We start from the raw sequence: 52,675 nt of genomic DNA on the forward strand, positions 1-52,675 counted from the left end.
AGATGTCACGGTGCAGGCGGCGCAGCCGCTGCAGCAGGCCCACCGCGGCATCCCGGTCCCCGACGTTCGCGGCGGTCACCGCGACGACCAGCAGCCGACCGAGGCAGTCGGTCACGATGTGCCGCTTGCGGCCGCCCACCTTCTTCCCGCCGTCCCAGCCGCGCGAGACGGACGGCACCGAGGCCGCGGCCTTCACCGACCGCGCGTCGATGATCCCGGCCGTCGGCTCCGCCTCACGGCCTTCGCGTTCACACACCCATCCGCGCAGCCGGTCGTGGAACTCGGTGATCAGCCCGTGCTCGCGCCACCGGCGGAAGAAGGCGTAGACCCGGCCCCAGGCTGGGAAGTCCGCGTGCATCGCCCGCCAGGAGATCCCGCCCGCGACCAGATGGCGGATCGCGTCCAGCATCTGCCGGTGGCAGTAGCCCTCGGGCTGCCCGCCCCGCCCCTGAAGCCGGGCCGGCACCGGCAGCAACGGCCGGATGGCCGCCCATTCCGCGTCCGACATGTCCGAGGGATACCAATGTTCCCGGTCCGGATGACCGGCCACGTTGCCGTACACGTGTGCGAGGCAATCACACGATGGAGCAGCCGAGTTGAACTGAACGGGCTCAGACGCGTACAACAACGACGTGATCGGTTGAGATACGGCTTCTTACTTGAGGGTGTGCGGGGGTGTGCTGGGCTTGGTTTCCGCCTCTGGTTCAGGCCTCCGTGGGCATGGCGGTAGTGCCGGTGATCTCGTTCCAGGTTCCGAAGCGGTGGCGCATCTCGGTGCGGTAGCCGGTGGCGGTCATCCGGTGGCGGCGGGCCAGAAGTGCGGTGAGATCTGGCTGAACGCGGACAGGAACCTCTGGGTTCTGCCGACTGTGCGGAAGCCCTTCATCGCGCGTTCGCGCTGCCTCGTCGGCTGACGGGAGTTCTCCGCACGGTTGTTCAGGCCCTTGTGGGAACGGTGATCGGCCGAGGACATCAACTCTCTGTGGGCGACGCCGTAGGAGCGGAGCTTGTCGGTGACCAGCACTGGGTGTCCTGCGCTGCTTCTTCATCAGCTTGGCCATGAACCGCTTCGCGGCCTTCGCGTCCCTCTTGGACTGCAGCAGGATGTCGAGGACAGTGCCGTCCTGGTCCACAGCCCGCCACAGGTAGTGCCGCACCCCGTTGATCTTCAGGAACACCTCGTCCGGGTGCCACTTGTCGCCGGCCTGGGGCCGGCGGCGGCGCAGGGCGGCCGCGTACTGGGGGGCCGAACCGGTCGCACCACCGGCGGATCGCCTCATGGGAGACGGTGATCCCGCGGGCCAGGAGCAGCTCCTCGACTTCGCGGAAGGAGAGCGGGAAGCGGTGGTACAGCCATACTGCGTGGGAGATGACCTCCGCCGGGAACCGGAACCCCTTGTACGACGGCCCTTCCCCGGCGCCCTCCACCACCAGCTCCTCCCGAACGATCAACAAACCCGGCTACCGTTCCAGCCCGGAGACCACTCACTCAACTTGACAGCGCCCACGAGGAAGATGGCGGCGATGGGGGCGAAACGGCGTGCTGTCACGCCGGTGCTCCGAGGTCGAGTGCTGATACGGACTCATGATTTCAGAGAGCGACGGCACTTGACATTCGGTCACATGTGCTCCCTGCAGGAGCCGGCACGGACCCGGGGCGTGGTCCTGCTTGCGGCCTGCCTCCACGACTGGGCATCAGCCGCAGGCCTGGACGGTGCGGCGGTGACCGCCGCCGTTGGCGCGAGCCGTCCGTGCCGTAGTCGGCCGTTTAGCCGGGCCGGTGACGCGGCGGCCGCCGGCCTTTTCGAGCGGGTGACCGGTACGACGGTGAGGAGGTCGTCCAGACCTGCGGCACTGCGTCGCCTGCTCGGAAGCGTGAACGGCGGCACTCGCGCGCAGTCGACGACGAGTAGCCCGCCGGGCCTGCGGTTCACAAGAGCCGCTTCCGTCCCCACACGATGATGAACGTGACGACGGCCGCCGTGGCTGTGAGCATGACGGCTGCTCCCAGCCACTGCATCGGCTGCATCTGGGAGGCCGGGAGGTAGTCGGCCGCGTAGCCGATGACGTGCTTTGACTCCAGGCAGGACGTGTGGGCTCGGGTGTTCTCGATCTGGTCCAGGCACGTCGTCCAGTCCAGGCGGGCTCCCGAGTCGGTGAGGAAGTACGTGCTCGGGTCCAGCTCCAGCGCACCGGCGGGCAGTTCCGGGTGCCGGGCGTCGGGGCCTACGCCCTTGTGGGTGGTGACCGACAGGACGTGGCCCAGGTTCAGGCGGAAGCGGTCCCAGATGTAGCCGATCGCCACCACTGTGCCGAGTGTGACCACCATCGACACCAGCGTGCGTCGCAGGAGCATGCCGATCGCGGCACCCACGGTGAAGGTGAGCAGGGCGTAGGCCGCCGGCATGATCCCCGTGACGTCGAAGCCGCCGCTCGCCCACCCCAGGTTGTCGGTACGGCTCCTGATCGGGTTCCACCACCAGGTGAGGACGGCGCCCAGCGCGGTGGTGGACAGGGCGATCAGCGCGGCGGGCATCGCGAGCTTCGTGGTGAGCCAGCGGAGGCGGCTGACGGACTGCGCGGCCACCAGCTTTACGGTGCCGGACTCCAGGTCGCCCGCGATCAGCGGGGCGCCGATCAGGACGCCCGCCAGGATGGGGGCGTAGCCCAGATAGCTTCCGACGCTGTACAGGCGGTTGGTGTATTTCTCGATGTCGGGCGGGAGGCTCTTCTGGGGGGACGCAGCGAGGTGGTCCGTCAGCTGGCCGCGCAGGTAGACCATGGCCAGCGTCGTCAGGAGCGTCAGGGCGAGCAGGGTACAGAACGCCGCACGGTGCTGGCGCCAGACCAGCCAGATCGGGCCACCGAATCGGGGGGCCTTGCGTGAGGGGCGTGCGTCGGGGGGCGTACGGGCCGGGTCGTGGATGAGCGTGGTCATGCGGTCACAGCCTTCTGCCGGTCGCGGGTGAGTATGTCGTGGATGTCGCCGACCTGGGCGCCGGGGGTGATCAGCGGGGAGGCGTCGGGTGAGCGCAGGTAGGCGAGCAGCAGCTCCTCCAAAGTGGGCGGCTCGGCCTGTCCGCCGTACTGGATCGGGGCGCCGAGCCGTACCAGGACGCCGGGCCGGCCCTCGACGCCGGGCGACTCGGAACCGATGACCCGGTGCGGGCTCCCGGCCGGGAACGAGGTGCCCGGCGGGACCGCGAACAGGGCGTGTGCCGCCCGTAGTTCGCTCACCTCGCCCGCGAGACGCAGGCCGCCGTCCGCGACGACGAGGAGGTAGTCGCAAATGTGTTCCAGCTCGGCGAGCATGTGCGAGGAGATCAGTACCGTCGTTCCGCGTTCGGCTGCCGCCGCCGTCAGCGTGGCCATGAGCTCGCGGCGGACCAGCGGGTCGAGGTCGGCCATCGGCTCGTCGAGGATGAGCAGGTCAGGGCACTTTCCGAAGGCCAGGGCGAAAGCGACGCGGGTGCGCTGACCGCCGGACAGCGTGCCGATCCTCGCCGACAGCGGCACCTGGCCCGCGCGGACGATGTCCTCGGCGACCCCCTGGTTCCAGTGGGGGTTCAGCTCGTGGCCGAGCCGCAGCGTCTCGGCCACGGTGAAGCGCCGGAACAGGGGCTTCTCCTGGGTGAGGAACGCGGTGCGCAGGACCGCCTCCGTCGAACCCGGGGCCGCGCCGAAGATCCGCAGCGCGCCGGCCGTCGGGCGGATCATGGCGGTGGCCAGGCCCATCAGCGTGCTCTTGCCGGCGCCGTTGGGTCCTACGAGGCCGCAGACCCGCCCGGTCGGCAGCCGGAAGGAGACGTCGCGCAGGGCCCAGCCGCGCCGGTACCGCTTGCCGAGCCCGTGGGCCTCGATCGCGGGCTCGTGGGACTGCGATCCCGGTCCGTTTCCCAGGTGCATCGTCGCGTGGTCCATGGGTGGGTGGCTCCTGTACGTGGTGGGGGCCGTGGGGGACCTTCGAGGGTCCGCACTACGGTGGCGTTGACCGTGGTGGCGACGTACTTCCGGGTCAGGTTCAGGGAGGGTTACGCCGCTTCCGGTGGGCTCAACTCTGCTCGGCCGCGGCCCGCGGGGTATCGGGCGAAAGACAGATCATGCGCGGCAGGCTCCGACTTTCGGCCGGTGCGAGAGATCTCGGGTGTGCGAGATCGTGGCGGGATGGTGAGCAAGCTGAGAGAGGTGAAGGACGTGACAAATGTGGCGACTGGGGCGACCGCACCCGCGGTCACGCGGGGGAAAGGACGTACGCGGCTGCTGCCCGTCACGTCATGGGTGCTGCTGGGCGCGGCCCTGGCCGGCCTCGCCCTCCTCGACCTGCTGGCCGGCTTCTACTGGATCGAGTACCACGGCCCCGCCAAGCTGATCGGCGCCTTGCTGGCCGTCGGAGTGGCCGTTGCCTCGCCTCGGCTCGACGGGGACCGGGCGCTGCCGATGACGGCCTGCGCGCTCGCGATCGTGTCGCTCTGCCTCTCGGTGTGGCTGCACGTGGCCAGTTCGATGGCCATCGGTTTCGCCGAACCGGCGGCGCTGGCGTGGCTCCTGCTGGTCGTCGCCCGGCGTGGGACGCCCTCGTGGGTGGTGGTGGCCGTGCCCGTGCTGTGCATGGCCATCGTGCTGCGGCCGGTGGCAGTCTCGGTGCGGCAGTCCACCGTCATCATGGCGCTGCTCTTCGCGCTGGCCGCGGTCGCGGCGCTGGGCGTCGGCCTCGGGACGCGGCTGCTCCTGGTGGACCGGCGACGGCAGGCGGCAGCGCTGCGTCTCGAACAGCGGACGGAGTTCGCCAGGGACCTGCACGACTTCGTCGCTCACCACGTGACCGGCATCGTCGTACAGGCGCAGGGTGCCCAGGTGGTCGCGGACCGCCGCCCTGAACTCGTGCCGCCTGCGCTGCGGCGGATCGAGCAGGCCGGCTCGGAGGCGCTGGCCTCCATGCGGCACATGGTGGGGATGCTGCGTGACGCCGACGGGGAGGTGGCGGTGACGCCGCTGGCGGGGATCGACGAGATGCGGTCGCTGGTCGAGGAGTTCTCGGTGGTGGGTGGCGCGCGGGCCAGGCTAGACCTTGAGGGGGCCGTCGACGATCTGCCGGTGGTGGTGACCACCACGGCGCACCGGGTGGTGATGGAGGCCCTCACCAACGTACGCAAGCACGCCCAGGCCTGTACGGAGGTACGAGTACGGGTGAGCCGCTCGGAGGACCGGCTGACCGTACGGGTCAGCGACGACGGACGGCCGCGTCACGTCTCGCATGGCGGCTTCGGGCTGAATGGGCTGGCCGAGCGGGTCGGTCTGATCGGCGGAAGCATGCAGGCGGGGCCGGCGACAGGCGGCGGCTGGGGTGTGGAGGCGACGCTTCCGGTGTCGACGGCCGAGGTGTCGGCGGCAGGGACAGCCAAGGCAGGGGCGGCGGCTTCGTGACGATCCGGGTGCTGATCGCCGACGACCAGGCCATGGTGCGCGCCGGGTTCGCGATGATCCTCACGGCGGAGGACGACATCGACGTCGTCGGGGAGGCCACGGACGGGGTCCACGCCGTGGAACTCGCCGAGCTCCACCGCCCGGACGTCGTCCTGATGGACATCCGCATGCCGCGCATGGACGGCCTGGAGGCGCTGCGCAGACTGACGCGCCCCGGGACGGCGAACCCACCGAAGGTCGTGGTGGTCACGACGTTCGACGACGACGAGTACGTACAACGCGCCCTGACCCAAGGCGCCTCCGGCTTCCTCATCAAGGACTCGGGCCCCGCCCTGCTCGTCGAGGCCATCAGAGCGGCAGCCTCCGGCGAGGCCCTGGTGAGCCCGGCGATCACGGTCCGGCTGCTGCGGCAGCTCAATAGCGCCGTTCCCGCTCCGCGCGAGCCGCACACCGCGCTCTCCGAGCGGGAGAAGGACCTGGTGCGCCTGGTCGCCCGAGGCCTGACGAACGCCGAGATTGCCGACGAGCTGACCATCTCGGTGGGCACGGTGAAGACCCACCTCGGAAATGTGCAGACGAAGCTGCCCGCCCGCAACCGCGTGGAGATCGCGGCTTGGGCCTGGGAGTCGGGGATGGTGGAGGGGCGGGGTGAACCACGCCCGGTGGCCGCCGTTCATGGCCCGCGCCGGCGAGCTCGGCGTCGACCCGGCCCTGACGATCCTCCGGGCCGACGCGGTTAACAGCAGGCGCCGCGAACGCATGCCCGACCTCGCTCGCGCACCGCTCGACGGCGGCCGCATGGGCGAACGGGTCACGGCGCCGCGTTCGAGCCGGACACCGGCTACTGGGCGATCGCGGCGTTCAGCGCGGCCCGCAGCGCGGGGGAAGTCGCGTTGGACCGGGTCAGGGGCAAGCCTTCCATCACCGCGCTGCACCCCCCCTCGGCGTCGTTGGGTGCCGAACGTCATGATGTCCCGGCATCAGCCTTCGTGGGGCGCCTTCGGACGGGTGACCGGTACGACGGTGAGGAGATCGTCCAGCCCTTTGAAGTCGTCGGGGTCGGTGGTGAAGAGGGGGGCCTCGGCCACTGCGATGGCAGCGAACATCAGGTCGGCCACCCGGCGGCGCGGCTTACGACGCGCACTGATCACCGCGGCACAGATGCGACCGTAGATGCGGGCTGCCTCGGCGTCGAAGGGAATGGGGTCGAACTCGTTCTCAGCGCGTTGCAGAACGTCGAGCCTGCGCGCGCGTTCGGCGTGTTCGTCGTAACTGCTCTGTTCGTCGTTGCGACGGACCTTGTGCGGTCCGGCGGACAACTCGGCCAGAGTGATGGCGGTGATCGCCATTTCGTCCGGCAGTTCCTCGGGACTCACCCCACCGGCGCAGAATCATGATGTGGTGTCGATATCAAAGGATGGAACTGTGCCCTGTGCGGAGCGCAACTTCATGCCGACCGATCACTCGGCGTCCATGTAGCCGGCACAGGGCTCCTCACCGAGCCGACCGATGGCTCTACCTCGCCGGCTGGCTCGACCTGGCCACCCGCGAGATCGTCGGCTACTCGATGGCCGACCACCACCGCGCCGACCTCGTCGTCGACGCCTTGGACATGGCCGCCGACCTGGGCCGCCTGGAACCCGGCTACGTGATCCACTCAGACACCGGATCCGAGTGCACCTCCACCCAACTCCGCGAAAAATCCGCCAGTTGGAATGCCGCCAGAGCATGGGGCGGACTGGAATCTGCTACGACAACGCCGCCGCAGAGAGCTTCTGGACCGTTCTCAAGGAAGAGATCGGCACTCGCTTCTGGCCGGACCGGGCCACCGCCCGCGCCGAGATCTTCGCGTCCATCGAGACCTTCTACAACCGCCGCAGGCTCCGCAAGCACAAAGGATCACGTCCCGGATCACGAAGAAACTTCAGGGGGGAAGCCCCGCCTGGCTGGTGGTCTGCCGGCGGACGACGCGCAAGGTGCGGGTACAGCCGTTCTGGGCTGGTGACACCTGATCGGACTAGTGACACTGGCTGGCGCCGTCCGCCGCGGCTCCGCTGCCCGCTCCAGCGTCTGCCCCTTCAACCGCCCGTACCGGGCCGGCGTCCACCGGCGGCGCCCCGGCCGCTCCAGCCCCGGACCCGCTTGTCTTCGTGGACCTCCGGCAGTGCCGCCAAGGCCGGGCACGTCCCGAGAACCGCGCCCGGTCCGCCCAGCGTCCTTTCCGGGAACGGACCCGGAACGTAAAGAAGGCTCGTCCCCATGCCCACACAGCACGACCGCACGGTGCCACCGACGAGCGGTAGCCCGCAACACGGCTTGACCGCCACGACATTCGCCGTTCTGCGGCGGTACCGGGGCGCTCTGGCAGGTGCGACGGTACGCTTCGTCGGCCTGTCCGGACTGGCCGGGCTGCTGATGACGGCCGCGATATTCGCGCTCGCCTGGCCCGTCTTCACCCGTATGCGGAACCAACGCATCTGGTACCGCCACGTCGAGGACCCCTACCTGCACGACCACACCGACCTGACACTGGTCGCCCTCTGCACGCTCCCGCTCTTCCTGCTTCTCCTCGGCACCGGCAGCGCGGCCCTGCAGACTGTGTGCTCGCGGGCGGTTGCAGCGAGGTCGCGCGAGCCCTCGCAAGGGGACTGGTCACGTGCCGTGATCCCCGCACGGCTGCGACCGATGCTCGCCGTGTACACGCTGCGCGGCCTGGTCGTATGGCCCCTGCCGCTGCTCGTCGGTGCCGTGGCGAACAGCCTCACCGGCCTCCATCTCGACACAGACGAGCAGCTTCTGGAACGCGGATCGTGGCCCCACACACTCGTCGCGGCCTCCCCGGCGGTGGCCGCGTTCGCCGCCGTGCTGCTGCGCCTCGCGCTGGCCCTCGCCCCGGCCGCTGCAGCCGACGGCCTCGGCCCCCGCGCGGCCCTGCGCCGTTCCTGGTCGATGACGTGGACGCGCGCCGGAGGAGTCCACGTCCTCGCCTTCGCGCTCCCGCTGGCCGCGCTCACCGCCGGCGTGCTCCGGTTGGCGGTGCAGCTCGCGCTGCCGCTGCGCCCCCTCGTGCGAGCCATCCTCGAACAGGCCACGGGGAACTTCTTCGCCGCCTACTACGCGGGCATCCTCGCCCCCGTCATCGTCGGCATCCTGGTCACCGCGGCCGTGACCCTCCCCGTCACGTGCACGGCCTTCGCGGCCCTCCACGACCAGCTGCGGTCGCCCCGCGCCTCTCCCCGAGGTTCCGTGGACACGGCGGACTTCACCACCTGACGCCTCCCGCCGACCGAGGCCGACACGAGGGGACCGCGGCGGCACCCACCGACACGTCAAGAGCTCGGCCATCACGCGCCCATCTCGCCAGACACTCGAGAACCCGCAGGTTGCGGGCTCGCTCAACTGGCCAACGAAGACGCTCCTTCACACACGGTCAGAAGGTCGATCGTCCCGGTCAGCAATGGGCCGGCGAATGAGGCGGTGAGCGCGGGTGCGATGACCAGCAGCGGTCCCAGCTGGACGCCCCGGCCCGGCCCGGTCCGGGTCGGTGGCGTCGGTCATCGCGGTCCGCAGTGCCTGGTAGGCGGTCAGCAGGGCCCAGACTTCCTGCTCGATGCCGTCCGGGGTACGGGCCCGAAGGACGCGCCCGCCCAGGATCGTGGACTTCAGCTCGGCGTGGGCCGTCTCGATCTCCCAGCGTTCGTGGTGGAGCTGGCGCCACTAAGAGGTCCTAACAGAAGTCTCTGATGGTGTGACTGATGGCCTGGATGCTCGTTGGTTTCAGCGTGGGGAAGAGGAAGTCGCGTCCGTGGATCGTTTCGGACGAACTGTGGTCGCTGGTCGAGCCGTTGTTGCCTGAGCCTGAGCCGAAGTTGGTGGCCGGGCGACCGAGGGTGCCGGACCGTCAGGCGCTCTGCGGGATCTTGTTCGTGCTGCATACGGGGATCCAGTGGGAGTACCTGCCGCAGGAGCTGGGCTTCGGTTCGGGGATGACGTGCTGGCGGCGGCTTGCCGCTTGGAACGAGGCCGGCGTCTGGCACCGGCTCCACGTCGTGCTGCTGGCCAGGCTTCGGACGGCGAGGCAGCTCGACTGGTCACGGGCGGTGATCGACTCGTCCCACGTCAGGGCCGCTCGGCGGGGCCCAAAAGCGGCCCCAGCCCGGTCGACCGAGCGCGGCCGGGCAGCAAGCATCACGTACTCGTCGACGGACAGGGCATCCCGCTCGCGGTGTCTCTGACCGGCGGAAACCGCAACGACGTCACCCAGCTGATGCCCTTGCTCGCGAAGATCCCACCGGTCCCGGGACTCGTGGGACGACCACGCCGACGGCCTGAAACCCTGCTCGGCGACCGCGGTTACGACCACTACAAGTACCGCCGTCTGGTCCGGGCGACAGGCGTCAAACCGGTGATCGCCCGCCACGGAGTCCTGCACGGCTCCGGCCTCGGTGTTCACCGCTGGGTTGTCGAGCGCACGATCGCCTGGCTGCACGGCTTCCGACGCCTACGCATCCGCTGGGAACGACGCGACGACCTCCACGAAGCCTTCCTCGGCCTCGCCACCTGCCTCATCACCCACCGACACGTCCAACGCCTTTGTTAGGACCTCTAAGGAGCACCGTAGCCGAGGAACCTGTTCGAGGTTGTGGCTACGGAGCGTTACCTGGATGGGGTGTGTGCTCCCGTCCGGCTTGGTGCGGCCGGGCCGCACTGGTGTTCACGTGTGGCCCCGTGGAAATGTTCGCTGGGATGACGTGGCTGCCTGGGGACTCCGGGCGGGTGAGCGGTGCGGCGAACGCCTAACCACTTCAGATCGTGAGGGAGCGAGTGGGACGCAGCCGGATCAATGGGGGTCTGGTGTGCTGGCTCGGACCAGGGCTCGTGCCAGGTCGGTGCTTCCGGAGAGGGTGTCGAGCGGGAGGGGCTGCGTGGCGAGGGCGCCTTCGTGCAGCGTGAGGAGCTGGGTGGCGAGGAGGGCGGGGTTCGGGCAGCCCGCCGTGGTGGCGAGTTCCTCGAACAGGTTCATCAGCCAGAGCTTCTGGTTCGTGGCGATGCGGTACGCGGGGTGCGAAGGGTCCGCGAGTTCGGCCAGCGCGTTGATGAACGCGCATCCGCGGGTGTTGCTCTCGCTCCAGGTTCGCAGGGCGTCGAAGGGTGCGGTGACGGTCTCGACGGGGTCGTCGCAGGCGCCGACGGCGGCGAGGACAAGTGACCGCCAGCGCCGGTCACGTTCATCGAGGTAGGTCGCCACGAGGTGGTCTTTCGAACCGAACTGGTTGTACAGGGTCCGCTTGGTCACGCCGGAGTGCTCAGCGATCAGATCCACGCCGACCGCTGTGATGCCACGGTTGTAGAACAGCTCCTCGGCTGCCGCCACGATGCGGCGGCCGGCCGGTGACATGGGTTGCGCTTCCCGCATCACGTGCCTCTTCACTGATCGGTGTACGGTAGAAGGTGTTCACAGATCAGTATACCTAGAGGGAGTTCAAATGGAGGGTGCATCCCAGACCATGCGCGCGGTGCGGATCACAGAGCACGGGGGGCTGGAGGTTCTCGAGCTGGCAGAGGTGGCCGTGCCTGCGCCGCAGGCGGGAGAGGTGCTGGTCCAGGTCGCCGCGGTGGCGCTGAACAACACCGACCTGTGGACCCGAGAGGGTGCCTACGGTCGGCCTGGCGACCCGGAGGCGCTGTCGGGCTGGCGAGGGCCGATCGGCTTCCCGCGCATCCAGGGCGCCGACGTGGCAGGCCGCGTCGTGGCAGTCGGTGCCGACGTGGACAAGAACCTCGTCGGTTGCCGAGTGGTCGTCGACCCGGCGATCTACGACACCGAAGGGCCGGATGCGAACCCGGTGGGCCTGATGGGGAGCGAACGCGACGGCGGTTATGCCGAGTACGTGACCGCACTGGCAGAGCGGGTGCACGACGTGACCGAATCCCCCCTCACGGACGATCAGCTCGCGACGCTGCCGACCGCCTACGGCACGGCCGTGGGCATGATCGAGCGGGGTCGGCTGCGGGAGGGAGAGACCGTCCTGGTCTCGGGAGCGTCCGGCGGCGTCGGTCTCGCGCTGGTGCAGATCGCCCGTGCGCGCGGTGCGAGGGTGCTTGCCCTCAGCAGCGGATCCAAGATCGAAGCGGTGCGCGAGGCGGGCGCACACGAAGTCGTCGACCGGGCAGGGGACATCGCCGAGCAGATCCGCGCTGCTGCCCCGGACGGCATCGACGTCGCACTCGACGTCGTCGCCGGGGACCTGGTGGGCGAGGGACTGCCGCTGCTGCGCGAAGGCGGTCGGTGGGTCGTCGCCGGCGCACTCGGCGGCTACGACGTGACTTTCGACGTGCGCCGTCTCTACCTGCACAACGCGCAGGTGATCGGCTCCGCGATGCACACGCCCACGCACTTCGGCCTCCTCATGGACCTGGCTCGTAAGGCCGAGATCCAGCCCGTCGTCGCCGCGACGTTTCCCCTGGACCAGGCCGCTCAGGCGCAGGAGGAACTCGCCCGCAGGAGGCACGTGGGAAAGATCGTCATGCACCCATGAATTTCTGCGTAGGACGGGCTGGCTGGTGTGGTCGTTGTGCCAGATCGCGGCCGTCAGTGCGAGGATGCGTTGCATGACGCGGGCGACCACGCCGCCTGGTGTACGGCCTCGGTGCTGTTCGAGGTCAAGCCGGCCCTTGAAGGTCTCGTTGACCTGCCGCAACGGCTTGAACAGGCCCGCTCCGGCTCGCCCTTGGGGGCCGGATGCAGCAGCCGGATGTCCTGCTCGGCCAACTGGTGCTCGAAGGCGCGGCCGAAGTAGTTCTTGTCGCCGATCAGTGTCTGCCCGGCCCGAGCGGCGACCAGTTCCGGTTCGGCGGCGAGCAGATCCATCAGGGTCTCGCGTTCGTCGGCCTTGGCCCCGGTCAGGGCGAAGGCGATGGGCAGGCCCTGCAGAGTGCACACCAGGTGCAGGCGCAGGCCCCAGAAGAAGCGGCTGTGGCTGGCGCAGTACCCGTACTCGGTCCATCCGGCCAGGTCGGAGCGCTTGACGGTCTCGCGGGAACGTCCGCACTGCACCGGCGTGGAGTTCACGATCCACACGTCATCACTCCATACGGAGGTGTCGGTTGCCAGCACCCGGGTCACCCGCCGCAGCAGCTCGGTGGCCTTGCGCAGGCGCTTGTTGTAGCCGGGCTGCTTGGGCAGGTAGGGGAAGAGATGCCGCAGGTGGGCGCGGGCGTGGCGGAGCCACTTGGCCTCGGAGGTGAAGCCCGGCATGGCCTGCATCATCGCGAGCGTGACCAGCTCGGCATCGGTCAGTTGCGGGGCGATCCCGACCGCAGGACGCCAGGGCGCCAGGTGCGGTGAGACCTTCAGCAGGCCGTCGGTCTTCACGTAGAGCGCGGTGGCGAGGGAGTCCAACTCTGTCTTCACACACTGACGTTGGACTCCCTCCTTCCAACCCTGCGGGCGATTCCCTGGAACGGATCAGCATGTGGAGATCGATGGCTCCTGCGGACTCAGGCGCCCACGGTCCCGTCGACACCTTCACGCAGAAAGTCCGCGTGCCCGTTGTGGCGGCCGTACTCCAGAAGCACGTGCATCATCACCATCCGCAGCGGCACCTCCTCGCCCCATCGTGGCTGTTACCCGGCCTGGTCCAGGGACTCAGCCTCCCGCTCGATACGGCGCGAGTTCTCCACCTCGGCATCCCAGGCCACGAACGCCTCGTCCCTGGTCTATGCACTCGCGTCGTACGCCGCCTGAAAGTCGATCTTGTCGGACCAGACCATGGGAGCGTCGTTGTCCTCGAACACTCGACGGAACCAAGCACGCTCCACCTCCGCCATGTGCCGCACCAGACCGAGCAGCGAAAGCGTGGACGGCGGCATCGACTGCTGCCGCAGTTCCTCGTCGGTGAGCCCTTCGCACTTCAGGGCGAGGGTTGCGCGGTGGCAGTCGAGGAAAGCCGCACCTCCCGCACGCCGGGGAACCTCACTCGCCAACACCACCTTCCGCCGCAAATTCCCCGAAGTCTGCGCCCAGCTGGCCGCCTCCCCTCCAACACCCGGCAGCACGGACGGCGCCGACGCCTTATACCGGGCTGAAGACCGACAACGCGCGACTGCGGCGCGACAAACGCGAGCTCGCCGCGCAGCTGGAGGTCGCCATCGCCGCCATCCAACGCCTGAGCATCGACAACGAGCACCTGCGCGCCGCCCTCCACGAGGCCCGCGCTGTCACCGCGCTGCCCCGCCGCCGCTGACCACCCGATCCGGCTGGACGGCGACTGCGGTCAGCGCGGGCCACCACGCGCCCACGGACGCTGCACTTCGTTACAACGCTCCCCGGCCGGTGGGCGGCGGGGTGCGTGGCCGCAGTCTCTCTCCCTGGGGCCCGAACATGATCAGGTACTCGACCGGCCCGCCGGGGCCGGCGTTCGTGACTCCGTGGGGGTTGCGGGTGTCGAACTCGGCGACGTCGCCGGCGGTCAGGATGAGGTCCTGCTTTCCGAGTGCGAGCCACAGCCGCCCGTACAGGACGCACAGCCATTCGTAGCCGTCGTGGGAGATCTGCCGTGGCCGCGTGGGCGGTTCCTCGACGGCGGGCAGGACGTGTTTGTGGGCATGCAGGCCGCCAACGTACGGGGTCAGCGGCAGTACTCCCTTGTCGTTGCCGAAACGCTGCAGCGCGATGGTGCGCGGCTCGACGGGGGCGGGCGCGGGGGCAGTGCCAGCCAGCTCGTCCAGGGAGATGCCGTACTCCGTGGCCAGCTGCAGCACCACCTCCAGCGTGGGCTTGCGTCGGCCGGTCTCGATCCGTGACAGCGTGCTCGGCGAGATGCCGGTCGCGCAGCTGACGCCGGTGAGCGTGGCGCCGTGCCGCTCGCGCGCGGCCCGCAACCGTGGGCCCATCGCCGCCAGCGTCTCGGCTGTGCCGTCGTCCGTCACTCTTGCTCCCTTCTCACCGGCCGTGCCGCCCAGCTCTGTCCTGCAAGTTTGCCCTAATGGCAACGCTAATCGCGTCGGGGGGCCGTTGCACCGCATGATCGATGTGTACCCGCGCCACCCGCGAACCGAGGAGAAACCCATGCAGCCCGAGCCGTCCGCCGAACTCCGCCACCGCACCATCGAGGCCCCCGCCGGCCGGCTGCACCTGGTCGAGCAGGGCACCGGCCCGCTGGTCCTGCTCGTGCACGGCTTCCCCGAGTCCTGGTACTCCTGGCGCCACCAGCTCCCGGCCCTTGCCGCGGCCGGATACCGGGCCGTGGCCATCGACGTGCGCGGCTACGGCCGCTCCTCCAAGCCCGCCGCGACCGACGCCTACCGGATGCTCGACCTGGTGGAGGACAACCTCGCCGTCGTCCGCGCCCTCGGCGAGGAGAGCGCGGTGGTCGTCGGCCACGACTGGGGCTCCAACATCGCGGCCATCTCCGCCCTGCTCCACCCCGAGGTCTTTAACGCCGTCGCCCTGCTGAGCGTCCCCTACGCGCCGCCCGGCGGCCCCCGCCCCACCGACATCTTCGGCCAGATCGGCGGCCCCGAGCAGGAGTTCTATGTTTCCTACTTCCAGGAGCCCGGTCGCGCCGAGGCGGAGATCGAGCCCGATGTCCGGGGCTGGCTCGCGGGCTTCTACGCCGCCCTGTCCGCCGACACCATGCCCGCCCAGGGCGAGCCCGACCCGCACTTCGTGACCCGGAGCGGTGGCGGCCGGCTGCGCGACCGCTTCCCCGCAGGCAAGCTTCCCGCCTGGCTGACCGAGGACGACCTCGACGTCTACGCCGGAGAGTTCGAGCGCACAGGTCTGACCGGCGCCCTCAACCGCTACCGCAACGTGGACCGCGACTGGGAAGACCTCGCCCCCCACCGCGGCGCACCGATCAAGCAGCCGTCCCTGTTCATCGGCGGCGCCCTGGACGCCTCCACCACCTGGATGTCCGACGCTATCGACGCCTTCCCTACCACCCTCCCCGGCCTGACCGCCTCCCACCTCCTGGAGGGCTGCGGCCACTGGATCCAGCAGGAGCGCCCCGAGGAGGTCAACCGCCTGTTGACCGATTGGCTCGCCACCCTCCAGGGCTGAACCGCCGGACACACAGGCGTCACCCGTGCGAGCAGGCTCGGTAACCTCGCCGCCCTGTTCGCACGGGTGACGGCCGGCCCGCCAGGACGTCCCTCAGACCTCGTCCGGCGCGAGCGCACCGGCGTCGAGGCCGTGCGTGCGCGGAGCGGCCGGACGAAGTGCCCCCATCTCCCGGCCGTGTCACGCGCTGACGGTGATCTCAGTGGTGGCTTCAATCACGAATCGTGACGTCAGTTGTTCACGAGTTTGGGTTCTGGCTCACTTTCCGTGGAGGGCTGACTGAGTGTGATGTCAGTGGTGTGGTGGGATGGCCGGACTCTGCTGCCGTGACCTGCTGGGAGTCTGCCTTGATGCCCGTGTATTCGTCTCTGACCCACGCCCTGGCTGGGGCCTTGGTCGATGTCCTGTGGTTCATCGGGGGCAGTGAAGACGAGCAGATGGATCCGGACGATGCCGTCAAGGTCCTGGAGGGTGTCTCCCACCTGGTCAGCAAGCTGTCGAGCGACCAGCGGAGCGAATTGATCGACCTGCTCGGGACGATGGCCGAAGCGGAGTCCGACCCTGCGCGGCGTGGGTTCCTGGAAGGGTTCCCGGAGGGCTTCGGGCTCCTTGATGATGTGGTCTGACCTGTGTCTCAGGAGTAGAGCAGGACGCGTTTGCGGAGCAGGTCGAAGTTGGCACGGCCGAGCATCTGTCTCTTGGTGTGTCCTGAACGTAAAGGGGGAGTCGATGTAGGTCGATTTCTTGATGCGGTGCTTCACGGATGATGAAGGTTATGGCCCTTCGGAGTCGCCCTGCGGAGGGAGGCTCCAAGCCACCTCATGCTGCGTTGGCTGAAGACCGTCGTGGTGAGCGATGAGGAAAAGGCGCCCGTGAGGCGTCAGGTGGGGATCAGGAAGACGAACGCAAGTGAATCGTTGCTGACGTGTCGAAACAGATACAGACGACATCGAAACCGGGGTGTCAAGCGGATCCCGGGAAGAGCCTGGCGGGTGTTCCGCTTATTGGCCAGGCGGTGTCCGGCATGTAGACGACGTGAGCCTGATCTGCGGCTTCCGTGTGGAACAGGAGAAGGCGTGCCCGGACAATCCCTGCCCGTGCGGGTGGGGGAGAGGGAGTGCCCCAAGCGGTGACCCCGTGAGGGATTGAGTACCGTCGCCGGGCACGCCGGCGGACCGGTTCGTAGTAGCGGCGATGCCCCTGTAATGGGGGCGGAGCGAGGGGGCCGGGTTGTCCGTGGCTGGTTTGTTCGATCAACCGGAAGTGCTCCGGGAGGAGTCGCGTGAACAAGCTGAAATCACCAGACAAGCCGTTCGAGATTTCGAAGCGGTCTGTCTGGGAGGCGTGGGAGAAGGTCCAGGCGAATAAAGGCGTACCCGGAGTGGACGGGCAGACGATCGCGGAGTTCGAGTCAGATCTGAAGAACAATCTGTTCAAGATCTGGAATCGGATGTCGTCTGGATCGTACTTCCCTCCACCGGTGCGTGCGGTGGAAATCGAGAAAGCGCACGGCGGCACCAGGATTCTAGGTGTGCCATCCGTCGCTGATCGGATCGCGCAGACGGTCGTAGCCCAGATGTTGGAAGCGAAGGTCGAACCGGTCTTCCATCCCGACTTCTGCGGCTACCGTCCCAAGCGCTCCGCGCTCGATGCGGTGACGGCCTGCCGACAGCGCTGCTGGAAGGCGGACTGGGTGATCGATCTGGACATCCGGAAGTTCTTCGACTGCGTGCCGTGGGACCTGGTCATCAAAGCCGTCGAGGCGAACACCGATGTGCCGTGGGTAGTTCTGTATGTCAAGCGGTGGTTGAAAGCCCCCTTGAGGCTGCCCGACGGCTCGTTGCAGATCCGGGATCGCGGAACCCCGCAGGGCTCCGTGATCTCGCCCGTACTTGCGAATCTCTTTCTGCATTGTGCGTTCGATGTTTGGTTGGCCCGGGAGTTCCCCGGCGTCACCTTCGAACGCTACGTGGATGATGCAGTGATTCACTGTGTCAGTGAGACCCAGGCACAGCATGTGCTCGCGGCTCTCCAGCGGCGGATGTGCGAGGTCGGACTGGAACTGCACCCGGACAAAACCAGGATCGTGTACTGCAAGGACAGTAACAGGCACGGCTCCTACGAGCGCACCGAGTTCACGTTCCTGGGGTTCACGTTCCGGGCCCGTCAGGTGCGACTGAAGACCGGGAAGATGTTCACTGGTTTCAATCCAGCGGTCAGCAACGACGCCCTGAACAAAATTAGTAGGCGGGTGCGGTCATGGAGACTGCATCTGCACACCGAGGTCTCCGAAGCGGACCTTGCCCGGCTGATCAATCCATTTGTGCGGGGTTGGATGCAGTATTACGGCGCCTTCTACCGGTCGGCGCTCTATCCCCTCCTGGGGCGTATCAATTCCTACCTGATGCGCTGGATCCGCAAGAAATACAAACGACTGCGGGGGCGAAAGAAGGCGCAGGAAGCGTGGAACGGGACCGTCACCCAGCGGTCCCGTTTCTTCGCCCACTGGGCCTGGGTACCCACGGTCCCCGTCGTCTGGTGACCAGGGCAGCAAGAGCCGTATAACGAGAGATCGTTACGTACGGTTCTGTGAGGGCCGGGGGCTGCGATGCCCCCGGCTACTCGACAGCATTTTGATCCGGTTGACGTGGCCTTCGACGACGCCTGAGCTCCAGGGCAGGGTGAGGCCGGCGATGACGGCATCGAGGTCGCGGTCGATGCCTGCGGCGAGGGTGTGGAGGCTGGGGCGGTCGTCTCGCCGGACGGCATCGAGCCACTGCGGCAGTCGTTCGCCCTGGCGCTCGGTGAGCATTTGACCGAAGGAGTGGACGTGGCTGGTGAGGGCGTCCATTTCAGGGCAGTGGACCCGAACGGCCTTGAGCCGAAGGTGCTCCGTCTCGGTGAGGGTTTTTGGTCGGCGGAGGATCCATCCGGCGACGACGCGAGGTGACGGTGGCCGGGCGGTGACGGGGCCCGGCGAGAGCCGTTTCTCCCGGAAATAGGCGTGTACCCGCTGGTAGCTGCCCTGATAGCCGAGCGGCACGATCTCCTCCCACACCCTCCAGGCGTTCGTGCAGCCCTGGTTCCAGCGGTCATCCAGGTAGGGCTTGAGGCGTCGAGTTTGGATGGCCGGCCCTGCCACTGCCCGTGGAACAGGTCCTCCGGGGTGGCCGCGTCGGCGAGGAGCTTGACGGTGCGGGAGGTCATGCAGAGTTGGCGGCCGATCGCCCTCCGGCTGAGCCCGGCTGCCAGTAATTCGTGGACGGTCGCGTGCTTGGCGCGGGTGCGGTCAGCGAAGCGGTGTCCCCTCGGCCAGGGCGAGGCGGAAGGGTCTTCGAACTTCTCCGACCCCGGGGCAGGCTGGGCTGGATCTGGCGCCAGGACCTGCAGGCATCCACGGTGGTCTGCGACGTACCGCTCTGCAGCCTCGCTCAGGTTGTGCCAAAGATGCCACCTGTCCGCCACCTGCACCGCCTGTGGTGCCGGCCGTGGCACCTTCGGCGAAGAACGGTGCCCGGTCGCGGCAGACCACCTCCACCCCCGGCCGATTCGCGAGCCAAGCGGCCAGGCTGGATGCTTCTCGGTCTGGCAGCAGGCCTATAGGACATCGGCTTTCGACGTCGGCCAGGACAGTCCCGTAGTGACGCCCATTGCGGGTCGCATACTCATCGACGCCTACCACCCGCGGGGCCGGAACTTCGGGGTCGGGCAACGCTTCGACCAGCCTCAGCACCGTGCTGCGGCTCACGGACACGCCGAACACGCACGCCAGGCGGGCGCCGGCCCGACCGGCGAGCGCGAGGCCGACCGCGGCCAGCGTCGATCGCAGACGCTCGGTCCGTCGGCCGTACCGACGGGTCAACCCTGGCAGTTCGGCGAAGGTCCGCCGCCCGCACGAGATGACCGGGCAGAGGAACCTGCGGACTCGCAAACAGAGAGCGCCCCGTCTGCCTCCGCTGGGCACATCAGCGGGAAATCGCAGGTAGGAGCTGTGAATCCGCCGTGACCAGTTCCCGCATCCGGGACACATGGCCCCAGCCACCGTACTTCGGGCCTCTATGCGTACCGCCTCGTCGTCCACGTCGACCGACAGCACCGCCACGTCGGCGATCGACGGGAACAACAACTCCTCCAGCCGGAGCAGGACTTCTTCCACGGCCTGAACTGTCAGCCACACCGCACCCGGTACGGGCCAATTCCGGGCAACTTCCCCAGAGCCCACTCACCCGACAACCGTCACTCACCGTGCATGCTCCACGGAATGTGTGCCAGAACCAAAACTCGTGAACATCACCCGACCGTGGATCTGGGTGCCTCCCAAACCCATGAACATCCGACGGCGCTACTCGTGAATAAAGCCACAGCACCCGCACCAGACGCCACACTCCGGCCGCCGCTCCGAGCAGCCCACCCACCAACGCGCCCTTCCCCGCTGGACCAGAGACACCAAAAGCCAGTGCGAGAGCCAGAGCGACGGCAAAGACCGCCGCAGCCAGCACGACGGCAGTCACCAGAGCAAAAACGATCTCCACCGTCATTGCGTCCTTTTCCCACCGCGACTCACGCCCCATATCCATGCTGCACCAGGCTCAGTGGCCGCAGCCGGACATGGGGGTGTCGACGTACTTCCAGGTCCGGGGTCCGACTCCGTCGGGCTTGAGACCGCTACAGCTCTGGACGGCATGTACGGCGACGTCGGTGAGCGCGGGGCACGGGACGATCGGGGATACCGGGTGTGCTCACCGGGTCAACGCGAGCAGTTCATCGATCACCGGTTCCTCACCACCGCTACCGAGGTGGGCGATGGCCGCGAACGGCGCGATCACCTGGCTCCAGGCGTGGAGCCGGTCGCCATCGAGCCCGCACGCCGCCGCCACGCGCGCGCAGCGGGTCTCGACGCCCTCCAGCCCGGCGCCGGCCACGACGTAGTCCACGGCGTCAAAGCATGGATCACCCACACATGCCTTCGGATCGATGGCCATGAGGCCGCGCTCCGCGCCGCCGTCGAGCACATTGCCCAGGTGCAGGTCTCCGTGGAGCAGCACGGTCGTTGCTTCCGTGTCCAGCAGCCGCTCGCACCGCTGGATGGCCCTGCCCCACGCGGTGACGTCCATCCGTGCACTGATCGCAGGCTCGGGCAGCCGCCTGCCGACCCGGGCGAAGGCCTCCTCGCACCGCCCACGCAGCACACGCGTGGGCAGCGGAGGCAGAGCGACTCCGTGCAGGGCGGCGAGCAGATCCGACCACTGTCCCGGAAGCGAAGCAGCAGGCATGTCCTCCGCCGGCGTTCCGGGCACGATCTCCTCCAACACCATCGCGCCCGCCTCCTCGTCGGCGGCCAGCACGGCGGGCACCCGGCCCGAGGCAGCGAACCACCCCAGCATTCCGACCTGCTCGGCCAGAAGGGCCCGCTCCGGACTGATCTTCAGCACCGCAGGCGTGCCGTCGGGCCAACGGCACCGCAACGCGACCGACGAAGCACCGTCCGGGAGGGGCTCACCGAGCGAAAGTCCCCACTGGGACGTCAGCCGCGCGATGAGACCCGGCGTGTCAGCGCACCACTCGGCAACCTGGGGACCGAATCGACGTACCAACCGAGTAGTGACGCTCTCCACGTCCACCAGCAGTCGTTTCACACGGGTCAGTCTGCCGCTCGCGCGATCTTTGTCCAACGCTTTCCCACCACTCGCTGCGACCGCAAGCCGACGAGCGAATCGGACCAGAGCAATCACCCAGCCCTTCGGCGAGAATCGCTCAGCCTTCACTGGGAAAGATCATCCGGCCACACCACCCCGCTGACCAGCATAAACACCCCAGCCTGATAGCGATCAGCGGCAAACCGACCACCACACCCCGCAAAAACGACAGTCACTCATCGGCATCCGCTGTCAGAACCCAGCACCCCGCACCACCAGCCAGGAAACACCACCAACCCACTGACAAAACGATAACGATGACGAACACCCACCGACAAAAAAGCACCGATCACCACGTTGTTGTCCCCGGCCGGTGCGAAGGTACCGGAGCAGGCGCGCCCTGGTTGTCCCCATCGGCAGCCGCCTGGACATAGGGCGCGAGCGCCGCTCGCTGCTCGGCATGGAGCGCGAGCGGCTGGCCCTCGTGCTGGATTCCCGATCTATGCTGGCCAGTACCTCTGTTGAGCGCCCGCGGTGCAGGAGACTCCGGTTGGCTCGACCCTATGAAGCGACGAGCATCATTCCGCCGACGGCAAACTGGCGGCCGAAGACGCCCGGGCCGTCGTTGTCGAAGGGAGCCTCGTGATGAGGAATAGAGATCGGTGAGGCCAACGCCTCCGGCGCGTGCCCATGCGAGATCTCGACCATGGACGGCGCGAGGTCCGCGAAGTCCACGATGCGCCCGCCGAACGTGAAGGGCGTGCTCTCGAGCAATCTGCAGTTGACCCGCGTGTCGAACACACCGGCCCGGGGGGCAACCTGCGTGATCTCATCCGCTTTGTAGGTCGCGATGAGCTGCCCTCGACGGAACGACTCGCGGTCACGGAAGTCTCGGGTCCCGTCCGGCTCCGCGTCGAAGTAGATCCGCAGCCGTGTCGACGAAGAGTGCTTCATGATCTGAAGCCCCTCGAAGGTGTCGTCGCTTGTGGTGAGGTGCTCCGTTGTCGTGCCGCTCCGGATGGCGGTGAAATGGGCGGCAGACGGCAGCCTCACTTCGCGACCGTGACTGCCGTCGTCGGCAAGGAGCGACACGTCGTCACCGAAGACGGGACCATCGGCGGCCGCGATCCCGTACACGACGAACCGTCCCTCGAAACGGGAGCCGTCGGGACCACTCGGGCCTTCGCCCTCTTCCACGAAACCGCGTCCCGCGAACTGCAATGCCATGTGCATGGTTTGCTCCTTACCGTGCTTGTATTTGTTCAAGAAGCGCGATCTTCATCGCGCAAGAGCACGCGTCATCTGCCGCCTGCTCTCAGTTCGGCCGGCCCCAGTCCAGGCGGTCGGCAAGGCCGGCGGCGCTGAAGGCGGTTTCCACCTCGTCACGGCCTTCGCTGAAGTGAGCCCAGCTGTCGTAGTGGGCCGGGACCACACGGCCCGCGTCGAGGATCCTGGCGGCCTCAGCCGCCATGGCGCTGTCCAGGACGATCACCTGATCGTCGAAAAGGCCGGGGAAGCGGGGGGCGCCGGCGAAGAGAATGGCGGTATCGACCGGAGCGAAGCGGTCGGCGATCTCCCGGACCGCGCCGAGCGAGGCGTTGTCGCCGCTGACGTAGACGATGGGCAGGCCCTGGCCGGTCAGAACGAAGCCGACGACATGGCCGAGGATCGGCTCGACCGCCTCCCGGGAGACTGGGCCGTGGATGGCGGGGACACCGGTCACGGTGATCGTGCCGCCGTCGGGGCGGTCCAGTTCGATGGACTCCCAGTCGGCCAGCCCCTTGGCCCTCGTGCCCAACTGCTCGCCCAGGCGCTTGCTGCCGCTGGGCGTGGTGAGGGTGAGGGGAACGTCGGCGAGCAGGGCCCGGCCGGAGGTGTCGAGGTTGTCCTCGTGCTCGTCGTGCGAGAGCAGGACCACGTCGATGGGGCCGAGGCCGTCGGGCGTCGCGGCAGACGGCGCGGTCTTGGCCAGAACCGGGCGACCGGGCTGATTGTGGCCGTACTCGCCTGGACCGTCGAAGGTCGGATCGGTCAGGAAGTGCAGGCCGCCGTACTCGAAGTGGGTGGTTGGGCCACCGAAGACACGGACGGGGAACTGAGCGGGAACGGAAGACATCAAGATTCCTCACGGATAGAAGCTAGTGAACCGTGAGGTGACGCTAACTGTTCCTCACGGGTAAGCGCAAGCCGTACCATGAGAAGCGTGAAGGAGACCTTGATGGAACAGCCCGGACCGCCGCCCGCACAGGGCGAGGAAGAGCACCTCGCCCTGGCGCTCGCCAACAGTGCGATCGCCATGCCCGGAGGGCACACGATCGATCTCCTGGGCACGCCCGCACAGACGAACCAATGGCTGGCAGCGCACGGTCTGGCTCCGGTCGACGCCGGGATGCGGGAGATGTGCGCGACGCAACTGCGCTCGCTGCGCGAGCAGATCAGGTCGCTGCTCGCCTCCCGAACCGAGGGCCTCCCCGCCCACCCCGCGGCTATCGCGGCCATCAACGACGCGATGACCCGCGTCCCGACCGCCCCGCTGCTGCAGTGGGACGACACCGGCGGCCCCTACCGGGTAAACCCCCACCCCACGACCGCGATCGTGGACCATGCCCTGGCAGCCCTCGCCGCCAACGCCGCCGACCTACTCACGAGCCCCGACGCCGAACGCCTCACCGCCTGCGGCTCTCCCCCTTGCAACCGCTACCTGCTCCGCCACGGCCGCCGACACTGGTGTTCCACACGCTGCGGCGACCGTGCCCGTGCCGCCCGGGCCTACGCCCGCCGCAGCTCCCGGTGACCACCTGACAACCACCGCTGCTCATGAGGCAGCGGATGCGGTCTGCGGTGTGGGGAGGGATCCGGCCGGAGTGCTGTCGTTCCAACCGTTCAGGCCGATCTGGTCCAGGTTCGCCTGGTCCTGGCGGCGCAGCAGTTCAGCCAGCGGGCCGGTGACCTTTTTGCGCTTTCGGCGGGCTGGTGATGGTCGCGTCGCGATGATGAAGCTGTCGAATCTCGCTCGCTGATGACGTCCGCGCTGGCAATGGTTGCGGCCGTGTCGGTTCTCTTTCTCACCTGCGGGTTGCCCGGCTCCGGCAAGACAACGTTGGCCAGGCGTTTGGAGCGGGAATGGTCGGCCCTTCGGCTGACGGCTGACGAGTGGCTGCATGAGCTTCATCCGAACCTCTCCGGTGACGAGCTTGATGCCATGCGTGATCCGGTTGAGCGGGTGCAGTGGAGTGTCGCCGTACGTGTTCTTGAGACGGGCGGCAACGTGGTACTCGACTGGGGGCTGTGGTCCCGGGAGGAACGCGATCACTACCGGACCGAGGCTCAGGCTCTGGGGGCCCGGGTCGTGCTGTACCTACTCGATCCACCATCGGACGAACTGCGGCGTCGGCTGTCCGAACGCAACGGGGACTTGCCGCAAGGAACGTTCCATATCACCCAGGACCGTCTCGATGACGCGACCCGATACTTCCAGCGGCCGACGGCCGAAGAGCTGGCCGAGTTCGACCCGTTTCCAGTAGATGTGGGGCAGTGAGGTTTTCTCGACGAAATGATCTTTGTGAGGCCACGTGACCGCAGGGAGCGGGGACCGAACAACCCGTGAGGACGGAAGCTCAGGGCCAACGCGACGCGATCGGCCAGCGTTGGCGCATGCATACGGAGACATCTCAACCGTCGCTGCCCGAACATGAGCTGGTTGCTACCAGCACCACCGTTGTCTACACGAACCGCTGGATGAGCGTCCGCAAGGACAAGACCCTGCGGCATGACGGTGCCGAGGGCATCTACGGTCTGGTGTAGAAGCCCGACTTCGCTCTTGTCATCCCGTACGCCGACGGCGGTTTCCATCTGGTCGAGCAGTACCGGTATACGGTCAAGGGTCGCTACTGGGAGTTCCCGCAAGGCTCCTGGGAGGACAAGCCGGACGCAGACCCACTCGCCCTCGCACGCGGTGAGCTTGCCGAGGAGACCGGGCTGACCGCTGGCGCCATGACGCCACTGGCCACCTTCGGGGCATACGGATACTGCAACCAGGGCTTCCACGTTCTTCTCGCAACGGACCTCACCGCCGGCGAAACCAACCTCGACGAGACAGAGGCGGGCCTGATCAGCCGCTGGTTCTCCGAAGCGGAGGTACGGCAGCCCATCGCCCAGGGCCGGTTCAAGGACGCGTCCTCCATCGCCGCCCTGGCCCTCTTCCAGCGCCATCGCGCAGAACTTGGTGAACAACTGACGTCATGGCCATGCTGGGCGAACCGGCAGGGCCCCGGCGGATCGAGCCACGCGGCCCCGGCGGTTGGCAGACGTAAAGCCCCCGGTAGGACAGGTCTCACCACAAGATCATGTCCGTAACCACCAGAGGCTTCACATTGGTCACCCATGCTGCCACGCTCGACGTCCCGCGCCACGTCGTGGATCATCTGTCCCGCCTGCCGGCCGCGCACCGACGGCGCATCGGCACTCCGCGCGGCAGCCGGGCGCTCGGCCCGTTTCCGCCAGGCCGTACTGGTCCTGCGCTGGTTCCGCGAGCGCGGCTGCGTGCACTGCCTGGCCCGCGATACCGGCGTCTCCCAAGCCACCGGCTACCGCTACTTGCACGAAGACATAGACGTCCTCGCCAACCAAACCCCCGTGGACGGCACCCTGATTGAATCCGACCGCCTCGCCGGCGTCCGCGACAACAGCAACGACCTGTGGTTCAGCCAGAAACACAAGACGTTCGGCGGCAACGTCCAGTTCCTCTCAGCCCCGGACGGCACCCCACTGTGGGTCTCCGACGCCGAACCCGGCTCCACCCCCGACATCAGCGCCGATGGTGGCCGACTCCGCGGTGCTGACCGGTCCGCTGGCGCTGCAGGTAGCGCTGGATGAAGTCCCAGCGGCGGGTCTTCACTTCACCTCCCTGGCGAAATAAGCGGCCGCCCGGCGCAGGATCTCGCGCTCCAGCTGCCACTCCTTCTCGGCCTTCAGCAGCCTGGCGTTCTCGGCCCGCAGCCGGTCCAGCTCGCCGGCCTGACTCTCCGGGCCGCTCCCGCCCCGGACGGCCGACACGTTCGCATCAGTGTCCTTGCGGACCCACGTGCGCAGTGTCTCCCCGGTGATCCCGAGCTCGGCGGCCACGGCCGCGTACGTGCGCCTTCCGCCTCCCGCGCGATACAGCGCGACGGCGTCCCTCCGGAACTCCTCCGGGTACGGAGACTGGCGTCCCACCTGGACATCCCTTCCTGAACCAACGAGATCCATTGTCAGGGTGTCCACTCCAAGGGATCAGCCTCACTCTGTCACCTCTCCCTGCGGAGCAGGCAAAACGTGTCGCGCAGCGGTTCCTGTACACCTTGGGGCCCGCAAGACCTGCCGCTGGTGGAGAGGGTCCGCGCCGAACGGGGCGTCCACACCAGCGCCTTCCCTCACGACCACCATCCGCCGGACTTCGCCCTGTCCGGGGCCCGTGAGGCGGTGGCCAGGATGACGAAGGAAGGAACGCCTGCTCGGAGAGGAAGAGACGGGCGGCCGGGGCTGCGTTCATGAGGGGGGCCAGGGTCGGTTCGGGGCGAGGGCGTAAGGAAGTGGTCCGGGGTCCGCCCGAGCGGGGCGGTGTACGGGTGGACCCCGGGGTTCGGGGAGCCGAGCGCGCTCTACGAGCCCGTCGGCAGGACGCGGGTGCGGCCCATCGCGCCGAGCCACGCCGCGGACGGCTTCGGGGTGCGGACGAAGGTCTTGCGGTCGACGGCGATCAGGCCGAACGCGGGCCGGTAGCTGCCCCATTCGTAGTTGTCGAGAGCGCTCCAGTGGAAGTAGCCCCGCACGTCCACCCCGTCGGCCATGGCCTGGGCGAGGCCCGTGAGCGCGCCTGTGGTGTAGGCGATCCGGCGGTCGTCGTCGGCCGTGGCGATGCCGTTCTCGGTGACGATCAGCGGGGTTCCCGGCACGGTGGCGGAGGTGTTCCGCAGGGCGGCGTCGAGCGCTTTGGGGTCGTACTCCCAACCGGTGAGGGTGCGCTCGACGTCTTCGGGGACGGGCAGCGGACCGGAGGCGCCGATGCGGGTACGGGTGTACGCCTGGACACCGAGCCAGTCGTCGCCGCGCGCCGCCTCCAGGAAGGCCGTCTCGCGGGGGTGCTGGTAGGCAGCGGCCTGCTCCTCGCAGCCGGGCTCGGGGAGGCATGACTGGTTGGCCACGGACCAGCCCGTACGGATGTGCGGGGCGCACGACTTGACGGTGTCGACGGCCCTGCGGTGGGCACGGATGAGCCCCTCGGTCGCGGCCTCGTCCGGCAGTGGCAGGCCGGCAGCCGGAAGGGAACCGCTGCCGCCGTGTCGTGCGCGCAGGACGGCTGCCATGACGGCGACCATGTTGGGCTCGTTGATGGTGCAGACGTGGTCGACGCCCTCGCCGAAGACGGGGGCGGCCGCTTCCACGTACCGGGCGAAGAAGTCGGCGGAGTCCGGTGTGGCCCAGCCCCCGCGTTCGGCGAACCAGAGCGGGGCGGTGAAGTGGTGCAGGGTGACCATGGGGCGCAGGCCACGCTCGCGTGCCCCCTCGACCATGCGCCGGTAGTGGGTGACGGCGGCGTCGGAGAACTCGCCGGGCGAGGGCTCGATCCGCGCCCATTCGATGCTGAAGCGGTAGTCGGTGAAGCCGAGTCCGGCGAGCAGGTCCATGTCCTCGGGCCAGCGGCGGAAGCTGTCGCAGGCGGCCCCGCTGGGCTCCTCGATGCGGTCGGTGAGGCCGGCGTGCTCCAAGGCCCACCAGTCGCTCCGGGTGTTGCCGCCTTCGGTCTGGTGGGCGGAGGTGGACGCGCCCCACAGGAAGCCGTCGGGAAGGGTGAACTGGTCGTTCATGTCTCTGGTTCTCTTTTCCGGGCCCCGGATCAGGGGACCCTGCGGATCGGGATGATGCACAAGCCGCCGACGGCGGCCGTGGCGGCGGCAAGCAGGAAGAGACCGCGGTAGCCGAGGACCGGCACGACGGCGAAGGCGAGGACCGGGGCGAGGACCTGCGGGATGGTGTTGGCGATGTTGAGGATCCCGAGGTTCTTCGCCCGGTGCTCCTGGTCGGGCAGCACCTCGGCCATGACGACCTGGTCGACGGCGACGAAGCAGCCGGAGCCGAGCGCCCCGAGCACGGCGAAGGTGAAGAACGCCCACAGCGAAGGACTGAACGCGAGCGGCAGCACGGACAGTGCCGTGATGCCGGACGAGACCAGGACAAACACCTTGCGCCGTCCCAGCCGGTCCGACAGCGGCCCGCAGACGGTGATGGCGATGCCCGCCGAGAGCGCGGTGAGCGCGCCCGCGACGCCGATCATCGAACCGGCGCGTGCCGAGGACAGCCCGAGGTGATCGGTGAGGACGTACAACTGGTAGACCATCACCAGGTTCAGGCCGAGGAGGGTCAGTAGGCGCCCGATCAGGGCCCACAGGAAGTCGGCGTCACGCGGTGGCAGCAGAGTCCGTACGAGCGTGCGCACCGCGAGGCGCTCGACGGGCAGCCCGGTGCTGGAGCGGTCGGGTGCCGCGAGGAACACCAGGAGCCCGCCGAGGACGACGACGCCGGCGACCCAGCGCAGTCCCTGCGCGGGGACGGTGATGAGGACGCCGGCCACGACGGCCGACACGCTGTTGCCGAGGAGCTGGCCCAGGCCGATCCAGGAGGACGCCTTACCCAGGTGGGCGGAGTCCACCCGGTCCGGGAGGATCGCGCCGAGAGGCGCGACCATCGCGTTCAGGCTGATCTGGAGGAGGAGCCACAGCGTCAGCAGGACCGGGAAGCTCTGGGTGTACGAGAGCCCGAAGATCGCCAGTGTCGTGCCGAGGCTTCCGGCGAGGATCCACGGGTTGCGGCGGCCGAAGCGGGAGCGGGTGCGGTCCGAGAGGAGCCCGATGACGATGTTGGCGCACATGGCGGTGAGCGCTCCGGCGGTGGCCATCACGGCGTAGCGCTGGAGCTTGGTGTCGTCGTCGAGCTGGCCGAGCAGGGACTGAACCAGCACCGTGGCGGCGTGGAACGGAAGAATCCACGACAGGTACGCGGCGCCCAGCACGGGCCCGAGGCGGCCCAGGCGGGCGGGGACCGGACCAGGCGGGACGGTGCACCGCGCGATCGCGGGGCCCGGCGGTGAAGAAGGCATGGACATCTCCTTTCCCGCACCCTTCGGGGCGGGGTCGGCTCACCGTAACCATGAAATCCTTGATGCTCAAGGTTTTCATCGAACCAGAGCCGCCGCGCCCGTAGAATTCCGCGCATGAGCACTCCCCGTGGGCCGTACGCGAAGACCTCGGCAAAGCGGCAGAAGATCATCGAGGCCGCCCTTGCCGCCTACGCCGAAGCAGGCAGCCGCAAGGTCTCGGTCCGTGACATCGCCCAACGGGTGGGCATGACGGACGCCGGGGTGCTGCACCACTTCGGCAGCCGGGAGGCCCTTCTCACCGCGGTCCTCAAGGCACGGGACGCCGCCGCGAGCGCCGCGCTCGGCGAGAGCCACGCCGATCTGCGCGCCGGACTGGGCATCGTCACCCACAACGCGTCGACGCCGGGCCTGGTCAAGCTCTTCGTCGATGTCGCGGCCGCGGCGGCCGAACCCGAGCACCCGGCCCACGGCTTCTTCCAGGACCGCTACACCAACGGCCGCCAAAACATCGCCGCCCTCCTCGCCCGGCACGCCACCACCCTCGAACCGAAACCCACCCCCGTGCCGGAACTCACTCCCGAACCGGATGCCACCCCCGTGCCGACGACCCCGGTCACCCCGGAATGGGCCGCGCGCATTCTCCTCGCGGCGACGGACGGCCTCCAGTTCCAGTGGCTCCTGGAGCCCGACACCGACATGGCCGCAGACCTCACGACCCTGTACGACGTCCTGATGCAGGCCCTCCACAAGGAAGCCTGACCCTGCACCTGGCCCTCCACGCCTCAGGCCAGATGCACCGCCACGCCGCACAGGCCCATGCATCACCGGACGCTGACTTGAATCTGTCGGGGATCTTGGAGTCGCCGAGGTCAGCTGCCCAAGGTTCGCCAGGACTTCAGCCGGGAAATCTCGCGCTGGTCGAGGTAGTCCTGGAAAGCGGTCGGTCGGCGGGGTGCGGGGGTTTCCTCGTCCGGTGGCAGTCCGCTGAGGCGCTCGATATTGACGGCGATGGCCGTCAGGACGTGCTGGATGTGTGCCTTTCCCTGTCCTCGGTAGCGACAGCGCCGCATGCCGTGGCCGTGGGCGAACTCGTTGACCGTGCCCTCCACTCCGGAGCGGACCGCATAGCGGGCCTTCCACTCGGGCGTCTGCTGCTCGGTACGGACGCGAAGTTGCAGGTCGCGGAGTTCTCGCGGGGGAAAGCCCACAGTGCGCGCACTGTCTGCGGTGCTGGTGCACTGCGCGCGGGCCGGGCAGGGGCGGCACTGGCTCTTGGTGAACCTGGCCACGATCAGCGGGGCCGCGGTGGGCGAGGAGGTCGGGTAGGGGCCGTGCAAGCCCGCGCTGACCTGTCCCTGGGGGCAGGTGACCTGCTGGCGGTCGTAGTCGATGTGGAAGTCGTCCCGGGCGAAGCCCTCGTTCCGACGGTGCTGGAGGGTGGGGTTGCTCCGGGGCGGCCCGGAGACGGTGACCTGGTGTTCACGGGTGGCTTGTGCCAGGTGGGGCAGGGAGGTGTAGCCGCCGTCGGCCAGGTGCTCAGTGGGCAGCAGCCCGCGACGCGCCAGGCGGGCGTGGATGCCGGGCAGAACCTGGCTGTCGTGGGTGGTGGCCGCGGTGGTGACCACATCCGTGATCACATTCGGGCCGTCGGGAGCAAAGGTCTCGGTCAGGTGAGCGGAGAACCCCTTCCAGCTGATGATGTGCCCGTGGCGTGCGTAGCGGGCCGAAGTGTCGTAAGGAGAGACGATCGCCCGGGACGAGGGCGGCAGTCCGGGCCCGTCTCCTTCTCGGCGGTGCGCCAGCGCAGGTGTCCCGCGGCATCACAGTGGTAGTTCTGCACCACGATCTGGCGCAGGGCCTGGACGCGCGGGCCAGCCGTGTGGTCTGTTCCGTGCCGGTAGAGGTGTTGTGTTCCAGGAGCCGGACGGCGTCGTTTCCGCTGGCGAGGATTCTGGTCTTGGGTTTGGTGGGGTTCTTGCCCAGGCGGACCGGTCGGCCGTAGCGGAGCCCCCAGCCCTCGTCGACCAGCTCGTCGAGCAGGTGAGGGGAGGTGCCGGCGACTTCTTCGAGTGCGGCACGGACCGCCTCGGTGATCAACTCCAGGCGGCTCAGGTCACGCACGGCGGCCAGGACATGGGTGGAGTCGGTGCGCTGCGTGGTGCGCTCGCGCACCAGTCCGGCCTCCTTGAGGCGGGCCAGCGCGAGGTCGAGAAGACGGTCGGCGCGGTCGTCTTCGGCGAGGCGAGCGCGGAAGTCGGCCAGCACGCTGTGGTGGAACCCGGGGTCGTCCAACTCCATGGCCATGGCGTATTTGAAGTCGATGCGGCAGCGAACCGCCTCGGCGGCCTGCCGGTCCGACAGGCCGAGCAGGAACTGCAGTACACAGACAGTGGCCAGCTGAGCAGGCGAAAGCCCCGGACGCCCGTCCCTCGGGTACCAGTCGGCGAAGTCCTCCTCGCACCACAGTCCGACCAGCCGGTCGCGCACCCATATCGCCGTCGTGCCACCCGGGTTGCTCGCCCGCGCAACCCGCGCGGTCAGAGGCGGAACCTGCTCACCAGAACGGGGGCGAAGGGACAACGGGCACCTCGACAGCTTCGTCGGTCGGCGGAACTACCCGAGCATGACCGTTGACCACGCTGTCGCACCGGGAAGCTCCAAGATCCCCGACAGAGTCAAGCTAAGGGTGTCCCGTAATCCCCGGCGGGCGCGCGACGACGGCTGAATCCCCAAGCTCTCGGCTGCGCTCGAGCAGGGGAGACCCCACTCCTCGCCGCGCTGTCGGACACCCCGCACTCCCGGGGGCGGATCCGCCCAGTTCCTGGAGGCCCGTCACCGCGGGCACGCCACTGCCGAGAACCACATCCGGTGCGGCAGGACCACCGGCTTCGGCCGCTCCCCCTCCCGCAACTTCACCGTCAACGCCGTCCGGCTCGAACTCAGCCTCGCCGCGATCGATCCGCCGGCCCGGACGCGCGTCCTGATGCTGGACGGGGAGCTGGCCACTGCCGAACCGAAGAAGCGCCGCTACCGGCTGCTGCACGTCGCCGCCCGCCTCACCCGCGGCGGCCGACGCCTGCGCCTTGCGGATACGGGCGGCCTGGCCCTGGAGAAACGAACCAGGCACGGCCTTCCATCGCCTCGCCGCACCGCCCCGCCGGCTGCCCGGCAAACCCCTGATCACCCACGGCCCGAAGGATGCTGGAGAACCCGACCACCGCGCCGGGTCTCCACCATGTCCGAACACCGAAATCGCTTCGGCCACCCGACAGTTACCCTCGACGACGCCCCATCGCCCCAACCGAAACGGCAAGGTCAGGCCACAGCAACGGGCCGTTGCCGGTGCGGGAAGGAGTGGCGGCTCTCAGCGCGGATCTATGAGGGGTACGGCAGCAGTCCGCTGTCCACCTTCTTCCAGGCCGCCTTCATCTCCGCCAGCAACTGCGGCTCGTGCACCGCGCGGTTCGCGCATTCCCGTGCATCCTCTGTCAAGTTGAACAACTGATCTTTACCATCAAATATGGGGTTCGATGCCTTCTTGGCCTGGTAATACTTCCACTTGCCCCGGCGCAGCGCCCGCATGTCGCGCACGCGCCAGAAAAGGTCCCGTTGTGGTGCATCCTTGCCGTGCAGCAGGTAGCCGGACAGGTTCACGCCGTCCAGCGGGTAGGCGGGATCGGGCCGGGCGCCGCCGATGGCCAAGAGGGTAGCGGTCCAGTCGGGGGTAAAGAGCGGTTCGTGGCTGACCTGGCCCGGATCTATGCGGGCGGGCCACCGTGCGATGGTCGGCACGCGGATGCTGCCTTCCTGGAGTCCGCCCTTTTTGCCCGCGAGCGGCCAGCTGTTCGAGAAACGCTCGCCTCCGTTGTCGCTGGAAAAGACGACGATTGTGTCGCGTTCCTGTCCCGAGCGGCGGAGGGCCGTGAGGACCTTTCCGATGGCGCGGTCCATGCTCTCGACCATCTGCCGGTACTTGTCCACCGACCCGCCGTCCAGATGCATCAGGGCGTAGCCGGCTTCCATCGGAGAGCCCTCCTTGACGATCTTCTCCAGACGTGCGCCTTCCTCCTCGTCGCCCTCGGCGGTCCACGGCCAGTGCGGGGTGGTGAAGTTCAGGTTGAGCAGCCACGGCTTCCGGTGCTTGCGCTCGACGAACTCGCCGGCCCGCTCGGAGAGGATGTTCGTGTAGTAGCGCAGGTCCTTGTAGGGGGTTTCGCCCTCGTACAGGTCGTACTCGCCGACGCGGGTGACCTTGGAGAAGTACTCCATGGCTCCGCCGAAGTTCCCGAAGAACTCCTCCCAGCCCGACTTGGTCGGCGAATAGTCGGGGAGGAAGCCGCAGTGCCACTTGCCGATCATCGCCGTGGTGTAGCCGGCGTCGCGCAGCAGCGAGGCAAGTGTGGGGTGGGTGGGCTCGAGGCCGACCGTGGCTTCTTCCTGGATGGGTTCGTCGAGGCCCGCTCGCACACGTCCCGGGTAGCGGCCCGTGTACAGGCTGATCCGGGTGGGCGAGCAGGTCGAGGAGCCGGCATAGGCGTCGGTGAATCGCACGCCCTGGGCGGCCAGCTTGTCGAGGTTCGGGGTCTTGATATTCGGGGAGTGGTAGCAGGAGAGGTCGGTCCAGGCGAGGTCGTCGGCAAGGATGACGAGGATGTTCGGCCGGCCGGAGGTGCGCCCGGTGGCGGCACGGAACGGCTGCTCCGTGGGGATGGAGGATTCAGCGGCCACGGCGTCCGTGGAGGCGGCCATGGGCGACAGGGCAGCGGCGGCCCCGGCTCCTACGGCGCCTGCGAAGGTGCGACGGGACAGTTTCCGTTCGGTCATGTGCCACTCCTTGCGGGGTACGGTGCAGATGCGTCCCTGCCCTGATATTGGGGCATAGGGAAGATGTGCGATTCCCGGCGAAGGACTCGTAATTGCGAATCCTCCGCCGGGAATCGTATTTAAGAATGCTCACCAAGCCTCTCGATCATGTCAACAGATTCCGAGAGCGCCATTCCATGGAATTCTCTGTGATTCCTGGGAAATTCCTGAGAAATGTTTTAAAGGCTTGGTCCTGGTGGGTGTCCCGGATCGCTCCGGGCGTCAAGGGCTCAAGCCGCTTTCGATTCTGGGTTCGCTGTGGGACGTGGCTGCAGCCTTCGGTGCAGGGGCGGACCGCCGACGGCCACAATCAGGGTGAGAGTCAGTGCAGTGGCCACCGGAGCCCACACGGTCCACAGAGCCAGCAGTGCGTCGAGTCCGAGAGCGGCCCCGACCATCAGCACCTTGGCGGCGACCAGGTGACGCAGCGGCAGATGTGGCGGGGTGGCCCGTGCCCTGCGGCGCCGGAGCAGGTGGACGGCGGGCGGGACCACCACCACGATGGCGAGTAGTCGCAGGGCGTGTTCCCACGGAGGAACGTCGCGGCCGAGCAGCCAGGCTCCGCCGATGCCCAGGCCGACGGCGATGTAGCCGAGGCGTACCGGCCACTCCTTCGGCGTCCGTTCCTTTGGCGGTGCCGTCTGTGGAGTCCCGTTGGACATCGGTTTCCTCCTTCGGGCGCCGGCCAAGGCCCTCAGGCGAAGGGCCGGCCGGCGTGCGCGTATGAGGCGGCGGAACGGTATAGATTCGTGGCCATCAGTCCGGATTCGGTTGCGGCCCGCATTCCGTAGAGGCGGGCGACACCGTCGGCGACCTGTTGGTCGGCGGGTTCGGCTTCCAGGGCGTAGTCGGCAAGGTGGCAGGCCAGTGGCAGGTCATGGTCTGCCAGGTCGAGTGCCCGGCGGAGGAGGGCGCGGGCGCCGCCTGCCAGCGTGGCGACTTCTGCGGCCACGTCGTGCCGGGGTGCGGGTTTGAGTTCGCTGGGGCGCCCGCTCCACCAGCCGCCGTAGTAGCGGATGACGTTGCGCACGATGAACTCTGCCTCGTCGTAGACGGGTTGCAGCCAGGGGGAGTCCGACTGCGGAATCTGGACTCGGCGCACGATGTCGACGTGCGGCGGGGAGCCGTCCTCCAGGACTGCCAGGGTGCGTTCCACGATCCGGTCGAGGAAGTCGGCGGTCTCCAGCAGGATCCGCTGCACCAGGGCGGGATCGTCCACGATGGGCCCACCGTGGCCGGGGCACAAGGACCGTGCTCCCAATGCGGCCATCTCGCGCAGTCCGCGGGCCCAGTCCTCTGGGTAGCGCTGTGCCTTTTGGGGGTTTCCTGCGTTGGGAACGCCCCAGATGATGAGGTCGCCAGTGCACAGGACGCCGCGGTCCGTGCAGAAGACCCAGGTGTGGTCGTCGGTCTCGCCCCGGCACGCGTGGAGTTCGAAGTGCAGTCCGCCGACGGTGAGTTCCAACTCATCGTGGTAGGTGAGGGTTGGCGGGAATTCGGGTGCCCCGAAGCGCAGTTCGGCTCCCTGGAACGTTGGGTCGTCGGCCCGGCCGCCGAACTGGCGGCTGTTGATGACACGGTTGTGTTTGGGGCTGCGTGCGTACCGTGCGAAGCGCTCTGCCATCCGGTCCTGCCCGATGACACTGGGCCGGCCCTGTCCGGTGATGAGGAACGCGCCGAGTCCGAAGGCATGGTCGATGTGCCCGTGCGTGTAGATCGCGGTGTGGATGGGCTGGTCCGTGCGTTCCCGAATCCGTTGGGCCAGGTCTCCTGCGAATATCCGGGTTCCGGTGTCGACCAGCACCAGTCCGTTGTCGGTGGCGAAGGCCGTCACCCCCCGAGCCGAGCGAAGCGAACCATGTCTCGTGTGCCACCGGGACGGGACCTCCTGTCCAGAAGAACTTCGCCTCGTCCGGGCTGCGCTCCTTCTTGTGCGACCACTGGTCGGTGGGGTTTTCCGTCATCTCAATGTCCCCTTTCTGGTGGGTGGCTTCAGCCCCCGCCCGGGCTCCCGTGACGGCGCCCGGGCAGCGATACGGAAACGGGCGCCGCCAAGAGCCCTGTTACCGCGTCGATCAAGCCCAGGACCAACTCGTCGGGATCCACGCTGTCGTGCGCTGCATCGTGAGCGGTACACCGTTGCTCCAGGTCGGCCAGCCCCGCGATGATCAGCTGCCCGGCCCACCGGAAGCGTGCATGGGCGCGCGGCCCGGACAGCGAAGGCAACCGCTCGCGCAGCAGGAGGCCGACGGCGGCCGCCTCGCTGAGCCCGCCGATCTCCGACAGGGCGGCCACGTCGTGTCCGGCGTACTCAAAGATCCTTTGGAGGAAGCGGACGTAATGGCTGCCGGGGCGCATCGCCTGCTCGGCGAGCGGCAGAACGAGGACCTCTGTCAGGTGCCATGGATCGGCGGCGCGGCCTGATTCCTGCGCCAGCGTGAGCAATTGGTGCCGGCGCACGTCGATGCCGCCCCGGCGGTGGTCGAAGACGGCTTCAATCAGCAGCTGCTTGCTCTTGAAGTGGTACTGAGCGGCCGCCGTGTTGCGCTGGCTGGCCTCCATGCTGATCTGGCGCAGTGATGTGGCGTGAACACCTTGTGTGGCGATCAGGCGTTCGGCTGCGAGCAGGATCTGGGATTCGGTGGACATTGTTCCCCTTGTCCAGCTGTCAAGAAAAGGACTTCAAGCGGTGCGCCGCACCGGTGACGTGTCAGCGTGGGAGGTTCATGGAGACATGGATCGTCTGTCGCATCCGCGCATGCCGAATCAGCCGCTGTCTGCGCTGATCCGTAGTCGCCGAATAGGAGTGGAGAAGGATGCGATCCCGTGTGGGATGGAAAATTTCAATGGACCCGAACGCCGCCAATAAAGCAGTCGTTTTAATCATTGTCAAGGGTCTCGTTCGTCCCAGGGCGGTTTCAAAGTCCCGGTGATCACGTGAGTGTGCAGGCCCCGACGTGTGACGATGTCTGGCCGGCCCGTTCCGTAGGAAACGAAGCTCCGGTTGATGCCGGTGAACAATCAAGTCGCCGATGGCACAGGTCGTCCGGGCAGGGACGCCTGGATCAGGGCTTCGCGTGCCCCGGGTCCGGAGAGCATTGTCAAAGTCCGCAGCTGTGTGTCAAGCGGGCTTGATGCTGGCAGGTGTACGTCGAACGCTCGCCTTCACCCCGAAGGAGACCTGGTCCGGAGTCTTGTCTCATGTCATCTCGTCGGCGGTCCCGTGAGGTGACGGGCCGGGCAGGGGCAGTGTGATGCGGAAGGTGCAGCCTCTGCCGGGGGCGGTGTCCAGGGTGATGCGGCCTCCGTGGGCGATGACGAGAGCGCGGGCGATGGAGAGGCCGAGGCCGGAGCCGCCGGTGGTGCGAGTGCGGGAGTCGTCGGTCCGGTAGAAGCGGCCGAAGACCCGTTCGCGTTCGGCAGCGGTGAGGCCGGGGCCCTGGTCGGCGACTTCGAGGACGGCGTGGGTGCCGGCGGTGCCGACGCCGATGCGGATGGGGGTGCCGGGCGGTGTGTGGGTGACGGCGTTGCCGATGAGGTTGGTGACGACCTGCCGGAGCCGGGCCTCGTCGGCGACGGCGGGGGCGGTGGCGGGCCTGCCGCCGCCGGGGCCGGTGAGGGCGACCGGGCGGGTGGTGTCCAGGGCGCGTACGTCGTGGAGGGCGTCGGCGGCCAGGGTACGCAGGTCCATGGGGGCGAGTTCGAGAACGAAGGCCGGTTCCCTTCCGGTGCGGGCGTCCGGAAGATGGATGTCCTCGTCCAGGCGGGCGAGGAGGAACATCTCCTCGACAAGCCGGGTGAGGCGTTCGGACTCCGCGGCAATCCGGGTCATGGTCTGGTCGACGTCCTCGCGAGTGGGCAGGGCGCCCATACGGTAGAGGTCGGTGTAGCCCTTGATGCCAGCAAGAGGCGTGCGCAGTTCGTGGCTGGCGTCGGCGAAGAGGCGCCGGGTCCTCGCCTCGGCCTCCGCGCGGGCCTGGAAGGCGGTGTCGATCTGGGTGAGCATCTGGTTGAGGCAGGCGGTCAGGCGTCCCACCTCGGTGTGGGCGGCGGCAAGTTCGGGAACCCGGTGGGAGTAGTCACCCGCGGTGATGGCCGTCGCGGTCTCCTCGATACGGGTCAGGGGGCGCAGCCCGGAACGGACGGCAAACCAGCCGGCGGTGGTCAGCAGCGCAAGCAGCGCAGCCCCCACCGTCAGGGAGAGGTTCCGGGTCTTGGTGACGGTGCGGTCGACCTCGTCGAGGGAGGTGGCCACGACGACGCTGCCCCTGTCATCGGACCGCTCGGGTCGCAAAACCTGGGCGGGCTGAGCGAGAGCGATGACCCGCCAGCTGTGGTCATCGTCCTTCGCGCGCACGGTGAAGGGGCGGCCTTCGTGGGCGAGGACAGCCGCACGATCGAGGGCGGGGAGTTCGGGCCCGCCACCCGGTGGCGCGGTGCTCGCGTCGAACGTCCTGCGTATGGCACCGTCGTCGTCCAGATAGGTCACGGTGGTGTCCCCGAGGACGCCGAGGACCTGCGCGCTCGGCGGGGTACCGGTATCGGAGGGCGGCGTGAGGCGGGCGGCGATCTCGCCGGTCAGGGCAAGCCGGTCGTCGACCCGGTCCTGGAGGTAGCCGCGCAGGGCCGTAGTGACGACCAGGCCGGTGCCGAGAAGACCGACCGCGACGAGGGCGATGGACAGACACAGCAGCCGGGTGCGGAGGGACAGCCTGCTCGGTGGCCGCCCGGCCGACCAACGAGCCGGGCACTTCATGCCCGAGGCTCGCGCATCACGTAGCCGACCCCCCGGACGGTGTGGATGAGCTTGGGCTCGTCCTTGTCGACTTTGCGGCGCAGATAGCTGATGTACGTGTCGACGATGCTGGGGTCGCCGCCGAAGTCGTACTCCCACACGCTCTGCAGGATCTGGCTCTTCGTCATGGTGCGCCCCGCATTGGCGACGAGGAAGTGCAGGAGACGGAACTCGGTCGGGGACAGCCGTACGGTCCGCCCCGCCCGGGTGACGTGGTGACTGTCGGGTTCGAGCGCCAGGTCGCCGACGGTGAGCCGGGCCGACTGCTCGCCGCGGGTGCGGCGCAGTACCGCGTGGATACGAGCGATCAGTTCTTCGAGGTCGAAGGGTTTGGTGACGTAGTCGTCGCCGCCGAGGCGCAGGCCGTGCAGCCGGTCCTGACGGTCGTCGCGTGCTGTGACGAAGAGGACCGGCACGTCGCCGCCGCGGCCGGGATGGGGTGAGCGGGGCTGCGCCCGCAGTTGGCGGATCACCTCGAAGCCTTCCATGTCCGGGAGCATGACGTCGAGCAGGACCAGGTCGGGCGTGCGCCGTGCGGCCAGGTCGAGGGCCTCCTGACCGGTGGCTGCGGCGTCGACGTCGAAGCCCGCATAGCGCAGCGCGGTGCGCAGCAGCTCTCGGACGGTGGGCTCGTCGTCGACGACTAGCAGGTGGTCGGGGCGACCGGAGGAGTGCGAGGGAGGCGTCGGTGCCGCCATGGTGTGGATCGCCGCCTTCACGGACTGGGGACTGGGGCTGGCAGGGTCGTCTCAGGAGATCACATGCCGCTCACGAGGCCGAGTCGGATGGAACCCGGGGGGTGGACCGGGCAGCAGCAGGTCGTCGAGTCGCGGTGGTGGTCGGCTGCGCCACACGGCCACGGCGCCGGGCCCTTCGGTTCTGCAGGCGGCTGCCACCGTACGCGGCGAGGGCGGCCAGGACGAAGCCGGTGAGCGGGGAAAGCCCGAGCCCGTCATCGAGACCGGCGGCCATACCGCCCATCTCGTTGCCCATGAGGGTGATGCCGATCCGTACGGATCCCCGCGCCGCCAGTGGGAGCGCCAGGGCGGCGATGCCGACCGCGATCCCCATGCGCAGGGCGATCTCCGCGTGGCGGTCGAGCAGGGCCTCGGAGTCCTCCCGGGGGGTGCGCGCCGGGGTACGGGCGGAGGCGACGTACCCGGCAGTGGTCAGGAGGAGCACTATGAGGACCATGGCGATCAGCCACAGCGGCACGCCGGCACCCGACCATCCTCCGAGGTCGACGGACTTGTCCGTGCCCGCCGTGTCGCCCTGCGCCGCGCCGCCGAGCATGCCGAGCATCCCGCCTCCGTCGGACAGCAGGCGGTGCATGCCCGCCTCCCAGGAGGTGCCGAGGCCGGTGGTGAGGAGTACGGCGATCAAGTTGGGGCCGGCGAGCAGCAGCACGCCCGCCGCCTTGGCCGCGGGCCCCCGGCCGGTCAGGTCCGCGGCCGCGGCCAGGAGTGCGACGGCCAGAGCCGAGCAGCACAGCACGGCGGCGGTCCCGGTCAGGGTGGACGTGACGGCGTTCCACTTGAGCCGTATCCGGCTGAGGGCGAGGGGGCGCGGCAGTGTCGTACGGCGGGCCGCGACGCAGCCGACGGCGAGGACGACGCTCACCCACAGCAGGCCGAGGAAGGCAGTCGCCTCGGCATCGTTCCCGAACATCACCGAGGACAGTCCCTTCTTCAGACCCCCGCCACCGGTGAACTGGCTGGACGCTCCGGACGACGCACCCTTGCCGAATCGTTCGGTCACGCTCTCGGGCAGCTGAGCCGTGCCCCGGGCCATCGCAGCGATGACCGGGAGGACCACCGCTGTGGTCGCCAGTGCCCCGCCGCACCGGGCCCACAGCAGCGCAGGGGCGGGCCGCTGCCGTCGGCGCAGGGGCCGGAAGAAGGCGATCGCCAGGACGGCCATGCCCAGGAAGGTCAAGGTGAGCGGGGTCAGCGCGGCCTCACCGGTCAGCCCGAGACTCATGCCGCCACCACCCCCGAGTCCTCCGAGCAGCCCGCCGAGGCCGCCGCCCGACTCCCCGCCGTCGGCGGACTCGGAGGGAGAAGCCGACTCCATCGTGACGCCGCCGCCGAAGGCCATGCTCACCATCATCGGCACCAGGCGGGAGAGCGGCGCGACCGCGCCGGCGCCGAGCAGGGTCAGCGCCGCCCACGCGGCGGCGGCCATGGCCACGACGGCGGCCACGACGGAAAGCGCTCCTTCGAGGGCATGGCGCCAGGGCGAGCCAGGAGGCGCCGAGGGCAGCGGGGCGGAGGACATGGGCAGGCTCCTGTGTACGGGGGTTCGGGAGGGAGTACAGGGCGGCGGGAGGGTGCCGCCGCCCTGTTGACGTGGGGGCGGGATCGAGACGCGTGGGCCCTGACGGAGGGCGGGCTCAGTGGCCGGAGCCGGGGCCCACCCTGCTTCCCGCGGTTTCGACGACGCAGTCCGGCCCTCGGCCGACGGAGCCCGGTCCCCCGTCATACGGCGCTTCAAGGCCCGTCGCCGTGGGACCGCCCGGCTCTCGCTCGAGCCGCTCGCCCTCCACATCCAGGTCGGGCACGAGTCGGTCCAGCCATCGGGGCAGGTGCCAGGCACTCCGGCCGAGCAGGGCCAGTACGGCCGGTACAAGCGCCATGCGGACGACGAACGCGTCGAAGAGAACGGCGATCGCGAGACCGAAGCCGATGGTCTTGAGCATCTGCTCGTCACTGCCCATGAAGGAGGCGAACACCGAGATCATGATCACGGCAGCGGCGGTCACCACGCGCGCACTGTGCTCGAATCCACTGATCACGGAGTCCGACGGCGACTGCCCGTGCACGTACGCCTCGCGCATCCGGGTCACCAGGAACACCTCGTAGTCCATAGCCAGACCAAAGACCACGCCGACCATGAAGATCGGCATCATCGACATCACCGGTCCCGGTTCCGCGATCCCGAAGAGGGACGCCAGCCAGCCCCACTGGAAGACCGCGACCACCGCGCCCAGCCCGGCCAGGACCGACAGCAGGAAACCCAAGGCCGCCTTGAGCGGCACGAGGAGAGACCGGAAGACGACGATCAGCAGCAGGAACGCCAGACCGACCACGAGTGCGAGGTACGGGATCAGGGCATCCGACAGTTTCTTCGAGACATCCACGTTCATCGCCGTCGTACCGGCGACCAGCACGCGGGCATCGCTCCCGCTCGCGAGCGCCGGGGCGCGCAGGGCGTGCACGAGGTCAGCCGTCTCCGGGCTGGGCGGCGCCGTGGCCGGGACAACGTTCAGTACTGCGGTGTCACCGGACTCGCTCAGTCGCGGCTGCCCCACCACGGCGACATCCTGCCTGCCGCCGATCTGCTCGGCGACGCTCTGGGCGGCCGCCTGGGCGCTGCCGCCGCCGTCGTCGGCCTGGACGACCACCGTCAGCGGGCCGTTGAAGCCTGGGCCGAAGCCCTCGGCAACCAGGTCGTAGGCTCGGCGCTGTGTCGTCGAAACGGGCTTGCTTTCGTCGCCTGGCAGGCCCATCTTCAGGGAAACCGCCGGAACCGCGATCACGCCGAGCAGGGCGACACCGCCCAGAAGGACGGCAACCGGCCGTCTGATGACGAACCGGGCCCAGCGCACGCCCATGCTCGGTCGCGGCAGGCCGTCCTTGTCCTTCCCTCGGCACCTCGGGCGGGACGGGGCGATCCGGCGGCCGCAGATCCCGAGCAGTGCGGGGATCAGGGTGCCGGCGATCAGCACCGCGATGACGACCGTGCCGGCCGCGGCGAGGCCCATCTGCGTCAGCATCGGAATGCCCACCACGCACAGTCCCACAAGGGCTATGACCACGGTCAGACCGGCGAACACCACCGCCGATCCCGCGGTTCCCACCGCGTGCCCGGCCGCCTCCTCGCGGCTGCGGCCACGAGCGAGTTCGGCACGATAGCGGGAGACCACGAACAGGGCGTAGTCGATGCCGACGGCCAACCCGATCATGGTGGCCAGGCCCGTCGTCGTCGAGCCGAGACCGAGCGGCTCGGCCAGCACCCGGATCGCAAGGGCGCCGATGCCCACTCCGAGGACGGCGGTGAGCAGCGGAAGACCGGCCGCCAGGAGCGAGCCGAAGGTGATGACGAGCACCAGAGCGGCCACGGCCAGGCCCAGGGCCTCCGAGGAATGGCCCCCGGCAGCCACCTCGCTTACGGCGTTGCCACCGACCTCAACGGTCAACCCCTGTGAGCGTGCCTGCTCGACCGTGTCCTGCAGCGCTGTGCGCGAGTTCTCCTCAAGTTTCGACGAGGGCACCTTGTAGGAAACCTGTGCGTAGGCGGTGGAACCGTCCTTGCTGACCGATCGGGTTGTGTACGGGTCGGTGATCCGCGCGACCTGCGGGTTGTTCCCCAGCTCCCGGACCACCTCCTGGACAGCCTTTTTCGCCTCGGGGTCGGTGACCTTGCTGTCCTCCGCGCGGAACACCACCCGGGCCGTCGCGCCGTCGGCGTTCAGCTCCGGGAAACGCTCCTCCAGCAGGTCGTACGCCTGCTGCGCCTCCGTACCGGGCATCGAGAAGTCGTTGGGCGGGGCGGCGGGGGCCCTCCCGGCAAGCACCCCCGTCCCCACGAGCAGGACCACCCACAGCAACGCGACCAGCCAGCGCCTCCGGAAGGAGAACCGGCCCAGCCGGGAAAGGAATGAGGCCACAGCAAAGGCTCCACGTCAGTCGAGGCGTATCGGAAGACCGACGAGCGCTCGCCTCGTTGTCCTGCCCGAGGAAGAGGCAGTCGAGGACCAGAGCCGTCACGTCGGCGCGGCACCGACGCTGTCAGCGCCCCCTGATCGCTCCTGGAGAGATCCTGGGAGTTCTCTGTGAAGCGCGACGGCAACCACAAGGCCGGAGCGGCGGAAAGCGGGGCTTTCTCCCGGTCGTCTCGCCGTGATTCACAGAAAGTTCACCGAGGCGTCCCGAGGTGAGCCCCGGTCCATAGGAACGCCTTGATGAGCGGGTGACCGGCACGTCCGGGGAGATGACCTGAGAGCCGAAGTGAACGGCGACGAGATCGAGTCCGGGTGGGACGAAGAGTCGCTGGCCGTGGATACGAGCTGCCTCCCGCTGGCCGGCCTGGCAGCGACCAGCCGCCGCAAGTGCAGCAAGGCCCGTCCACGGAACCTTGTTCGCACTGACGCGGAACCCGCGGTCCCTGAACTCCACGTCAAGCTGCGTGCGGCCCTGCGGCGGGCCTCCACCCTGGCGCCCGCTGGACGGAGCTGACGCTTCTCGGCATGCCTCCGCAGCCTTCGCGGAGTCAGCAGCAAGCAGCCGCTACTGGACGCGCAGTTGGCCGCGTTCTTAAACAGTCGGGCCGCCGGATCACGGAACTGCGCGGTTGGCCGCCCGCGATAGCCATAGTGGGCGCTGTGGCGTAAAGGAGGACAGCGGTTTGGGCGGAGCGGCAACTCGCTGCCTCCGGACCTCCACGGTCATATTCCCGGCGAGGATCGCCGTGGCGAACCGAGGGCGCCCCCTGGCGAGGTGGAGCACTTGCACCGGGTCTTGGTGCAGGTTTCGCGGGATGTGCCGACGCGCGACGCCTGCGATCTCTCCGGTGGGGGGGGTTAAGCGGAGCTCCGGGTGATGATTCTCGGCTGGGCGATCTCAGCGAGGCCGGGGTCGAGTTCCTCGCCGCCGAGAAGCCGCTCTATGGAGGAGGCGACCGCGACAGCGCCTTCCACGGGGTCCAGATAGGTCGTGGTGAGGCCGGGGCGGAGGGCGGCGCCCAGTGGGTGGTTGTCGGTGCCGATGACGGCGATGTCATCGGGCACCCGGAGGCCGGCGTCGGTCAGGGCCTGGATGAGGACGAGGCCGAACTCGTCGTTGTAGCTGTAGACGGCGTCCGGTCGCCGTCGGGGGTCGCGCCAGATGCCGACCGTCGCCGCGAGGCTGTCGGTCGTCAAGGCACAGTCGACCCGTTGGACGGGTACGCCTGCTCTTCCCGCGGCCGTCGTCACGGCGTCGAAACGGTCACGGGCGAGGGCGGCGATGTCGCCGCCTGGGACGAGGCAGGCGAGCTGGCGGTGCCCTCGGTCCAAGAGGTACTGGGCGGCGAGTTCGGCCACCGAGACACTGTCGACCACGATCGTCGTCGTGTAGGAGAGGGGGCGGCGGGCTTCGAGGAGAACGTGGTCGACGCCTGCCTGCCGGAGCAGTCGCACCGCTTCCTCGGGGCATCGGTCGGCCGCGACGAGCACGGCGGCGGGCCGGTGTTCGGCCCACAGGCGCGCTCCGGTCACTCCGCTCGCTTCACGATCGCCGTGGATGAGCAGGGTGAACCCGCGCGCGGTCAACTCCCGGTCGAGGATCTCCAGGTAGGTGGTGCGTGCGGGGGCGAGCGGGAGGCGCGGCATGGGGAGCAGCACGATGTTGCTGCGGCCCGCTCGGAGCATCCGGGCCGAGGCATGCGGGGTGTAGCCGAGTTCGCGTACGGCGGCGAGGACCCGGCGCCGTGTCTCGTCACCAATGGGCCGGTCCCGGTCGTCGTTCAGGACCGAGGACACGGTGGTGCGGGAGACCCCGGCGAGTCGGGCGACATCGGCGCTCGTCGGACGGCGCTGGGCGGGGCTCACGTTCGGTCGGCTCCTGTTCGGTCGCGGCAGCCGCAGCGTGGCCGTCGGGCTAGGACAGCACGGCACAGGCCGGACACGTGTCCATCTTGTTGCCACTATCTTACGAGTCGAGGACAAGAATCTCACCTGTTTACTCTTGTTCCCCCGTTCATCCACGTGTCACGCTGACGAACGACCAAGGTGGACACGTGTCCACCTGTCGTCCCTTCCGGGCTGCCGCCGACCTCATTCTGTTCCCGTCCGCCATGCATCCCGGCCCGATCCCGCCGAGCAACGGAGGTGTCCGCATGGACACGGTCGATCCCGCAACGCCCGCCACCGGCGGCATAGCCGCTCTCGCGGGCCCCGCGCCGGCGGCGCAGCCGCCCCGCGTCGGGGCCGGTTTCATCGTTGCCCTGACCGGTGCATACTTCGGCACCTGGCTGGCTCTGCTCCCCGCCATCCAGATCACGCTCGCGCTGCGGGTCCAGCAGATCGCGCCCGACGACAAGACTGCGGTGCTGTCGATGGTTCTGGCCGTCGGTGCCGTCGTGGCGCTCCTCGGTCAGAACGTCTTCGGACTCCTCTCGGACCGGACGACGAGCCGGTTCGGCATGCGGCGCCCATGGATCGCCCTCGGCGCCGTGTCCGGCGCCGTCAGCCTGGTTCTGCTCGCCACCGCGGCCAACACGGGCATGCTCGTCTTCGCCTGGGCTCTGACGCAGCTGACGTTCAACATCCTGCTGGCGGGTCTCAATCCCGTCATTCCCGATCAAGTCCCCCCGTCCCAGCTCGGCCGGGTCACCGCGCTTGCCGGTCTGACCACCCAGCTCGGCGTCGCGGGCGGCGCCTTCCTCGTCCAGGCGCTGCTGCCCAACCTGACCGCTGCCCTCCTGATCCCCGCCCTCTTGTGCCTGGTGGGCGCCGGTGTCCTGCTGCGGGTCCTGCCGGACCGACGCCTTGCGCAGGCCCGGCGCGCTCCGCTGACCTGGCGTACCTGGCTGCGCGCCTACTGGGTCAACCCCCGCAAGGAGCCCGACTTCGCGTGGGCCTGGCTATCCCGTTTCCTGGTCGGCTTCGGCAACGTGACCCTGAGCAGCTACCAGACGTACTTCCTCATGGACCGCTTCGGATACGACGAGGACGCCATCGGGGGCGTCGTGTTCAAGGCTCTGTTGGTCAATGCCGTCTGCGTGGTCCTGGCCAGCGTGGTCTTCGGGGCACTGTCGGACCGCCTGCGCAGACGGAAGCCCTTCGTCCTCCTCTCGGCGGTCGTGCTCGCGCTGGCCCATGTCATGGCCGCGTTCGCCCCGTCCCTCGGCTGGTATCTCATGGCGACCGCGATCGCCGGTATCGCCGGAGGCTGTTATCTCGCCGTCGATCTGGCCCTGGTCGCCGAGGTGTTGCCGTCGCGTGCCGACACCGGCAAAGACATGAGCGTGTTCCACCTGGCCCAGGTACTTCCGCAGTCAGTGGCTCCCGCGGTCGCCCCGCTCTTCCTCGCCATTGGTGACGGGGAGAACTACGCGGCCTTCTTCCTCGGCGGAGCGGTCGTCGGCCTGATCGGAGCGGTGTGCAACCAGCGCATCCGTTCCGTCCGCTGACCCCTCGCCCGTCATCGTTCCCCTCATAGAAAGGCCCCCCTACGTGCCCCGCCCCAACTTCGTGATCTTCGTGCCGGACCAACTGCGCGCGGACGCGGTCGGCGCGTTCGGAAACCCGCTCGCCCGCACCCCGCACATGGACGCCCTCGCCGCCCACGGCACCCGATTCACGCAGGCGTACGTACAGCACCCGGTGTGCTCGCCAAGCCGTGCCTCGTTCCTCACCGGGTTGTACCCGCACACCGCAGGCCACCGCACCCTGACCCACCTGCTCAAGGAGCACGAGCCGAACCTGCTCGGGATCCTGAAGGACGCCGGCTACCACGTCACCTGGGCCGGCGCCCGCGGCGACACCTTCGCCCCGGGTGTCACCGAGGCGAGCGTGCACGAGTACGGCTTCTCCGTCGCCCCGACCGTCGGCTTCGGTGGCGAGTATCCCGACGGCGTCTGGTCCCGTCTCTTCTACCGCGGTCTCGTCCCGGACGACGGGCGTGTCGATCCCGACGAGGCTGCCGTGCGCACGGCCGAGGAGTGGCTGTGCGAACCTCCGTCGGCTCCGTGGGTCCTGTTCGTTCCCCTCGTCGCCCCGCACTGCCCCTTCCAGGTCCCCGAACCCTGGTACTCGCAGACCGACCGCGCGACCGTCCCCGACCCGGCACCACCGGGCGATCCGGCACGTGAGCCGCGGTTCATGGCCGCCCTGCGCGAGCGGTACGAACTCGGCGAGGTCACCGCCGAGCAGTGGCGTGAGGTCACGGCCACCTACTACGGAATGGTGTCCCGGCTCGACGACCACCTCGGGCGCGTGCTGGCGGCCGTCGACGGCGCGGGCGCGACGGACAGCACGGTGACGCTGTTCTTCTCCGACCATGGCGAGTACCTCGGGGACCACGGACTGATCGAGAAGTGGCCCTCGGCAATGCACGACTGCATCACCCGTGACCCGCTCATCATCAGCGGCCCTGGCCTCGGGCTCGGCCGCGATGAGGTCTGCGAGGAGATGGTGGAACTCGTCGACATCCTGCCCACCGTGCTCGAAATCGCCGGTGTCGAGGCCCCGCACTCCCACTTCGGGCGCAGTCTGGTCCCGCTCTTGAAGGACCCGTCGGCTCCGCACCGTGAATTCGCCTTCACCGAGGGCGGATTCACCGTCGCCGAGGAACCTCGGATGGAGAAAGCCGCCTTCCCCTACAACCGTAAGTCTGCACTCCAGCACGAGGACCCCACGCTTGTCGGCAAGGCCGTCGCCGTACGCGACCAGCAGTGGACGTACGTGTGGCGCCTGTACGAAGAGCCCGAGCTGTACGCGCGCGGCGAGGACCCGCACGAGCGGGTCAACCTTGCGGGCCGGTCCGAACACGCCGCGGTCCAGCAGCGCATGCACGACGCGATGCTGCGGTGGCTGGTCGAGACCGCGGACGTCATCCCCGCCGACGCCGATCCCCGGCTCCCGGCCGTCGACCTCCCGGTCCCGGGAGCCGCCGCACGACGCGACGTGCCCCAGTCCTGACCAGCCCTGAGAGGAAGCACACCACCATGGCAACCCCCGGTGACGTGACCACCGACGCATACGCGGACGGGTACGCGGACGACCCCAGCTACAGCAAGGTGGTCGAGGCGGCGCTCGCCCGTCTCGGCCTGGACTCCAAGGCCCGCCTTCTGGCCGGGCAGGACCTGTGGTCCCTGCCGGCCCTGCCCGAGATCGGACTCTCTTCCCTCGTCATGTCCGACGGGCCGGTCGGCGTGCGTGGCTCCGGCTGGACGCCGGACGATCCGTCGCTGACGCTGCCCAGCCCGACCGCGCTCGCCGCGAGCTGGGATCCGGAACTCGCCCGGCGGGCAGGGCGCGTCCTGGCCCAGGAGGCCCACCGCAAGGGCGTGCACGTGCTGCTCGCCCCGACGATCAACCTGCACCGCTCCCCGCTGGGCGGGCGGCACTTCGAGGCGTACTCCGAAGACCCGCTGCTCACCGCCAGGGTCGGCTCCGGCTACGTCACCGGCGTGCAGGAGAGCGGTGTCGCCGCGACGCTCAAGCACTTCGTCGCCAACGACGCGGAGACCGAGCGTTTCACCGTCGACAATCACGTCGACGAGCGCACGCTCCGGGAGCTGTATCTGGCTCCGTTCGAGGAGATCATCGCCACCGCACACCCGTGGCTGCTCATGTCCGCGTACAACTCGGTCAACGGCTCCACCATGACCGAGCACCGTGCCCTGCAGATCGGTGTGCTGCGCGAGGAATGGGGCTACGACGGCGTCGTCGTCTCCGACTGGCTGGCCGCCCGCGACACCGCAGGGGCCGTCGAGGGCGGCCTCGACGTGGCGATGCCCGGCCCGCAGACCGTCTTCGGGCCCGCGCTCGCGGCAGCCGTCCGCGAGGGGAAGGTGGCTGAGGCGACCGTCGACGCCACCGTGCGACGCGTCCTGCTGCTCGCCGCCCGGCTCGGGCTCCTCGCCGGAGCCGAACCAGCCGTCCCCGCCGCCCGCAGGCCCGCACCGACCGACGGAACGGCGTGCGCCCGCGAGATCGCCACCCGCTCCTTCGTCCTGCTCCGCAACAAACAGCGCATCCTGCCCCTGAATCCGGCCGGTATCGGCGGCATCCTGCCACTGCACCCGGCCGGGATCGGCGGCATCGCGCTCATCGGCCACGCCGCCCGCCACGCCCGCATCCTGGGCGGCGGCTCCGCCACCGTCTTCCCCGGAGCTGTCGTCTCACCGCTGGAGGGCTTGCGGGCCGCCCTGCCCGAAGGCACCCCGCTCACATGGGTCCGGGGCGCCGACCTCAGTGACGGTCTTTCCCCCGCCGCCGACGGCTTCACCCTGCGCGCGATCCTCCGCGACGCGAGCGGGGCCGTGCTCGCCGACCAGCCCCTGCCGGACGGACGCATCCGGTGGATGGCCGAGACCCTGCCCGGCGGCGCGGACTTCGACGCGCTGGACACCGTCGAAATCGTCGGCACGTTCGTCCCCCGGACCGGTGGACCACATGCGTTCGGCACCCGCGGTCTCGGCGCGTTCCGCCTCACCGTCGGCGACAAGACACTCTTCGACGGCGTCCACCGCCCTGCCGACGCCGACCCCCTCGCCGCCATCACCGGCCCCCCGGTTGAGCGCGGTGTCGCGGACCTCCCTGTCGGCGTGCCGGTCGAGGTCAGGCTCCTGGCCTCGACGCCGAAGATGAGTTACGGATCCCTGCGGGGCGTGACCTTCGGGCTCGCTCACCATGAACCCATCGGCGAGGACGACCAGTTGATCGAGGAAGCGGTCGCCGCAGCGGCGGCCGCCGACACAGCGATCGTCGTGGTGGCCACCACCGAGACCGTGGAGAGCGAGGGCTTCGACCGCAGCAGCCTTCGCCTGCCGGGGCGGCAGGACGAACTCGTCACCCGCGTCGCCGCCGCCAACCCCCGCACCGTGGTCGTGGTCAATGCGGGCGCCCCCGTCGAGATGCCCTGGCGGAACGATGTCGCCGCCGTCCTTGTGGCCTGGTTCCCCGGGGAGCAGGGCGGCGCCGCCCTCGCCGATGCCCTCCTCGGCCACGCCGAACCCGCCGGCCGGCTCCCCACCACCTGGCCCGGCCGCCTGGAAGAGGCACCTGTCCGAGAGGTCACCCCGCAAGCCGGTGTCCTGCGCTACGACGAGGATCTGTTCATCGGCTACCGGGCCTGGCAGCGACACGACAGCGAGCCCGCGTACCCCTTCGGCTTCGGACTCGGCTACACCAGCTGGGAGTACGAGCACATCGAGCTCGTCGATGCCCGCACCGTACGCGTCCGGACCCGCAACACCGGCAGCCGCCACGGCCGTGCTGTCGTCCAGATCTATGTGAGCCCCACGGACGCCACCCCGGCCGGCGGACCCCGGCGCCCCGAACAATGGCTGGCCGGCTTCGCCTCCTTCACCGCGAGCCCCGGCCAGGCGACCGAAATGGACATCACTCTCCCGGAGCGCGCGTTCCAGATCTGGGACACCACGTCCGGCTCCTGGGCCACGCTCCCCGGCCGCTACACCATCCACGCCGCCCACGACGCGACCACACCCGCCCTCTCCACCGAACTGCACATCACCGGCTGACCGCCCCACCGACCGCTGGGGGACCGGAACCTGACAACCGGTCCCACAGCACCCCTCCGCACCCGAGCCCCTCCGCCCCCGGCCACCGCAGCGGCGGAAGGAGAAGGAGACAGATCCATGGACGCCGACGTCATCGTCGTCGGAGCCGGCCTCGCCGGCCTGGTTGCCGCACACGAACTCACCGCACGGGGACGGCGCGTCGCCCTCGTCGACCAGGAAGGACCGGCCGACCTCGGAGGCCAGGCACACTGGTCGTTCGGCGGCCTCTTCCTCGTCGACTCACCTGAACAACGCCGCATGGGCGTCAACGACTCGTGCGAGCTGGCCTGGAACGACTGGCAGGGCAGCGCGCGCTTCGACCGGCTCGACGACGAGGACTCCTGGGCGGCCCGCTGGGCCCGCGCCTACGTCGAATTTGCAGCCGGTGAGAAACGCTCGTGGCTGACCGGCCACGGCCTGTCCTTCCTGCCCACCGTCGGCTGGGCCGAACGCGGCGACCTCCGAGCCGACGGACACGGCAACTCCGTGCCCCGCTTCCACGTCACCTGGGGCACCGGCCCCGGCGTCGTCGAGCCCTTCCTACGCCATGCCCAGGAAGCTGCGGCAGACGGCAAGCTCACCTTCCACCACCGCCACCGCGTGGACGAACTCCTCGTCGAGGCCGGCACGGCCAAGGGTGTACGGGGTGCACGGCTGGCCGATGACCATTCGCCGCGTGGGGCGGCCTCCAGCAGGGACGTCGTGGGCGAGTTCGAACTCACCGCGCAGGCCGTCATCCTCACCACCGGCGGCATCGGCGCAAACCACGACCTCGTACGGCGCCACTGGCCCGACCGCCTCGGCACACCTCCCGCACACATGGTCACCGGCGTCCCCGCCTACGTCGACGGACGCATGCTCGACATCAGCGCGGCGGTCGGCGTGCGACTGGTCAACCGCGACCGCATGTGGCACTACACCGAGGGACTACGCAACTGGGATCCGATCTGGCCCGGCCACGGCATCCGCGTCCTGCCCGGCCCCTCCCCGATGTGGTTCGACGCCCTCGGCAGGCGCCTTCCGGACCCCTGCCTGCCCGGCTACGACACCCTCGGTACCCTCCAGCACCTGCGCACCACACCGGACATCGCCGGCCACGACCACTCCTGGTTCATCCTCACCCAGAAGATCATCGAGAAGGAGTTCGCCCTGTCCGGGTCCGAACAGAACCCCGACATCACCAGCAAGGACCGCGCCGCTTTCCTCCGTGCCCGCCTGCTCGGCAAGGGAGCACCGGCGCCCGTGGAGGCGTTCAAACGCCACGGCGAGGACTTCGCCGTCGCCGACACACTTGACGAACTCATCGCCGGAATGAACCGCCTGACCGACGAGCCACTCCTCGACCCGGCCACGATCCGACGCCAGATCAAGGCCCGCGACCTGCAGATCGCCAACCCCTTCAGCAAGGACTCTCAGATCCAGGGCATCCGCAACGCCCGCCGCTACCTCGGCGACCGCCTCGGCCGCGCCAC

42 protein-coding genes and 8 pseudogenes are annotated in these 52,675 nt (G+C 68.9%); 20 read left to right on the forward strand and 30 right to left on the reverse strand.

Annotated elements, in window-relative coordinates; genetic code table 11:
* The 4 genes and pseudogenes from ACFYY7_RS40415 to ACFYY7_RS40430 form a co-directional block, all read right to left on the reverse strand.
* On the reverse strand, positions 1 to 508 hold a 508-nt coding region (locus tag ACFYY7_RS40415), incomplete at its 3' end, for a transposase (RefSeq protein WP_388669850.1).
* Between the two features lie 196 nt (positions 509 to 704).
* Positions 705 to 1,428, reverse strand: a pseudogene (locus ACFYY7_RS40420) (IS6 family transposase).
* A 502-nt stretch (positions 1,429 to 1,930) separates the two neighbouring features.
* The gene (locus ACFYY7_RS40425; protein WP_388669853.1) at positions 1,931 to 2,938 is read right to left on the reverse strand and encodes an ABC transporter permease subunit; all 1,008 of its coding nucleotides are present in this window, start codon (positions 2,936 to 2,938) and stop codon (positions 1,931 to 1,933) included.
* A complete protein-coding gene (locus ACFYY7_RS40430; protein ID WP_388669856.1) occupies positions 2,935 to 3,921 on the reverse strand; it encodes an ABC transporter ATP-binding protein in 987 nt (328 codons plus the stop codon). The genes ACFYY7_RS40425 and ACFYY7_RS40430 overlap by 4 nt, the downstream gene beginning before the upstream one ends.
* A 243-nt stretch (positions 3,922 to 4,164) precedes the next feature.
* Here ACFYY7_RS40430 and ACFYY7_RS40435 point away from each other — a divergent pair, with 243 nt between their 5' ends.
* Together ACFYY7_RS40435 and ACFYY7_RS40440 are read left to right on the forward strand one after the other, a co-directional pair.
* The gene (locus tag ACFYY7_RS40435; protein ID WP_388669859.1) at positions 4,165 to 5,424 is read left to right on the forward strand and encodes a sensor histidine kinase; all 1,260 of its coding nucleotides are present in this window, start codon (positions 4,165 to 4,167) and stop codon (positions 5,422 to 5,424) included.
* Positions 5,421 to 6,164 (forward strand): response regulator, encoded by a 744-nt coding sequence (locus tag ACFYY7_RS40440; protein ID WP_388669862.1) that lies wholly within the window; start codon positions 5,421 to 5,423, stop codon positions 6,162 to 6,164. Before ACFYY7_RS40435 ends, ACFYY7_RS40440 begins: the two co-directional genes overlap by 4 nt.
* A 240-nt stretch (positions 6,165 to 6,404) precedes the next feature.
* Here ACFYY7_RS40440 and ACFYY7_RS40445 read toward each other — a convergent pair.
* Positions 6,405 to 6,819 (reverse strand): annotated as a pseudogene (locus tag ACFYY7_RS40445) (type II toxin-antitoxin system VapC family toxin).
* A gap of 22 nt (positions 6,820 to 6,841) precedes the next feature.
* Here ACFYY7_RS40445 and ACFYY7_RS40450 point away from each other — a divergent pair.
* Together ACFYY7_RS40450 and ACFYY7_RS40455 are read left to right on the forward strand one after the other, a co-directional pair.
* Positions 6,842 to 7,429 (forward strand): DDE-type integrase/transposase/recombinase, encoded by a 588-nt coding sequence (locus ACFYY7_RS40450; RefSeq protein ID WP_388669865.1) that lies wholly within the window; start codon positions 6,842 to 6,844, stop codon positions 7,427 to 7,429.
* Between the two features lie 311 nt (positions 7,430 to 7,740).
* The gene (locus ACFYY7_RS40455) at positions 7,741 to 8,697 is read left to right on the forward strand and encodes a hypothetical protein (protein ID WP_388669868.1); all 957 of its coding nucleotides are present in this window, start codon (positions 7,741 to 7,743) and stop codon (positions 8,695 to 8,697) included.
* A 255-nt stretch (positions 8,698 to 8,952) separates the two neighbouring features.
* Here the strand turns inward: ACFYY7_RS40455 and ACFYY7_RS40460 are convergent.
* A pseudogene (locus ACFYY7_RS40460) lies at positions 8,953 to 9,135 on the reverse strand (transposase); the annotation flags it as partial.
* A gap of 53 nt (positions 9,136 to 9,188) precedes the next feature.
* Between ACFYY7_RS40460 and ACFYY7_RS40465 the strand changes: the two are divergent.
* A protein-coding gene (locus tag ACFYY7_RS40465; protein ID WP_388669958.1) for an IS5 family transposase occupies positions 9,189 to 10,024 on the forward strand; the annotation gives its coding sequence in 2 pieces (ribosomal slippage) (positions 9,189 to 9,536 and positions 9,539 to 10,024; 834 coding nt in all).
* Between the two features lie 240 nt (positions 10,025 to 10,264).
* On the opposite strand, the gene ACFYY7_RS40470 is transcribed toward ACFYY7_RS40465, so the two are convergent.
* Positions 10,265 to 10,840 (reverse strand): TetR/AcrR family transcriptional regulator, encoded by a 576-nt coding sequence (locus tag ACFYY7_RS40470; RefSeq protein WP_388669871.1) that lies wholly within the window; start codon positions 10,838 to 10,840, stop codon positions 10,265 to 10,267.
* A gap of 91 nt (positions 10,841 to 10,931) precedes the next feature.
* Here ACFYY7_RS40470 and ACFYY7_RS40475 point away from each other — a divergent pair, with 91 nt between their 5' ends.
* Positions 10,932 to 11,963, forward strand: coding sequence for a zinc-binding dehydrogenase (locus ACFYY7_RS40475; RefSeq protein WP_388669874.1), 1,032 nt, complete (start codon positions 10,932 to 10,934; stop codon positions 11,961 to 11,963).
* A 6-nt stretch (positions 11,964 to 11,969) separates the two neighbouring features.
* Here ACFYY7_RS40475 and ACFYY7_RS40480 read toward each other — a convergent pair.
* The 3 genes and pseudogenes from ACFYY7_RS40480 to ACFYY7_RS40490 form a co-directional block, all read right to left on the reverse strand.
* Positions 11,970 to 12,838, reverse strand: a pseudogene (locus tag ACFYY7_RS40480) (IS982 family transposase); the annotation flags it as partial.
* Between the two features lie 86 nt (positions 12,839 to 12,924).
* Positions 12,925 to 13,428, reverse strand: a pseudogene (locus ACFYY7_RS40485) (DinB family protein).
* A 312-nt stretch (positions 13,429 to 13,740) separates the two neighbouring features.
* Complete coding sequence (locus ACFYY7_RS40490) at positions 13,741 to 14,319, reverse strand: helix-turn-helix domain-containing protein (protein ID WP_388669961.1); 579 nt, start codon at positions 14,317 to 14,319, stop codon at positions 13,741 to 13,743.
* Between the two features lie 175 nt (positions 14,320 to 14,494).
* Between ACFYY7_RS40490 and ACFYY7_RS40495 the strand changes: the two genes are divergently transcribed.
* The 3 genes from ACFYY7_RS40495 to ltrA all read left to right on the forward strand — a co-directional run bounded on the left by ACFYY7_RS40495 (position 14,495) and on the right by ltrA (position 18,029).
* Entirely contained in the window at positions 14,495 to 15,487 is a 993-nt protein-coding gene (locus ACFYY7_RS40495; protein WP_388669877.1) for an alpha/beta fold hydrolase, read from the forward strand.
* Between the two features lie 326 nt (positions 15,488 to 15,813).
* The gene (locus ACFYY7_RS40500) at positions 15,814 to 16,113 is read left to right on the forward strand and encodes a hypothetical protein (RefSeq protein WP_388669880.1); all 300 of its coding nucleotides are present in this window, start codon (positions 15,814 to 15,816) and stop codon (positions 16,111 to 16,113) included.
* Positions 16,114 to 16,769: 656 nt separating this feature from the next.
* Complete coding sequence (gene ltrA, locus ACFYY7_RS40505) at positions 16,770 to 18,029, forward strand: group II intron reverse transcriptase/maturase (protein WP_388669883.1); 1,260 nt, start codon at positions 16,770 to 16,772, stop codon at positions 18,027 to 18,029.
* 33 nt (positions 18,030 to 18,062) lie between these two features.
* Here the strand turns inward: ltrA and ACFYY7_RS40510 are convergent, their stop codons facing one another.
* The 6 genes and pseudogenes from ACFYY7_RS40510 to ACFYY7_RS40535 all read right to left on the reverse strand — a co-directional run bounded on the left by ACFYY7_RS40510 (position 18,063) and on the right by ACFYY7_RS40535 (position 23,239).
* Positions 18,063 to 18,629 carry a transposase gene (locus tag ACFYY7_RS40510; protein ID WP_388669886.1) on the reverse strand — a complete coding sequence of 189 codons (567 nt, stop codon included), beginning with the start codon at positions 18,627 to 18,629 and terminating at the stop codon, positions 18,063 to 18,065.
* Between the two features lie 147 nt (positions 18,630 to 18,776).
* The gene (locus tag ACFYY7_RS40515; RefSeq protein ID WP_388669964.1) at positions 18,777 to 19,517 is read right to left on the reverse strand and encodes a transposase family protein; all 741 of its coding nucleotides are present in this window, start codon (positions 19,515 to 19,517) and stop codon (positions 18,777 to 18,779) included.
* Positions 19,518 to 19,839: 322 nt separating this feature from the next.
* A pseudogene (locus ACFYY7_RS40520) lies at positions 19,840 to 20,064 on the reverse strand (DUF6332 family protein); the annotation flags it as partial.
* A 162-nt stretch (positions 20,065 to 20,226) separates the two neighbouring features.
* Positions 20,227 to 21,102 carry an aminoglycoside phosphotransferase family protein gene (locus ACFYY7_RS40525; protein ID WP_388669967.1) on the reverse strand — a complete coding sequence of 292 codons (876 nt, stop codon included), beginning with the start codon at positions 21,100 to 21,102 and terminating at the stop codon, positions 20,227 to 20,229.
* Between the two features lie 582 nt (positions 21,103 to 21,684).
* Positions 21,685 to 22,356: a hypothetical protein gene (locus tag ACFYY7_RS40530; protein WP_388669889.1), complete on the reverse strand. Its 672-nt coding sequence runs from the start codon at positions 22,354 to 22,356 to the stop codon at positions 21,685 to 21,687.
* 82 nt (positions 22,357 to 22,438) lie between these two features.
* Positions 22,439 to 23,239: an MBL fold metallo-hydrolase gene (locus ACFYY7_RS40535; protein ID WP_388669892.1), complete on the reverse strand. Its 801-nt coding sequence runs from the start codon at positions 23,237 to 23,239 to the stop codon at positions 22,439 to 22,441.
* Positions 23,240 to 23,317: 78 nt separating this feature from the next.
* Between ACFYY7_RS40535 and ACFYY7_RS40540 the strand changes: the two genes are divergently transcribed.
* From ACFYY7_RS40540 to ACFYY7_RS40560, 5 genes are all read left to right on the forward strand, one after another.
* Entirely contained in the window at positions 23,318 to 23,917 is a 600-nt protein-coding gene (locus ACFYY7_RS40540) for a CGNR zinc finger domain-containing protein (RefSeq protein ID WP_388669895.1), read from the forward strand.
* A gap of 225 nt (positions 23,918 to 24,142) precedes the next feature.
* Positions 24,143 to 24,661, forward strand: coding sequence for an AAA family ATPase (locus tag ACFYY7_RS40545; protein WP_388669898.1), 519 nt, complete (start codon positions 24,143 to 24,145; stop codon positions 24,659 to 24,661).
* 65 nt (positions 24,662 to 24,726) lie between these two features.
* The gene (locus tag ACFYY7_RS40550; RefSeq protein WP_388669901.1) at positions 24,727 to 24,927 is read left to right on the forward strand and encodes a hypothetical protein; all 201 of its coding nucleotides are present in this window, start codon (positions 24,727 to 24,729) and stop codon (positions 24,925 to 24,927) included.
* Positions 24,928 to 24,948: 21 nt separating this feature from the next.
* Entirely contained in the window at positions 24,949 to 25,479 is a 531-nt protein-coding gene (locus ACFYY7_RS40555; protein WP_388669970.1) for an NUDIX domain-containing protein, read from the forward strand.
* Between the two features lie 27 nt (positions 25,480 to 25,506).
* Positions 25,507 to 25,998, forward strand: a complete 492-nt coding sequence (locus tag ACFYY7_RS40560; protein WP_388669904.1) for a transposase family protein — start codon at positions 25,507 to 25,509, stop codon at positions 25,996 to 25,998.
* Here ACFYY7_RS40560 and ACFYY7_RS40565 read toward each other — a convergent pair.
* The 3 genes and pseudogenes from ACFYY7_RS40565 to ACFYY7_RS40575 form a co-directional block, all read right to left on the reverse strand.
* Positions 25,994 to 26,337, reverse strand: a pseudogene (locus ACFYY7_RS40565) (transposase); the annotation flags it as partial. The gene ACFYY7_RS40560 and the pseudogene ACFYY7_RS40565 overlap by 5 nt on opposite strands.
* Before the next feature lie 425 nt (positions 26,338 to 26,762).
* A complete protein-coding gene (locus ACFYY7_RS40570; RefSeq protein WP_388669907.1) occupies positions 26,763 to 27,968 on the reverse strand; it encodes a glycoside hydrolase family 1 protein in 1,206 nt (401 codons plus the stop codon).
* A gap of 29 nt (positions 27,969 to 27,997) precedes the next feature.
* On the reverse strand, positions 27,998 to 29,257 hold the full coding sequence (locus ACFYY7_RS40575) for an MFS transporter (RefSeq protein ID WP_388669910.1): 1,260 nt from the start codon (positions 29,255 to 29,257) through the stop codon (positions 27,998 to 28,000).
* A gap of 114 nt (positions 29,258 to 29,371) precedes the next feature.
* Between ACFYY7_RS40575 and ACFYY7_RS40580 the strand changes: the two genes are divergently transcribed.
* Positions 29,372 to 30,016 (forward strand): TetR/AcrR family transcriptional regulator, encoded by a 645-nt coding sequence (locus ACFYY7_RS40580; protein ID WP_388669912.1) that lies wholly within the window; start codon positions 29,372 to 29,374, stop codon positions 30,014 to 30,016.
* Positions 30,017 to 30,126: 110 nt separating this feature from the next.
* Here the strand turns inward: ACFYY7_RS40580 and ACFYY7_RS40585 are convergent, their stop codons facing one another.
* Entirely contained in the window at positions 30,127 to 30,894 is a 768-nt protein-coding gene (locus tag ACFYY7_RS40585) for a transposase (protein ID WP_388669915.1), read from the reverse strand.
* A complete protein-coding gene (locus ACFYY7_RS40590; protein WP_388669918.1) occupies positions 30,794 to 31,744 on the reverse strand; it encodes a transposase in 951 nt (316 codons plus the stop codon). Before ACFYY7_RS40590 ends, ACFYY7_RS40585 begins: the two co-directional genes overlap by 101 nt.
* A 376-nt stretch (positions 31,745 to 32,120) precedes the next feature.
* On the opposite strand from ACFYY7_RS40590, the pseudogene ACFYY7_RS40595 reads away from it, so the two are divergent.
* Positions 32,121 to 32,285, forward strand: a pseudogene (locus tag ACFYY7_RS40595) (IS1380 family transposase); the annotation flags it as partial.
* A 347-nt stretch (positions 32,286 to 32,632) separates the two neighbouring features.
* Here the strand turns inward: ACFYY7_RS40595 and ACFYY7_RS40600 are convergent.
* The 9 genes from ACFYY7_RS40600 to ACFYY7_RS40640 all read right to left on the reverse strand — a co-directional run bounded on the left by ACFYY7_RS40600 (position 32,633) and on the right by ACFYY7_RS40640 (position 45,504).
* A complete protein-coding gene (locus ACFYY7_RS40600) occupies positions 32,633 to 34,081 on the reverse strand; it encodes a sulfatase (RefSeq protein WP_388669921.1) in 1,449 nt (482 codons plus the stop codon).
* 269 nt (positions 34,082 to 34,350) lie between these two features.
* Positions 34,351 to 34,782, reverse strand: a complete 432-nt coding sequence (locus tag ACFYY7_RS40605) for a hypothetical protein (protein ID WP_388669924.1) — start codon at positions 34,780 to 34,782, stop codon at positions 34,351 to 34,353.
* Between the two features lie 32 nt (positions 34,783 to 34,814).
* Positions 34,815 to 35,954, reverse strand: a complete 1,140-nt coding sequence (locus ACFYY7_RS40610; protein ID WP_388669927.1) for an alkyl sulfatase dimerization domain-containing protein — start codon at positions 35,952 to 35,954, stop codon at positions 34,815 to 34,817.
* Between the two features lie 158 nt (positions 35,955 to 36,112).
* The gene (locus tag ACFYY7_RS40615) at positions 36,113 to 36,769 is read right to left on the reverse strand and encodes a TetR/AcrR family transcriptional regulator (protein WP_388669930.1); all 657 of its coding nucleotides are present in this window, start codon (positions 36,767 to 36,769) and stop codon (positions 36,113 to 36,115) included.
* 550 nt (positions 36,770 to 37,319) lie between these two features.
* Positions 37,320 to 38,876 carry a sensor histidine kinase gene (locus tag ACFYY7_RS40620; RefSeq protein ID WP_388669933.1) on the reverse strand — a complete coding sequence of 519 codons (1,557 nt, stop codon included), beginning with the start codon at positions 38,874 to 38,876 and terminating at the stop codon, positions 37,320 to 37,322.
* On the reverse strand, positions 38,873 to 39,613 hold the full coding sequence (locus ACFYY7_RS40625; RefSeq protein WP_388669973.1) for a response regulator transcription factor: 741 nt from the start codon (positions 39,611 to 39,613) through the stop codon (positions 38,873 to 38,875). Before ACFYY7_RS40625 ends, ACFYY7_RS40620 begins: the two co-directional genes overlap by 4 nt.
* A gap of 70 nt (positions 39,614 to 39,683) precedes the next feature.
* Positions 39,684 to 41,192, reverse strand: a complete 1,509-nt coding sequence (locus ACFYY7_RS40630) for a streptophobe family protein (RefSeq protein WP_388669936.1) — start codon at positions 41,190 to 41,192, stop codon at positions 39,684 to 39,686.
* A 115-nt stretch (positions 41,193 to 41,307) separates the two neighbouring features.
* The gene (locus ACFYY7_RS40635; RefSeq protein ID WP_388669939.1) at positions 41,308 to 43,584 is read right to left on the reverse strand and encodes an MMPL family transporter; all 2,277 of its coding nucleotides are present in this window, start codon (positions 43,582 to 43,584) and stop codon (positions 41,308 to 41,310) included.
* 912 nt (positions 43,585 to 44,496) lie between these two features.
* Positions 44,497 to 45,504 carry a LacI family DNA-binding transcriptional regulator gene (locus ACFYY7_RS40640; RefSeq protein WP_388669942.1) on the reverse strand — a complete coding sequence of 336 codons (1,008 nt, stop codon included), beginning with the start codon at positions 45,502 to 45,504 and terminating at the stop codon, positions 44,497 to 44,499.
* Positions 45,505 to 45,791: 287 nt separating this feature from the next.
* On the opposite strand from ACFYY7_RS40640, the gene ACFYY7_RS40645 reads away from it, so the two are divergent.
* The 4 genes from ACFYY7_RS40645 to ACFYY7_RS40660 all read left to right on the forward strand — a co-directional run.
* Positions 45,792 to 47,087: an MFS transporter gene (locus tag ACFYY7_RS40645; RefSeq protein WP_388669945.1), complete on the forward strand. Its 1,296-nt coding sequence runs from the start codon at positions 45,792 to 45,794 to the stop codon at positions 47,085 to 47,087.
* 43 nt (positions 47,088 to 47,130) lie between these two features.
* Positions 47,131 to 48,597 carry a sulfatase-like hydrolase/transferase gene (locus ACFYY7_RS40650; protein ID WP_388669948.1) on the forward strand — a complete coding sequence of 489 codons (1,467 nt, stop codon included), beginning with the start codon at positions 47,131 to 47,133 and terminating at the stop codon, positions 48,595 to 48,597.
* A 26-nt stretch (positions 48,598 to 48,623) separates the two neighbouring features.
* Positions 48,624 to 51,164, forward strand: coding sequence for a beta-glucosidase (locus ACFYY7_RS40655; RefSeq protein WP_388669952.1), 2,541 nt, complete (start codon positions 48,624 to 48,626; stop codon positions 51,162 to 51,164).
* A gap of 117 nt (positions 51,165 to 51,281) precedes the next feature.
* Positions 51,282 to 52,675: FAD-binding dehydrogenase (locus tag ACFYY7_RS40660; protein ID WP_388669955.1), on the forward strand; the 1,394-nt coding region annotated here is incomplete at its 3' end.

It is taken from the genome of Streptomyces sp. NPDC001933 (assembly GCF_042890955.1).
Lineage (GTDB): Bacteria > Actinomycetota > Actinomycetes > Streptomycetales > Streptomycetaceae > Streptomyces.

Bases quoted from the DNA above. Each gene is read 5' to 3' on its own strand.
- ACFYY7_RS40425 (WP_388669853.1), bottom strand. From the start codon at position 2,938: ATGACCACGCTCATCCACGACCCGGCCCGTACGCCCCCCGACGCACGC.
- ACFYY7_RS40430 (WP_388669856.1), bottom strand. From the start codon at position 3,921: ATGGACCACGCGACGATGCACCTGGGAAACGGACCGGGATCGCAGTCC.
- ACFYY7_RS40435 (WP_388669859.1), top strand. From the start codon at position 4,165: ATGGTGAGCAAGCTGAGAGAGGTGAAGGACGTGACAAATGTGGCGACT.
- ACFYY7_RS40450 (WP_388669865.1), top strand. From the start codon at position 6,842: ATGGAACTGTGCCCTGTGCGGAGCGCAACTTCATGCCGACCGATCACT.
- ACFYY7_RS40470 (WP_388669871.1), bottom strand. From the start codon at position 10,840: ATGCGGGAAGCGCAACCCATGTCACCGGCCGGCCGCCGCATCGTGGCG.
- ACFYY7_RS40475 (WP_388669874.1), top strand. From the start codon at position 10,932: ATGCGCGCGGTGCGGATCACAGAGCACGGGGGGCTGGAGGTTCTCGAG.
- ACFYY7_RS40490 (WP_388669961.1), bottom strand. From the start codon at position 14,319: ATGGGCCCACGGTTGCGGGCCGCGCGCGAGCGGCACGGCGCCACGCTC.
- ACFYY7_RS40495 (WP_388669877.1), top strand. From the start codon at position 14,495: ATGCAGCCCGAGCCGTCCGCCGAACTCCGCCACCGCACCATCGAGGCC.
- ACFYY7_RS40515 (WP_388669964.1), bottom strand. From the start codon at position 19,517: ATGTGTCCCGGATGCGGGAACTGGTCACGGCGGATTCACAGCTCCTAC.
- ACFYY7_RS40530 (WP_388669889.1), bottom strand. From the start codon at position 22,356: ATGCACATGGCATTGCAGTTCGCGGGACGCGGTTTCGTGGAAGAGGGC.
- ACFYY7_RS40535 (WP_388669892.1), bottom strand. From the start codon at position 23,239: ATGTCTTCCGTTCCCGCTCAGTTCCCCGTCCGTGTCTTCGGTGGCCCA.
- ACFYY7_RS40540 (WP_388669895.1), top strand. From the start codon at position 23,318: ATGAGAAGCGTGAAGGAGACCTTGATGGAACAGCCCGGACCGCCGCCC.
- ACFYY7_RS40545 (WP_388669898.1), top strand. From the start codon at position 24,143: ATGACGTCCGCGCTGGCAATGGTTGCGGCCGTGTCGGTTCTCTTTCTC.
- ACFYY7_RS40560 (WP_388669904.1), top strand. From the start codon at position 25,507: ATGCTGCCACGCTCGACGTCCCGCGCCACGTCGTGGATCATCTGTCCC.
- ACFYY7_RS40570 (WP_388669907.1), bottom strand. From the start codon at position 27,968: ATGAACGACCAGTTCACCCTTCCCGACGGCTTCCTGTGGGGCGCGTCC.
- ACFYY7_RS40575 (WP_388669910.1), bottom strand. From the start codon at position 29,257: ATGCCTTCTTCACCGCCGGGCCCCGCGATCGCGCGGTGCACCGTCCCG.
- ACFYY7_RS40580 (WP_388669912.1), top strand. From the start codon at position 29,372: ATGAGCACTCCCCGTGGGCCGTACGCGAAGACCTCGGCAAAGCGGCAG.
- ACFYY7_RS40600 (WP_388669921.1), bottom strand. From the start codon at position 34,081: ATGACCGAACGGAAACTGTCCCGTCGCACCTTCGCAGGCGCCGTAGGA.
- ACFYY7_RS40605 (WP_388669924.1), bottom strand. From the start codon at position 34,782: ATGTCCAACGGGACTCCACAGACGGCACCGCCAAAGGAACGGACGCCG.
- ACFYY7_RS40615 (WP_388669930.1), bottom strand. From the start codon at position 36,769: ATGTCCACCGAATCCCAGATCCTGCTCGCAGCCGAACGCCTGATCGCC.
- ACFYY7_RS40620 (WP_388669933.1), bottom strand. From the start codon at position 38,876: ATGAAGTGCCCGGCTCGTTGGTCGGCCGGGCGGCCACCGAGCAGGCTG.
- ACFYY7_RS40625 (WP_388669973.1), bottom strand. From the start codon at position 39,613: ATGGCGGCACCGACGCCTCCCTCGCACTCCTCCGGTCGCCCCGACCAC.
- ACFYY7_RS40630 (WP_388669936.1), bottom strand. From the start codon at position 41,192: ATGTCCTCCGCCCCGCTGCCCTCGGCGCCTCCTGGCTCGCCCTGGCGC.
- ACFYY7_RS40645 (WP_388669945.1), top strand. From the start codon at position 45,792: ATGGACACGGTCGATCCCGCAACGCCCGCCACCGGCGGCATAGCCGCT.
- ACFYY7_RS40655 (WP_388669952.1), top strand. From the start codon at position 48,624: ATGGCAACCCCCGGTGACGTGACCACCGACGCATACGCGGACGGGTAC.